Annotated in this window: 56 protein-coding genes and 1 tRNA gene (2 of these 57 only partly in view); 36 read left to right on the plus strand and 21 right to left on the minus strand. The window is 66.8% G+C overall.

Annotated elements, in window-relative coordinates:
- Positions 1-794, minus strand: the 5' portion of a protein-coding gene (locus tag ACT7B3_RS01755) for an NADP(H)-dependent aldo-keto reductase (RefSeq protein ID WP_445156661.1). Its footprint begins 238 nt before the window's first position; 794 of the gene's 1,032 nt are visible here — the first part of the coding sequence; the start codon lies at positions 792-794; the stop codon falls past the left edge of the window.
- 220 nt (positions 795-1,014) lie between these two features.
- On the opposite strand from ACT7B3_RS01755, the gene ACT7B3_RS01760 reads away from it, so the two are divergent.
- Positions 1,015-1,548, plus strand: a complete 534-nt coding sequence (locus ACT7B3_RS01760) for a tetratricopeptide repeat protein (protein WP_444678593.1) — start codon at positions 1,015-1,017, stop codon at positions 1,546-1,548.
- 56 nt (positions 1,549-1,604) lie between these two features.
- Positions 1,605-2,099, plus strand: a complete 495-nt coding sequence (locus tag ACT7B3_RS01765) for a 3'-5' exonuclease (protein ID WP_445156662.1) — start codon at positions 1,605-1,607, stop codon at positions 2,097-2,099.
- A 39-nt stretch (positions 2,100-2,138) separates the two neighbouring features.
- Here ACT7B3_RS01765 and ACT7B3_RS01770 read toward each other — a convergent pair whose 3' ends face one another.
- The 8 genes from ACT7B3_RS01770 to ACT7B3_RS01805 all read right to left on the minus strand — a co-directional run bounded on the left by ACT7B3_RS01770 (position 2,139) and on the right by ACT7B3_RS01805 (position 6,143).
- Entirely contained in the window at positions 2,139-2,696 is a 558-nt protein-coding gene (locus ACT7B3_RS01770) for an LOG family protein (RefSeq protein ID WP_444678591.1), read from the minus strand.
- Positions 2,697-2,791: 95 nt separating this feature from the next.
- Complete coding sequence (locus ACT7B3_RS01775; RefSeq protein ID WP_444678590.1) at positions 2,792-2,914, minus strand: hypothetical protein; 123 nt, start codon at positions 2,912-2,914, stop codon at positions 2,792-2,794.
- A gap of 87 nt (positions 2,915-3,001) precedes the next feature.
- Positions 3,002-3,523 carry a DUF501 domain-containing protein gene (locus ACT7B3_RS01780; protein ID WP_445156663.1) on the minus strand — a complete coding sequence of 174 codons (522 nt, stop codon included), beginning with the start codon at positions 3,521-3,523 and terminating at the stop codon, positions 3,002-3,004.
- Positions 3,495-3,824, minus strand: a complete 330-nt coding sequence (locus ACT7B3_RS01785; RefSeq protein WP_444678588.1) for a hypothetical protein — start codon at positions 3,822-3,824, stop codon at positions 3,495-3,497. Before ACT7B3_RS01785 ends, ACT7B3_RS01780 begins: the two co-directional genes overlap by 29 nt.
- Before the next feature lie 87 nt (positions 3,825-3,911).
- Entirely contained in the window at positions 3,912-4,382 is a 471-nt protein-coding gene (gene ybaK, locus ACT7B3_RS01790; protein WP_445156664.1) for a Cys-tRNA(Pro) deacylase, read from the minus strand.
- On the minus strand, positions 4,379-4,792 hold the full coding sequence (locus ACT7B3_RS01795; protein ID WP_445156665.1) for an acyl-CoA thioesterase: 414 nt from the start codon (positions 4,790-4,792) through the stop codon (positions 4,379-4,381). Before ACT7B3_RS01795 ends, ybaK begins: the two co-directional genes overlap by 4 nt.
- A gap of 65 nt (positions 4,793-4,857) precedes the next feature.
- Positions 4,858-5,676 (minus strand): hypothetical protein, encoded by an 819-nt coding sequence (locus tag ACT7B3_RS01800; RefSeq protein ID WP_444678585.1) that lies wholly within the window; start codon positions 5,674-5,676, stop codon positions 4,858-4,860.
- A 32-nt stretch (positions 5,677-5,708) separates the two neighbouring features.
- Complete coding sequence (locus ACT7B3_RS01805; RefSeq protein ID WP_445158826.1) at positions 5,709-6,143, minus strand: hypothetical protein; 435 nt, start codon at positions 6,141-6,143, stop codon at positions 5,709-5,711.
- Positions 6,144-6,179: 36 nt separating this feature from the next.
- On the opposite strand from ACT7B3_RS01805, the gene ACT7B3_RS01810 reads away from it, so the two are divergent.
- Positions 6,180-7,355 (plus strand): MalY/PatB family protein, encoded by a 1,176-nt coding sequence (locus tag ACT7B3_RS01810; RefSeq protein ID WP_445156666.1) that lies wholly within the window; start codon positions 6,180-6,182, stop codon positions 7,353-7,355.
- 52 nt (positions 7,356-7,407) lie between these two features.
- Here ACT7B3_RS01810 and ACT7B3_RS01815 read toward each other — a convergent pair whose 3' ends face one another.
- Positions 7,408-8,349 (minus strand): tetratricopeptide repeat protein, encoded by a 942-nt coding sequence (locus tag ACT7B3_RS01815; RefSeq protein WP_445156667.1) that lies wholly within the window; start codon positions 8,347-8,349, stop codon positions 7,408-7,410.
- Between the two features lie 154 nt (positions 8,350-8,503).
- On the opposite strand from ACT7B3_RS01815, the gene ACT7B3_RS01820 reads away from it, so the two are divergent.
- From ACT7B3_RS01820 to ACT7B3_RS01830, 3 genes are read left to right on the plus strand one after another with little or no spacing between them, the layout of a single operon-like run.
- On the plus strand, positions 8,504-9,172 hold the full coding sequence (locus ACT7B3_RS01820; RefSeq protein ID WP_445156668.1) for a vWA domain-containing protein: 669 nt from the start codon (positions 8,504-8,506) through the stop codon (positions 9,170-9,172).
- 31 nt (positions 9,173-9,203) lie between these two features.
- Positions 9,204-10,235 carry a kinase gene (locus ACT7B3_RS01825; RefSeq protein ID WP_445156669.1) on the plus strand — a complete coding sequence of 344 codons (1,032 nt, stop codon included), beginning with the start codon at positions 9,204-9,206 and terminating at the stop codon, positions 10,233-10,235.
- Positions 10,225-11,088 (plus strand): protein phosphatase 2C domain-containing protein, encoded by an 864-nt coding sequence (locus ACT7B3_RS01830; protein ID WP_445156670.1) that lies wholly within the window; start codon positions 10,225-10,227, stop codon positions 11,086-11,088. Before ACT7B3_RS01825 ends, ACT7B3_RS01830 begins: the two co-directional genes overlap by 11 nt.
- 225 nt (positions 11,089-11,313) lie before the next feature.
- Here ACT7B3_RS01830 and ACT7B3_RS01835 read toward each other — a convergent pair.
- Positions 11,314-11,390, minus strand: a tRNA-Met gene (locus ACT7B3_RS01835).
- Positions 11,391-11,582: 192 nt separating this feature from the next.
- On the opposite strand from ACT7B3_RS01835, the gene phbB reads away from it, so the two are divergent.
- Entirely contained in the window at positions 11,583-12,329 is a 747-nt protein-coding gene (gene phbB, locus ACT7B3_RS01840) for an acetoacetyl-CoA reductase (RefSeq protein WP_444678578.1), read from the plus strand.
- An 82-nt stretch (positions 12,330-12,411) separates the two neighbouring features.
- Here phbB and ACT7B3_RS01845 read toward each other — a convergent pair whose 3' ends face one another.
- Complete coding sequence (locus ACT7B3_RS01845) at positions 12,412-15,204, minus strand: DUF349 domain-containing protein (protein ID WP_445156671.1); 2,793 nt, start codon at positions 15,202-15,204, stop codon at positions 12,412-12,414.
- 251 nt (positions 15,205-15,455) lie between these two features.
- Here ACT7B3_RS01845 and minC point away from each other — a divergent pair, with 251 nt between their 5' ends.
- From minC to sbcB, 4 genes are all read left to right on the plus strand, one after another.
- Positions 15,456-16,196, plus strand: coding sequence for a septum site-determining protein MinC (gene minC, locus ACT7B3_RS01850; protein ID WP_445156672.1), 741 nt, complete (start codon positions 15,456-15,458; stop codon positions 16,194-16,196).
- A 61-nt stretch (positions 16,197-16,257) separates the two neighbouring features.
- The gene (gene minD, locus ACT7B3_RS01855; RefSeq protein WP_444678575.1) at positions 16,258-17,076 is read left to right on the plus strand and encodes a septum site-determining protein MinD; all 819 of its coding nucleotides are present in this window, start codon (positions 16,258-16,260) and stop codon (positions 17,074-17,076) included.
- Positions 17,073-17,324: a cell division topological specificity factor MinE gene (gene minE / locus ACT7B3_RS01860; RefSeq protein ID WP_444678574.1), complete on the plus strand. Its 252-nt coding sequence runs from the start codon at positions 17,073-17,075 to the stop codon at positions 17,322-17,324. Before minD ends, minE begins: the two co-directional genes overlap by 4 nt.
- 62 nt (positions 17,325-17,386) lie before the next feature.
- Entirely contained in the window at positions 17,387-18,877 is a 1,491-nt protein-coding gene (gene sbcB / locus ACT7B3_RS01865; RefSeq protein ID WP_445156673.1) for an exodeoxyribonuclease I, read from the plus strand.
- Between the two features lie 76 nt (positions 18,878-18,953).
- Here sbcB and ACT7B3_RS01870 read toward each other — a convergent pair whose 3' ends face one another.
- Both ACT7B3_RS01870 and ACT7B3_RS01875 read right to left on the minus strand, forming a co-directional pair.
- A complete protein-coding gene (locus ACT7B3_RS01870; RefSeq protein ID WP_445156674.1) occupies positions 18,954-21,815 on the minus strand; it encodes an insulinase family protein in 2,862 nt (953 codons plus the stop codon).
- Positions 21,816-21,820: 5 nt separating this feature from the next.
- The gene (locus ACT7B3_RS01875) at positions 21,821-22,504 is read right to left on the minus strand and encodes an SOS response-associated peptidase (RefSeq protein ID WP_445156675.1); all 684 of its coding nucleotides are present in this window, start codon (positions 22,502-22,504) and stop codon (positions 21,821-21,823) included.
- 170 nt (positions 22,505-22,674) lie between these two features.
- Between ACT7B3_RS01875 and ACT7B3_RS01880 the strand changes: the two genes are divergently transcribed.
- On the plus strand, positions 22,675-23,292 hold the full coding sequence (locus tag ACT7B3_RS01880; RefSeq protein ID WP_445156676.1) for a TetR/AcrR family transcriptional regulator: 618 nt from the start codon (positions 22,675-22,677) through the stop codon (positions 23,290-23,292).
- A gap of 2 nt (positions 23,293-23,294) precedes the next feature.
- Positions 23,295-24,008 (plus strand): 1-acyl-sn-glycerol-3-phosphate acyltransferase, encoded by a 714-nt coding sequence (locus ACT7B3_RS01885; protein ID WP_445158827.1) that lies wholly within the window; start codon positions 23,295-23,297, stop codon positions 24,006-24,008.
- On the opposite strand, the gene ACT7B3_RS01890 is transcribed toward ACT7B3_RS01885, so the two are convergent.
- Positions 24,009-25,283, minus strand: coding sequence for an HlyC/CorC family transporter (locus ACT7B3_RS01890; RefSeq protein WP_444678570.1), 1,275 nt, complete (start codon positions 25,281-25,283; stop codon positions 24,009-24,011). It lies immediately after the preceding gene.
- Between the two features lie 75 nt (positions 25,284-25,358).
- Positions 25,359-26,159: a cytochrome C assembly family protein gene (locus tag ACT7B3_RS01895; protein ID WP_445156677.1), complete on the minus strand. Its 801-nt coding sequence runs from the start codon at positions 26,157-26,159 to the stop codon at positions 25,359-25,361.
- A 328-nt stretch (positions 26,160-26,487) separates the two neighbouring features.
- Between ACT7B3_RS01895 and ffh the strand changes: the two genes are divergently transcribed.
- From ffh to ACT7B3_RS01950, 11 genes are all read left to right on the plus strand, one after another.
- Positions 26,488-27,897, plus strand: a complete 1,410-nt coding sequence (gene ffh, locus ACT7B3_RS01900) for a signal recognition particle protein (RefSeq protein ID WP_445156678.1) — start codon at positions 26,488-26,490, stop codon at positions 27,895-27,897.
- Between the two features lie 268 nt (positions 27,898-28,165).
- On the plus strand, positions 28,166-28,414 hold the full coding sequence (gene rpsP, locus ACT7B3_RS01905; RefSeq protein WP_444678569.1) for a 30S ribosomal protein S16: 249 nt from the start codon (positions 28,166-28,168) through the stop codon (positions 28,412-28,414).
- Between the two features lie 33 nt (positions 28,415-28,447).
- Positions 28,448-29,005 carry a ribosome maturation factor RimM gene (rimM, locus tag ACT7B3_RS01910; protein WP_444678568.1) on the plus strand — a complete coding sequence of 186 codons (558 nt, stop codon included), beginning with the start codon at positions 28,448-28,450 and terminating at the stop codon, positions 29,003-29,005.
- Between the two features lie 38 nt (positions 29,006-29,043).
- Positions 29,044-29,832 carry a tRNA (guanosine(37)-N1)-methyltransferase TrmD gene (gene trmD / locus ACT7B3_RS01915; RefSeq protein WP_445158828.1) on the plus strand — a complete coding sequence of 263 codons (789 nt, stop codon included), beginning with the start codon at positions 29,044-29,046 and terminating at the stop codon, positions 29,830-29,832.
- A 136-nt stretch (positions 29,833-29,968) separates the two neighbouring features.
- Positions 29,969-30,325, plus strand: coding sequence for a 50S ribosomal protein L19 (gene rplS, locus ACT7B3_RS01920; RefSeq protein ID WP_444678567.1), 357 nt, complete (start codon positions 29,969-29,971; stop codon positions 30,323-30,325).
- 204 nt (positions 30,326-30,529) lie between these two features.
- Positions 30,530-31,411 (plus strand): site-specific tyrosine recombinase XerD, encoded by an 882-nt coding sequence (gene xerD / locus ACT7B3_RS01925; protein ID WP_445158829.1) that lies wholly within the window; start codon positions 30,530-30,532, stop codon positions 31,409-31,411.
- A gap of 4 nt (positions 31,412-31,415) precedes the next feature.
- Positions 31,416-32,171, plus strand: a complete 756-nt coding sequence (locus ACT7B3_RS01930; protein WP_445156679.1) for a DsbC family protein — start codon at positions 31,416-31,418, stop codon at positions 32,169-32,171.
- A 221-nt stretch (positions 32,172-32,392) separates the two neighbouring features.
- Entirely contained in the window at positions 32,393-33,709 is a 1,317-nt protein-coding gene (locus ACT7B3_RS01935) for a homoserine dehydrogenase (RefSeq protein WP_445158830.1), read from the plus strand.
- A gap of 4 nt (positions 33,710-33,713) precedes the next feature.
- Positions 33,714-35,108, plus strand: coding sequence for a threonine synthase (thrC, locus tag ACT7B3_RS01940; RefSeq protein ID WP_445156680.1), 1,395 nt, complete (start codon positions 33,714-33,716; stop codon positions 35,106-35,108).
- A gap of 255 nt (positions 35,109-35,363) precedes the next feature.
- On the plus strand, positions 35,364-37,157 hold the full coding sequence (locus ACT7B3_RS01945) for a single-stranded-DNA-specific exonuclease RecJ (RefSeq protein WP_445158831.1): 1,794 nt from the start codon (positions 35,364-35,366) through the stop codon (positions 37,155-37,157).
- Between the two features lie 112 nt (positions 37,158-37,269).
- Positions 37,270-37,887 (plus strand): YitT family protein, encoded by a 618-nt coding sequence (locus ACT7B3_RS01950; RefSeq protein WP_444678565.1) that lies wholly within the window; start codon positions 37,270-37,272, stop codon positions 37,885-37,887.
- A gap of 187 nt (positions 37,888-38,074) precedes the next feature.
- Here the strand turns inward: ACT7B3_RS01950 and ACT7B3_RS01955 are convergent, their stop codons facing one another.
- From ACT7B3_RS01955 to ACT7B3_RS01965, 3 genes are all read right to left on the minus strand, one after another.
- Complete coding sequence (locus ACT7B3_RS01955) at positions 38,075-38,494, minus strand: VOC family protein (RefSeq protein ID WP_445156681.1); 420 nt, start codon at positions 38,492-38,494, stop codon at positions 38,075-38,077.
- 127 nt (positions 38,495-38,621) lie between these two features.
- On the minus strand, positions 38,622-41,210 hold the full coding sequence (locus ACT7B3_RS01960; RefSeq protein ID WP_445156682.1) for a heavy metal translocating P-type ATPase: 2,589 nt from the start codon (positions 41,208-41,210) through the stop codon (positions 38,622-38,624).
- Positions 41,207-41,656: a MerR family transcriptional regulator gene (locus ACT7B3_RS01965; RefSeq protein WP_445156683.1), complete on the minus strand. Its 450-nt coding sequence runs from the start codon at positions 41,654-41,656 to the stop codon at positions 41,207-41,209. The genes ACT7B3_RS01960 and ACT7B3_RS01965 overlap by 4 nt, the downstream gene beginning before the upstream one ends.
- A 291-nt stretch (positions 41,657-41,947) precedes the next feature.
- On the opposite strand from ACT7B3_RS01965, the gene ACT7B3_RS01970 reads away from it, so the two are divergent.
- The 8 genes from ACT7B3_RS01970 to ACT7B3_RS02005 all read left to right on the plus strand — a co-directional run bounded on the left by ACT7B3_RS01970 (position 41,948) and on the right by ACT7B3_RS02005 (position 49,825).
- A complete protein-coding gene (locus ACT7B3_RS01970) occupies positions 41,948-43,294 on the plus strand; it encodes an OmpP1/FadL family transporter (RefSeq protein WP_445156684.1) in 1,347 nt (448 codons plus the stop codon).
- A 180-nt stretch (positions 43,295-43,474) separates the two neighbouring features.
- A protein-coding gene (gene prfB / locus ACT7B3_RS01975; RefSeq protein ID WP_445156685.1) for a peptide chain release factor 2 occupies positions 43,475-44,573 on the plus strand; the annotation gives its coding sequence in 2 pieces (ribosomal slippage) (positions 43,475-43,549 and positions 43,551-44,573; 1,098 coding nt in all).
- Between the two features lie 96 nt (positions 44,574-44,669).
- On the plus strand, positions 44,670-46,220 hold the full coding sequence (lysS, locus tag ACT7B3_RS01980; protein WP_445156686.1) for a lysine--tRNA ligase: 1,551 nt from the start codon (positions 44,670-44,672) through the stop codon (positions 46,218-46,220).
- 91 nt (positions 46,221-46,311) lie between these two features.
- Positions 46,312-46,698 (plus strand): hypothetical protein, encoded by a 387-nt coding sequence (locus ACT7B3_RS01985; protein WP_444678560.1) that lies wholly within the window; start codon positions 46,312-46,314, stop codon positions 46,696-46,698.
- Positions 46,699-46,766: 68 nt separating this feature from the next.
- On the plus strand, positions 46,767-48,254 hold the full coding sequence (locus ACT7B3_RS01990; protein ID WP_445156687.1) for an MFS transporter: 1,488 nt from the start codon (positions 46,767-46,769) through the stop codon (positions 48,252-48,254).
- Complete coding sequence (locus ACT7B3_RS01995; protein ID WP_444679390.1) at positions 48,232-48,540, plus strand: BolA family protein; 309 nt, start codon at positions 48,232-48,234, stop codon at positions 48,538-48,540. Before ACT7B3_RS01990 ends, ACT7B3_RS01995 begins: the two co-directional genes overlap by 23 nt.
- Positions 48,537-49,334, plus strand: coding sequence for a hypothetical protein (locus ACT7B3_RS02000; RefSeq protein ID WP_445156688.1), 798 nt, complete (start codon positions 48,537-48,539; stop codon positions 49,332-49,334). Before ACT7B3_RS01995 ends, ACT7B3_RS02000 begins: the two co-directional genes overlap by 4 nt.
- The gene (locus ACT7B3_RS02005; protein ID WP_444678557.1) at positions 49,331-49,825 is read left to right on the plus strand and encodes a GNAT family N-acetyltransferase; all 495 of its coding nucleotides are present in this window, start codon (positions 49,331-49,333) and stop codon (positions 49,823-49,825) included. Before ACT7B3_RS02000 ends, ACT7B3_RS02005 begins: the two co-directional genes overlap by 4 nt.
- Before the next feature lie 13 nt (positions 49,826-49,838).
- On the opposite strand, the gene ACT7B3_RS02010 is transcribed toward ACT7B3_RS02005, so the two are convergent.
- Positions 49,839-50,033 carry a cell division protein ZapB gene (locus tag ACT7B3_RS02010; RefSeq protein ID WP_444678556.1) on the minus strand — a complete coding sequence of 65 codons (195 nt, stop codon included), beginning with the start codon at positions 50,031-50,033 and terminating at the stop codon, positions 49,839-49,841.
- Between the two features lie 118 nt (positions 50,034-50,151).
- Positions 50,152-50,778, minus strand: coding sequence for a 16S rRNA (guanine(966)-N(2))-methyltransferase RsmD (gene rsmD, locus ACT7B3_RS02015; RefSeq protein ID WP_445156689.1), 627 nt, complete (start codon positions 50,776-50,778; stop codon positions 50,152-50,154).
- An 89-nt stretch (positions 50,779-50,867) separates the two neighbouring features.
- Between rsmD and ftsY the strand changes: the two genes are divergently transcribed.
- The 4 genes from ftsY to rpoH all read left to right on the plus strand — a co-directional run.
- Complete coding sequence (ftsY, locus tag ACT7B3_RS02020; RefSeq protein ID WP_445156690.1) at positions 50,868-52,226, plus strand: signal recognition particle-docking protein FtsY; 1,359 nt, start codon at positions 50,868-50,870, stop codon at positions 52,224-52,226.
- Positions 52,223-52,891 (plus strand): cell division ATP-binding protein FtsE, encoded by a 669-nt coding sequence (ftsE, locus tag ACT7B3_RS02025; RefSeq protein ID WP_444678553.1) that lies wholly within the window; start codon positions 52,223-52,225, stop codon positions 52,889-52,891. The genes ftsY and ftsE overlap by 4 nt, the downstream gene beginning before the upstream one ends.
- Positions 52,888-53,862, plus strand: coding sequence for a permease-like cell division protein FtsX (gene ftsX / locus ACT7B3_RS02030; protein WP_445156691.1), 975 nt, complete (start codon positions 52,888-52,890; stop codon positions 53,860-53,862). Before ftsE ends, ftsX begins: the two co-directional genes overlap by 4 nt.
- Positions 53,863-54,001: 139 nt before the next feature.
- A protein-coding gene (gene rpoH, locus ACT7B3_RS02035) for an RNA polymerase sigma factor RpoH (RefSeq protein ID WP_444678551.1) crosses the window boundary here: on the plus strand, positions 54,002-54,502 show its 5' portion. It continues 366 nt past the right edge of the window; only the first 501 of its 867 coding nucleotides appear in the window; the start codon lies at positions 54,002-54,004; its stop codon lies beyond the right edge, outside the window.

Genomic DNA, 54,502 nt, shown 5'->3' on the forward strand with positions numbered 1-54,502 from the left:
GGCGAGGTATAGCGCTTGAAGCGCTCGAATAGCGTCAGGCGCGCCTTTTCCGGGCGGGCCCCGCCCAGGTACTTGCCCGACAGCACGCCGAAGGCCAGCGGCGAATAGGCCAGCAGGCCGACGTTTTCACGATGGGCGATCTCGGCCAGGCCGACCTCGAAGGTGCGGTTGAGCAGGTTGTAGGGATTCTGCACCGACGCGACCCGCGGCAGGTCCAGGCGCTCAGCCAGCTGCAGTGCTTTCATCACGCCCCAGGGCGTCTCGTTGGAGAGGCCAATGGCGCGTACCTTGCCGGCCTCAACCAGCCTCTTGAGCACCTGTAGGGTCTCTTCCAGGTCGATAGCATCTTCCTCGTCATCGAACTCGAAGCCGAGCCGGCCGAAGTAGTTGGTGGTGCGCTGGGGCCAGTGCAGCTGGTAGAGATCGATATAGTCGGTTTGCAGCCGCCGAAGGCTGTCGTCGACCGCCTGGTGGATTTGTTCCCGGCTCAGGCGCGTACCGCCGCGAATATGCTCGAGGCCGGGACCGGTGACCTTGGTGGCAATGATGACGTCGTCGCGGCTGTCGCGTCGCTTGAGCCAGCTGCCAAGATAGGCCTCGGTGCGCCCCTGGGTCTCGGCGCGTGGCGGCACCGGGTACATTTCGGCGGTGTCGATGAAGTTGATGCCGTAGGCCACGGCGCGATCCAGCTGCTCATGCGCCTCCTTCTCGCTGTTCTGTTCGCCGAAGGTCATGGTGCCAAGGCACAGGCGACTGACATCGATCCCCGTGTTGCCCAGCGGTCGCGTTTGCATCGTGGCTCCTGTCTGCTCAGCAATTCCCGATTGCCATGCTAGCCGAGGGTCGTCGACGCAGCAAATGAGGGGGTTGAGTCGCTGCTGGGGCAGGCGTATGCTGGCGACCCTCAAATGCCCGGCGGAGTCCGGGTGGCGGCTTTCGATTCGTCATGCAGGCAGCCACAGGGCAGTGGGTCGCCGCATGCGCAGCACTGATACGAACACAGGATGGTTTGCCATGACGCAGACATCATCACTGTTCACCCGGCTTGAGTACCGTCTTGCAGAACAGTTGTTTCATACGCGCTGGCTGCCTCGCTCGCCGCGCACCCAGCGTTTGACCCTGCACCTCTTTCAGCGCTGTGCCGATGCGGGGCATCCGGCGGCGCTGTCCCTGTACGGGCATATGCTGTTTCACCGGGGAACCACGCCGCAGGACAAGGCCAAGGGTGCCCGCTACGTGCTGGAAGCCGCCCAGGCCGGTGACCTGAAGGCACAGTACCAGGCCGGCTTGATCCATGAGCATGGTTGTGCACAGTATCCGCGCCGCGAAGAGCGTGCCGTCACCTGGTATGCCCGGGCCGGCGAGGCGGGGCATCCGCTGGCGGCGGAACGGCTGGCCAAGGCCTATCGCCACGGAGAGCTGGGCCTTGCCGTCGATGCCATCCATGCCGAGCACTGGCAGGCCATCGCCGACCGTGCCGTCGCGCTCGAGCGCCTCGAACCTGGCACCGAGGGGCTGGACAGCCGCGCCGCCAAGACCCGACACTAGATGACCACCCCATGGCGGCCCTTACCGGGCGGCCAATGCCAAGGACCCTCTGCCGCGTGACGCTGCCGACACTGCTGGACATCGAAGCGTCTGGATTCGGGCGCGGTAGCTACCCCATCGAGGTCGGCCTGGCCCGGGCCGACGGCAGCTGCTGCGCCTCCCTCATCCAGCCGTTGGCGGAGTGGACGCACTGGGACCCCAAGGCCGAACTGCTGCACGGCATTTCACGCGCCCGCCTGGCGCGGGAGGGGCTGCCCGTGGAGCAGGTGGCACGCTGGCTCAACGACGAGCTGGGCCAGGCGGGCATCGCCTACAGCGACAGCTGGGGCTATGACAATACCTGGCTTTCGCTGCTGTTCTACCATGCCGGCATGCTGCCCACGTTCCGTCTCGAGGCGCTGCGCGTGCTGCTCAGCGAGCGCCAGCTCAGCCTGTGGCACGCCACTCGCGAAGCCCTGGTCGAAGAGCTGGGGATACGCCGCCATCGCGCCGCCGAGGACGCACGCCTGCTGCAACTGGTCTACGCCCGCACGCTGGATGCCGGCGGCTGAGGAAGGCGCCGGCGGTATGCCTCGACGACTCCGCCTTGGCTAGGGCTGCCTGGCGGCCAGGCGTGCCTCCAGCGCATCGAGAAGCGCTGCCGGATCGCTGGCGTCGACCAGGCAATCGCGCGTCTGGGGATTGAGGAAGCCTTGTTCCACTACGCTATCGAGAAAGCGCAGCAGCGGCGCATAGAAGCCGGCGGTGTCGAGCACGCCGATGGGCTTGTCGTGCAGCCCCAGGTATTGCCAGGTCCAGGACTCGAACAGCTCCTCCAGGGTGCCGATGCCGCCGGGTAGCGTGATGAAGGCATCGGCATGCGCTGCCATGCTGGCCTTGCGCTCATGCATGTTGTTGACACGAATGAGGGTCGGTAGCCCTTCATGGGCCTGCTCACGCTCGACCAGATGATCGGGCATAACCCCGATGACCTCGCCGCCTTCGGCGAGTACGGCGTTGGCCAGCTCTCCCATCAGCCCGATCCGGGCGCCACCATAGACCAGGCCATGACCGCGCCGGGCCAGCTCGCGCCCCAGGGCGCGGGTTGCGTGCCGATAGGCCTCGTCGCGGCCATCGCGAGAGCCCAGGTAAACACAGAATCTTGCCATGCGGTTCCTCCTCAAGGGGCCACTATCCTAGCCCGAAGCCGGTGGAGCCGAAAGGCGGGGAGGGTGCCGGGCGCGTTGCGCCCGGCGAGCCAGGCTCAGCGCTGGCGAGAGGCGTCGCGACGCATGACGCGCTGCAGCAGTACCAGGCCGGTGCCGGTGATGCCCAGCATGCTGGCAATCAGCACCAGACTTGCGATCACGTGGGTATCGACATACATGGGGGACTCCTTTTTTCGTCAGGGGAGAGGTCGGGGTGGGTCAGGGGTGTTTGGCAGCTGCTTGGCAGTGCCGTCGGCAGCGAGCCATCAGGGCAGGCAGTTGGCCACCTGGAATTCGGCATCGAGCCATTGGCCGATCACGTTGTGGCCGCATAGATGGTGAGCGTACTGGGTATGCAGGCAGCGTACCTGGTCCCAGTTGGCAATGCCGCCGATGCCACGCTCACGCAGCACGTCCTCGTAGCCGAGCCGCTCGATGTCCCGGTGCTGTGAGGCGCTCATGCAGCGCCAGCGCGTAGCCACGTAGTCGCGGTGGCTGGCGTGGTAGGCGGCGAGAAAATCGGCGTCTTGCTGCAGCCTGGCCTCGAGCCGCTTGATGACGCCCTGGGCCTCGATGCGCGAGATCTCGATCTTAAGGTGTTCGCTGCACAGCCAATAGAGCGTGGGAAACGGCTTGCCATCGACGATCGGGGCCATGCGCAGCACCAGGGGAGTGCCTTCGCCGTCGACGGCGGCCACGGCTTCGATACCCCGCGGGGCGCGTCCCAGCTGTGCGGTGATGATGGCGAGCTGGCGAGCGTCAGGTGCCTGGTCGGTCTGGATTACCATCGTGGGGGTCCCGTACGAACTTGTTGGAGCGGCCCACGGCGCGAAAGAAGGTCCGGTTGAGTTGCTCGGGCGTCGGCACGTAGCCCCGCCACTGGCGTTCGCAGTACTCGTTGGCCCGTGCCATCAGCACGTCGTAGAGGCGATTGAACGGGGCATCATAATCGTACGGGTCGGCCCCGAACAAGCGGATATGGGGGAAGTCGGCGAAGCGCTCCATGAAGTAGCGCTCCAGGTCGGCTTCCACGGCTCGGTGCTGGGCGACGTTGTCTGGATCGAGCCAGAGGTTGTAGCGGATGGCCATGTCTGTCTCCTGCAAGCGTGAGTGGCCCTTCTGCCTGTAGGGTCATGAGGCTTGGACCGCGGGCGGCGAAGATCGGCTCAGCCTGTATCAGCCGCGCAGCAGCGGGGCCAGGCGCGCAGGGCACAGGCGAATCAGGTCGGCGGGGGCGAGTGCAATCTCCAGGCCGCGCCGCCCACCGCTGACGTGCATCCGCTCGAGGCGCTCGGCGCTGGCGTCGAGAAAGGTCGGCAGCCGTTTCTTCTGGCCCAGCGGGCTGATGCCGCCAAGCACATAGCCGGTGGCACGTTCGGCCTCGGCGGCACCGGCCAGGCTCGCTCGCCGGGCGCCAGCCGCCTTGGCCAGGGCCTTGAGGTCGAGCTGCCCGCTCACCGGCACGATACCCACCGCCAGCCGTGTCTCATCGAGGCACACGACCAGCGTCTTGAACACGGTTCGCGGGTCGAGCCCCAGGGCGCGCGCCGCCTCTTCGCCGTAGGCCGGCGCGCGCGGGTCGTGCTCGTAGCTGAGCAGGGCGAACTCGGTGCCGTCGCGCTCCAGCGCCTTGACCGCAGGAGTCATGCGTCGGTGGGCTCCTCCAGCGGCTGTAGATGAGCCTCGAGCGCCTCGCGCAGCTCGCCCTTGATAGGCACGGCCCGCTTGGTGGCGTGGTCGAAGTGCACCAGGACCGTGTGGCCCAGGTTGGTCAGCTTGCCTTTCTGCCAAGCCTCCTGGGTCACCGTGAAGGAGCTGTTGCCCAGGCGAGACAGGTAGGTACGAATCTCGATGTCGCTGCCGTAGTGCAGCTCGGCGCGGTAGTCGATCTCCATGCGCGCCATGATCAGGCGCCACTTGTGCGGATCGAGGTCAGGCGTGAACAGCCGGAACAGCTCGTTGCGCGCCAGCTCGAACCAGGCCGGCAGGCGAATATTGTTGACGTGGCCAAGGGCATCGGTGTCGTAGAAGGCAGGTTCGATCGTGCGCACGAACATTGGGCGTCCTCGTCAGGGTGAGTCTTGTTGTCGGAGCAACAGCATTGCCCCGAGCAAACGCTAGGTCAAGTGCCTGCCGCCGCCTTCCTCGCTCCCTGCCAGGCCCGCAGCCGCATCCAGCCCAGCAACCACAGCGTCGCCACGCCGAACCCGGCCAGCGTGCCCCACAGCAGGCCGAGCGTGGCATAGGTGAGCGAGACGCAGAGCGCATAGCAGAGCAGCGCACCAAGCCCGGCGGGGTAATGCTTGATCACCGTGGCGGTGGGCGCCGCGCCGTGGGTGAGATGCAGAATCACCAGCAGCGGGTACATCGAAATCGGAAAGGCCGCCAGCATGCCGGCCCAGGAGGTGGGCAGCACGTGGGCGAGTCCGGTGACGATGAACACGATCGCGGTGGCAAGCGCGGCGCGCAGCGCCAGTGCCGGCCAGCGAGCGCCGCCCGTGCGGGCACCGGTGCGCACGTCCGGCAGGTGGCGATAAAGCCAAGTGAACAGCAGGATCGCCGCCAGCGTTACCAGCGTGCCGCTCAGCCGGGTGAAGTCGAAGCGGGTCAGGGCGAGGCTCGTCAGCCACCAGGCAAGCAGGCCGCCTGCCGTGCCGGCCAGTACGCCGCCCAGGCCGTCGCGTCGGCCGCACAGCAGGTAGCCGCCGCCCAGGGCCATGGTGGCGGTGAACCCGGCCAGGCTGAACACGGCGCTGTCGGCGGCAAAGCCCGGCGAAATCTCCAGGCCGATGAAGAACAGCGCGATGGCGGTGCCCAGCGGATAGCCCGCCAGCAGCCCGGCCACCCGGGTGCTGACACGCTCGGCGACGACCGACAGGCCCAGCACGATGCCGATCGATACTGCCAGTTTGGCCAGCTGCCAGCTCAGGGGAACGTCCAAGAGGGAATTTCCTTGTGAGGGGGGTGAAGCGGTTAGACGAGGCGCAGCCCCTGGCGGTCGGCCCAGGCGGCACCCACCGCGTGTGTCAGGATCTCCTGCAAGTGGCTCGGCAGGGCGGCGCGCGCCTCGTCGACGCTGGCGAACGTGCGGTTGCGCAGCCAGCAATAGGCCCAGGCGCAGGCCTCGTCGTCGCTTTTCGGCAGCGGCCGTGCCGGCATCTGCGCCAGCAGGAAGGTGGCGGTACGCGCCGCCCACAGCGGAATGGCGTCTCCCGCCTCGGGGTGGCTCCACGCCTCGAGCATGGCGCCGTCGGGGGTGGCCTCGGGTTCGCCCAGGTGCGCGACGCGTGCGGTCTCGGCCAGGATGAGCGCCAGCTGCGTCGGGCCGCCCTGGCCCAGTTGGCGCCACTGGTCGATCAGGGCCGGCATGCCCCGGCGCACCTTGGCATAGAATCCGCTTTGCGGCATGGTTTCGCTCATATCGCTTTCCCCGAGGACGAGAACATGGAGTTCGATTTTGCCACGCTTGTGGAGCGTCGCCACCCTGAGGGCGGCTGGTCCTCCCAGAAATGGCACCGCTACGGTGACGACACGCTGCCGCTGTGGGTGGCCGACATGGACTTTCGCTCGCCGCCGGAGGTTGTCGTGGCGCTGCATAAGCGGGTCGATCATGCGGTCTTCGGCTACGGCACGGTGCCTGCCAGCCTGGCCCGGGTGATGGGCGAATGGAGCCGGCGCGAGTATAGCTGGGCGATCGAGCCCGAGTGGCAGCTGTGGCTGCCCGGCGTGGTGCCGGCCCTGCACCTGGCCAGCCTGGCCCTGACCGAGCCTGGGGAGGGCGTGTTGACCGTCACGCCCATCTACCCGCCGTTCCTCAAGGTGGCCGAACGCACCGGCCGCCTGGCCCAGCAGGCCCCGCTGGCCGAGCCCACCGCCCCTGGGGAGCCGTGGCGGCTCGACCTCGAGGCGCTGGAAGCGGCCATCACCCCCGAGACGCGCCTCCTGCTGTGGTGCCAGCCGCACAATCCCACCGGCAGGGCCTGGAGCCAGGAGGAGCTGGCCGGCCTGGCGGCGCTGGTGGAGCGCCACGACCTGCTGGTGGTCTCCGACGAGCTGCACTGCGACCTGCTGCTCGACGAGGATGCGGTGCACCGGCCGCTGGCGGCGGCGTTCCCGGCCCTGGCGGCGCGCATCATCACCCTGTGGGCGCCGTCCAAGACCTTCAACCTTGCCGGCCTCACCGCCGCCTGTGCGGTGATCCCGGATGCCGCGCTGCGTGCGCGCTTCGCCGCGGCGGCGCGCGGGCTGCTGCCCGACGTCAACGTACTGGGACTGGTCGCGGCCGAGGCCGCCTATGCCCATGGCGACCCGTGGCGACAGGCATTGCTCGACGTACTGCGAGGGCATCGCCAGCGTCTTGTCGAGCATGTGGCCGGCTGGCCAGGAGTGGCCATGAGCGCTCCGCAGGCGACCTACCTGGCCTGGCTCGACCTGCGGCGGGCCGAGGGGCTCGCCCATGCCTCGGGTTCGCCCCAGCAGGCGCTGCTCGAGGCGGCGAAGGTGGCGCTCTCCGATGGTGCCGACTTCGGCCGGCCGGGCTTCGTGCGGCTCAACTTCGGCACCACGGCAGCCCAGCTCGACGAGGCGCTGAGGCGCCTGGATGGCGTGCTGAAGGGCTGAGGCAGGAGGGAGGGCGGCCGCGGGCCGCCCGGCAGAGCTCGATGGGAACGTATCAGTAGAGCAACGTGAACAGCTTGCGGCGATACGTCACGGTGAGCGGATGGTCGGCTCCCAGGGCGTCGAAGACGCGCAGCAGCGTCAGGCGCGCGGCGTCGTCGCCATAGGCGCGATCCTTGCGCATCAGGGCCAGCAGGCCCTCCAGCCCGGTTTCGTAGTCGCCGTCGGCAACCTGGCGCAGGGCGCGCTTGAACTGGGCCTCGCTGTCGTCGCGGCCGGCCAGGGCGGCCAGGTCCTCGTCGCTGGGCGCCTCCTTGCGAAACTCGATGCTGGCACGTACGCCGCGAGCCGCGGCGGCATCCCGCTCCTCGGGGGGCAGGTTGTCGAGCAGCGCCAGCGCCTCAGGGCTGCGTTCTTCGGCGACCAGCGCCCGAGCCAGCTCCACCTGGTAGGGATAGTGCTCGGGATTCTGCTGCACCAATTCCTCATAGAGGGCGCGGGCGGTGGCGGCGTCGCCCTGGGCCAAGGCCTCGGCGGCCTGCTCCTCGGGGCTGGCCGAGGCGCCCTCGGGCGCGGGGAAGTAGCGCCCCAGCCATTCGCGCAGCTCCTTTTCGGGCAGTGCGCCCTGGAAATGGTCGACCAGGCCGCCTTGGCTGATCAGCTTGACGTCCGGCACCGAGCGTACGCCGAGCTGGGCAGCGATTTCCTGGTTGTCCTCGATGTTGAGCTTGGCCAGGATGAAGGCGCCGCGGTATTCACGGGTCAGCTTCTCTAGGATCGGCATCAGCACCTTGCAGGGCTGGCACCAAGGCGCCCAGCAGTCGAGCAGCACGGGCACCTGCATGGAAAACTCCAGCAGCTGCTGGATGTTGTTGCGGTCGACGTCAATGATCAGCTGGTCATCGCCCGGTGCCGCTTGCTGCGAAGAAAGGGAGGCGTCCGGGGATGCCGGGGGCGCCGACAGTGGGGCGCCGCTGCGAGGGTCGACGATGGCCATGAGCAAACCTTTTCCAAGAGAGATGTCTTCGCAAGATGCGGGCCCCGGCGCCAGGAATCAAGGGGGCGTGCGAGCGCGCTTCGGTCCCGGCGAGCGCAGCATCGTCGGGTGCGCTGTGGTAGTCTCCTGTTCGTCAGAACATGAGGATACCTCGATGGCGACATACCGGCTCAATCCCACCAGCGACCTGATCGATAATCCTTCGCCCCGCTGCGCCTGCATGCTGGTGCTGGATACCTCCGCGTCGATGTTTGGCCAGCCGATCCAGGAGCTCAATGCCGGTGTGCAAGCCTTTATCGCGGCGATCAAGGAGGACGAAATGGCTGCCTGCTCCGTGGAGCTGGGGGTCATCACCGCGGGCGGCAAGGTTACCGAGCAGCTGCCCTTCACCACTGCCATGCATATCTCGCAGTGCCGCCAGTTCGTCGCTTCCGGGCTGACCCCGCTGGGCGCGGCCATGGAGCTGGCGCTGGATCGGCTCGAAGAGCGCACTGCCGCCTATCGCAAGGCGGGCGTGGCCTATTATCAGCCCTGGCTCGTGGTGATCAGCGACGGCGTGCCGACCGACGAGTGGCAGGTGGTTTCCGCACGGGCGCGAACCCTGGCCCAGCAGCGCAAGCTGGTGGTGATGCCGGTGGGGGTCGAAGAGGCGGATCTCGAGGCGCTCGGCGCCTTTTCCACCCGCCCGGCCAAGCGGCTCGAGGGCCTCAAGTTCCGGGAGTTTTTCCTCTGGCTCTCTGCCAGCATGAGCCGGGTGTCGGCCTCCTCGTCGACCACCGACCAGGTCAAGCTGCCGCCCACCGATAGCTGGGACAGCATCTGACCCCATGGCCCGGCGCGGAAGGGGCGGCAGGATGGCCAATGAAGGACCCGGCTCGCCGCGCGAGCCCAACGAGAGAGAGACGACCGTGCAGGGACGGATGGTGACCGATTCGCTGGGCAAGATGCGCCGCCTGGGCAAGCGGCTGGAGCGAGGCGGCGAAGGCGAGATCTATGCCTTGCTCGATCGCCCTGATGTGATCGTCAAGTGGTACTACCCCGACGTGCTCAAGAAGCACGGCAGCGAGCTGCATCGCAAGGTCGAGGCGATGCGCGTGTTGCGCGATACCCAGATGACCAAGGACGTGTGCTGGCCGCTGATTCGGGTCTTCGACGAGCGCCGGCGCTGGATCGGCTTTGCCATGTATCGCGCCCAGGGCGTCAAGATGAGCTACCTGGCCCACGCGCTGCTTTACCAGCGCTACTTCCCGGGGCTGGATCGCCGCCAGGTCGTGGGTTATCTGCTGCGCCTCATCGAGATCATTCAGCAGCTGCATCGGGCCGGTGTCTGCATCGGCGACTACAATCTCAACAATATTTTCTGTGTACCGGGCACCCAGCAGGTGACGCTGATCGATTGCGACAGCTACCAGCTGCGCGTGGGCGGCACCTTCTACCCCTGCCCGGTCGGCAGTCCCGACATGACGCCCAAGGAGCATCAGGGCGTGGCCTTCCGCAAGATCGTCCGGACCCCGGGCAGCGAGGCCTTCTCGCTGGCCATCGTGCTGTTCAAGTGCCTGATGCTGGGGCGTCATCCCTACGACATCGTGGGCGGCGACGATCCGGTGCGCAACCTGCGACGCGGCCGCTTCGCCTATGGGCGCGGCCAGCGCGACGTGCCGCAGGGTGTATGGTACGAGCTGTGGAGCGACCTGCCCGAAAGCCTGCGCGAGATGTTCACCACCACCTTCACCGAGGGCGCCGATACGCCCGGTCGCCGGGCGACGCTGGCCCAATGGCATGAGGCGCTGAGCGACTACCAGGATGCCATGGTGCAAGGACTGGTTGCCGCTCGTCTGGCAACCCCCGGCACGCTCAATCGGGGACAGGTGGCGAATGGACGCTGAATTACCGTGTTGGCCGAATGCCACCGCCGCGGCGTGGACGCGTCTGGCGGTGGCCGTGCCGGGCCTGGCGCATCTCGAGCGGAATCCGCCGCTCCCCTGCCAGGATGCCGCCGACGCCGTCGTTCAGCCCCGCCCGGCCTTGGTGGTGGCCGACGGCGCCGGCAGTTCCCCCGCCTCCGATCTGGGTGCCAAAGCGGCGGTAACCGCCACGCGACGCCTGCTGGCGACCCTGGAGAGCCAGCTGGCGCCGCTGCTCGATGCTGTGCCGTCGCCTGCTGACGATGAGCTGCGGCATTTCGCGCTGCTGCTGGTCAAGCATGCCAAGGGAGTGCTGGAGGATCTGGCCGCCGAGCACCACCGCGCCGTGCGTGACCTGCGCTGCACGCTGCTGGTAGTGGTCGTAGGTCAGGCCCGCCTGCTGTGGCTCAAGGTCGGCGATGGGGCGCTGGTGGTCGAGGAGGCCGTGGCGGGCGAGGCACCGGAAGGCGGCGAGCCTGAGCTGGCACCTAGGCTTAGTGTGCTGGGCGAGCCTGGCCGGGGTGAGTTTGCCAACCAGACCCGCTTCGTTGACGAGTGGCTCGAGCTGGATCACGTGCAGTCGGGCGCGCTGGCCGTGGCGCGTCTCACCGGGGTGGCGGCGATGACCGACGGTGCGGCGGAAAAGCTTGTAGCCCACGATGGCCGGCAGGTGTCGGGGCAGCTCAGCCTGTGGCTGGGGCAGCTGCGGCAAGGGGCGTTGCGCCAGCGCGACCTGGTCAGGCGGCTCTACGACGAGGCCTTCTGTCGCGGCACCAGCGGTGACGACCGTAGCCTGGCGCTGTTGGCCAGGGAGCTGGAAGGGCCAGGCCGCTGATCGGCTGGCGGCATGGCCTGGTTCGCCGCCTCAGCCGTTCTCCTGATCGGTGAAGCATGATAACGTCGAGCTAAGGGTGATTTGTTTCCACGGGGAGTTCCGCCTACGTGCCGGCTTCACTATGATGCGGCCTGCGCGAAAGGGTCGGTCGCAGGGCACGAGCATGAGAAGATTAAACGCAGGCACAACAAAAAACCGAGGCATTTGCCTCGGTTCTTAAAAACTTGGTAGCGGGGGCCGGATTTGAACCGACGACCTTCGGGTTATGAGCCCGACGAGCTACCAGACTGCTCCACCCCGCATCAACGTGGCCTTATTCTACAGTTTAGCGCGGCGATGTCAAGGCGCTGTCGGCATGCGCTGACGCTACGGAAGTCCATTATGATAAAGGATGGGTTGAAGGGTTCCTCGGCAAGCAGCATTCTGTTGCGGCCTGGCCTTAGCTCAGGTCAAGCGGCAAGTACTAAAAAAGTGTCGAATCAGGGAGGTGGACAATGACTCAACAAGCACCCGTAGCATGGGTTACTGGCGGAACCGGTGGCATTGGGTCGGCAATTTGCCGTGCGCTGGCTTCTGCGGGCTACCATGTGGTGGCTGGCTATCACAATCCGGAGAAAGCCAAGACCTGGCTGGAGTCCCAGCAGGCGGAAGGGTTCAACACTATTTCCCTCTCGGGAGTCGACCTCACCAGCTACGAGGCGTGTGAGAAGGGCGTCAAGGAGATCGAGGCGGCGCACGGCCCGATCAGCGTGCTGGTCAACTGCGCCGGCATCACGCGTGACGGCACCATGAAGAAGATGACCCCGGATCAGTGGAACGAGGTCATCGATACCAACCTCAACACGGTGTTCAACACTTGCCGTAGCGTCATCGACGGCATGCTTGAGCAGCGCTACGGGCGAATCATCAATATTTCCTCCATCAACGGTCGCAAGGGTCAGTTTGGCCAGGTCAACTACTCTGCGGCCAAGGCGGGCATGCACGGGCTGACCATGGCGCTGGCCCAGGAGACGGCCACCAAGGGCATCACCGTCAACACCGTGTCGCCGGGCTATATCGCCACCGACATGATCATGAAGATTCCGGAAAACGTGCGCGAAGCGATTCGCGAGACCATCCCGGTCAAGCGCTACGGCACCCCCGAAGAGGTGGCGCGGCTGGTGGTGTTCCTGGCCGACAAGGAGGCAGGCTTCATCACCGGGGCCAACATTGATATCAACGGCGGCCAGTTCATGGGGTGACAGAGCCCTGAGCACGAGACGGGAGGCCTGGCCTCCCGTTTTGGTTTATCCCTCATGCATGCTGCCTTGGCTATACCAGGCCCTAGGGAGGTGGCAGGTGGGCCAGCCGCGCCATCAGCGTGTCAAGTTCACCAACTTCCCGCTGCCACTGCTCGGCTGACACCGGGCCAATGGCCAGCAGTTTGCACAGTACGCTTCGCACCTCTTCAGCGCGGCTCATTTCCTGCCCCAGCCCTTCGTTGAGCCGCTCGACCTGAATGGCCAGGCGCAGGGGCTCGTCCTGTTGACTGACCGGGCCCATGGCCAGTACGGCCAGGTGCACGCGTAACCTAGCCAATTGTTCTTCAACTTCATCGGCCGAGGGCGGATGGCGGCGTGCGGCGTTGCGCTGCTCATGGGCGCGGTGAATGTCCGCCGGCAGCGTCCACTGCGGTTCGGGGACGACGTTTTCGCCCTCTCCGGTGGCATACAGCCTGGCGTCGGCCTCCAGGTGGGCATTGAGCAGCGGGCGACAGGCTTGCCAGCGCTGCACCTCCTCTACCACGGCAAGGCGGGCCAGCCGTTCGCGGCGGCTGCGTACGATGCCGCTCCAGCGTCGCCGCATGCCTTCCGTGCGGCGGCCCGAGGGCAGCGGTTCCAGGCTGGCGGCCTGGTCGACGGCCCTTTCGAGTACCTGCGCATCGGCATGACGCACGGGCTGCCAGGCGTCCAACTGGTCGATCAGTGCCTGCATGTCATCCAGCCGCTTCCGTGCGCGCTGGTTGCGGTCGTCGCGCTGCGCTTCGCGCACGGCAAAGATCTGGTCGCATACATTACGGAATTCACGCCATAGTGCCTGCTCCTCGCCCCGCGGAGCGCGGCCATGCTCGCGCCACTGCTGCTGCAGGGCTTTGGCGCGCTCGGCCTGCTGCTCCGGTGCCAGGGCTGACTCCAGCAGGGCGCGAGCCTGGTCGATCAGCGCCTGCTTGGCATCGGCAACCGCCTTGGCCCGCTGGTCGATCAGCGCCTGCAGGGCATAGCGGATGCGGCCGAAGCGTCGGCCGATAGCCTGGGCCTGTTCGCGAGGCACGGGCGAGTGGCGGCGCCACTCCTCACGGGCGTGGTCGCGGATCCGGCGCAGTGCATCGGGGTCGGCGTCCGCGGCGGGGCTGTCGAGCAGGGCTTCGAGCTGCTCGCAAAGCGCAGTTCGGGCCTCGAGGTTGTGCTGCCGCTCGGTGACCTGGCGTTCGCGCCAGGAGGCGAGGCGCTCGTGAACCTGGTCGGAGCCGCTGCGAAAGCGCTCCGACAGCTCGCGGGTTGCCGCGGCATCGCCCAGCGCCTTCCAGTCGCGCACCAGCTGGCGGTGCCAGCGGTCAAGCTCGGCCTCCGTCAGTTCGGCGTTGGCGGCCAGCTCCTCCATGGCTAGCGCCAGCTGCTCGCGCTTGGGACCGGCAACGAAGCCGCGCCAGTCGCGTAGTTCGGCAAGCCTGGCGCCAAGCCGTTTGAGGGTGGCCTGGTGAGGGACAAGCTGTGCCTCGGGCAGGCGCTCGGCACGGTGACGCAGGCTCTGGTAGAGCCGGCTGGCGCTCTTGAACGCGCCGCGCTCAAGCAACTGCTCGAGCCGGGCAATATCGATGACCAGACGCTCCAGTAGCGACGCCAGGTCGGCCGGCTCGCTGGTGGCCGGGGCGCTGGCTTCACCCAAGGCGCGCCGGCAACGGGCGAGAAGCGGCGCGGGGGGCAGGTTGTCGGGCCAGCGGCAGGCCTCGATACCGGCTGCCAGGCGTTCATGATCGCGGGCCTCTAGGGCCTGCTCGAGCTCATCGATCTGTGCGCTGAAGCGCTCCCAGGCGGCGAGAATGCGGTCGTAGTCGGCCAGCACCGTGTCGTAGCGCTGGCGCAGCGTCTCGTCGGCCACATGAAGGTCGGAGAGCGCCTGCCAGCGGTTGGCCAGCAGCAGCTTCTGCGCGCGCAGGCTGGCGATGTCCTGGCCGGTCAACTGATCGCCGTTGGGCAGGCTGCCGAGGCTCTCTTCCAGGGCATCGAGCAGGGCGGCGCGCGCCTCGGTGGCGCGGGCATGGCGGCGCGCGTCTTCCGCCTGCGCCTGTTCGCGCGCCTCGTGGTCGGACAGCGTCTTGCGGCAGCGCTGTTCGGCATCGTGGAAACGCCGCTCCTGCTCGGCTTCGGGCAGGTCGCTCAGCGTCTCCCACTCGCGTACCAGGTGGCGGTAGCGACCGCCGTAAAGAGGCTCCCAGGGGGCATTGGCGTGGGCCTCGAGCTTGCCCAACAGCGCTTCTCGCCGCTCCCGTGCGGCAATCAGCGAGGCGGCGTCGGCGCGCAAGCGGTTGAGCCGCTCGCGGGCCTGACGCATTACCTGGCGGTCGCGCCTGGCGCGGCCGGCCAGGGCCTGCAGCCCTGCCTCGCTGGCAACCCGGGCGGCGGCGGCGTGGCGCACCGCGGCGATGCCGTTTTCGCAGGCTTGGTGAATCAGGTCCGACTCTTCGTGCAGGCCGGCCAGCGCCGCCAGGCGCAGCTGCTGGTTGTCGCCCTCGAGTGCGATCGTCATCAGCAGGTCGCGGTGCGGGAGGCGCGCCACCCAGTCGATGCGCTGGGCCAAGGCCAGCGCACCCGCCTTGCCGGTGAGCAGGGCGGCCAGGCGGTGCTGGAGTTCCGGGTTGTCCGGCTGCTGCGTCAACAAAGGCAGCAGTGGCGCCGGATCGTCGAAGCGCATCAGTGCGGCCTGGCGTACGCTGGGAGTGTCGTCCAGGCACAGTGCCGCGAGCGCCCGGCGCTGGTCCGGATGGGTCGGGTCGAGCCGGCTGACGGCCTGCAGGCGTACCTGGGCATCGCGGTGTTGCCAGCGTGGGGCAAGGAAGCGTTGAAGGAATCCTGGCATGGGGCATCCTGAAGAAGGTGCAGGCAGGCCTGCATGAGCCGTATTCGCAGCAGTGCGCTGTCGAGTCGGCGTCTTTATTGATGTGACTTATCTAAGCATGCGCCGGTGGGATCGCAAAGCCCACCGAGCGGGGTGTAGCGAAACCGCGACCATTCAAGTCAACGCCCTATGGCCGTATCATCAGTTGCAGGGGTGCTGGGAGTCGCTTAGCTTAATGCCACGACCCGACAACACCCGAGTGGAGTCCGGCAATGAGCCTCAAAGTGGACAAGGCAAGCATGGCATTCACCTTCAAGGGCGGTATGCTGCCGATGACGGTCATGGAGCTGACCAGCGCGGACCCCGAGCGCATCCGTGACCAGCTCGCCGGCAAGCTCAACCAATCCCCCGCCTTTTTTCAGCACACCCCCGTGGTTCTCAGCGTCGAGAAGCTGGATGAACCTCACCTGTCACTTGAGCGGATCTGTGCCGTCTGTCGTGCGCACAAGCTGCTGCCGGTGGCCGTACGAGGCGGCGCCGAGCCGGTCAAGCAGTCGGCCTGGGCGCTGGGCCTGGGCTGGTTTCCCCCCGCCGACGGAGCGCGCAGCCGTACCCTGGAGGAAGTGCCAACGAGCGACATGCCCGAGGAATCGCCCGCCGCGGCGGCGCCCCAGGCCGAAGCCGGGGCCGGGCGCATCTACCGCGGTACCGTGCGCTCGGGCCAGCAGGTGTCGGCGCCCGAGGGCGACCTGGTGATCATCGGCGCCGTCAACGCCGGTGCCGAGGTGCTGGCGGCCGGTAGCGTCCATGTCTACGGCGCGCTGCGCGGGCGTGCCCTGGCGGGCATCCACGGCGACACCCGGGCGGGTATCTTCTGTCGCGAGCTGCGCGCCGAGCTGCTGTCGGTGGCGGGCAACTACAAGCGCCTCGAGGACATCGACCCGCAGCTGCTGGGCACCTCCGTACAGGTCATACTGAGCGATGCGCAGCTGGGAATCACGGCCTTGGACTAGTCGGCAGGGGTGAATGCCGCACGATTTTTTGCATACAACGTTATCCAGAGGAAGGCACAACTTGGCCAAGATAATCGTAGTGACCTCAGGCAAGGGTGGGGTTGGCAAGACGACCAGTGCAGCGGCCATCGCCACAGGCCTGGCCCTGCGCGGCAACAAGACCGTGGTGATCGACTTCGATGTAGGCCTGCGCAACCTCGACCTGATCATGGGCTGCGAACGCCGCGTGGTCTATGACCTGGTCAACGTGATCCAGGGCGAGGCGGGGCTCAACCAGGCGCTGATCCGCGACAAGCGGGTCGATAACCTGCACATCCTGCCGGCGTCCCAGACCCGCGACAAGGATGCGCTGAGTTCCGAAGGGGTGGAGAAAATCCTCGAGACCCTGAGCAAGGATTTCGACTTCATCATCTGCGATTCCCCTGCCGGCATCGAGCGCGGTGCGCAGCTGGCGATGTACTTCGCCGACGAAGCGATCGTGGTCACCAACCCCGAAGTGTCGTCGGTGCGCGACTCGGACCGCATCCTGGGGCTGCTGGCCTCCAAGACGCGTCGGGCCGAGCGCGGCGAGGATCCGATCAAGGAGCATCTGCTGATCACCCGCTACAACGCCGCTCGTGTCGACGACGGCGACATGCTCAACCTGGCGGATATCCGCGAGATCCTGGCGATCGACCTGATCGGCCTGATCCCGGAGTCCGAGGCGGTGCTGCGCGCCTCGAACCAGGGGGTGCCGGTCACCCACGACGAAAGAAGCGATGCGGGTCAGGCCTACGTCGATACGGTGTCGCGCCTGCTGGGCGAGGACGTACCGCTGCGTTTCCACGAGGTTCAGAAGAAGAGCCTGCTGAGCCGCATGTTCGGAGGAGGTCGCCGGTGAGATTGCTGGAATTCCTGAAGCGAGAGCGCAAGAAGTCCGCGTCGGTCGCCAAGGAGCGGCTCCAGATCATCGTCGCGCATCAGCGTAGCCAGCGAGGCCAGCCGGACTACATGCCGATGCTGGAGAAGGAGCTGCTGGAGGTGATCCGTCGCTACGTGCAGGTGGACGATGATGCGATCAACATCAGCCTGGACAGTGAGGACAACTGCTCGGTGCTCGAGCTCAACGTCACCCTGCCGCGCAGCTGAGCCGTCCGCGGGGCTGTGCTAGGCTGTGCCATCCAGCGACGCAGGCAGGAGACCCCGCGCTCATGGCGAAGCCCGATGCCGCCCCGATGACCTTTCTGTGGCATGACTACGAGACCTTCGGCGCCGATCCCCGGCGCGACAGGCCCTCGCAGTTTGCCGCCATACGCACCGATGCCGATTTCAACGAGGTCGGCGAGCCGGTCGAGCTGTTCTGCAAGCCGGCCGACGACTTTCTGCCGCACCCGCAGGCCTGCCTGATCACCGGCATCACGCCGCAGCAGGCGCGCCGCCGGGGGTTGCCGGAGGCCGAGTTTGCCGGGCGCATCCACGCGCTGATGAGCGAACCGGGCACCTGTGCGCTGGGCTACAACACGCTGCGCTTCGACGACGAGGTCAGCCGCTGCCTGTTTTATCGCAATCTGCTCGATCCCTACTCGCGCGAGTGGCAGAACGGCAACTCCCGCTGGGACCTGATTGACGCGGTACGCACCTTCCATGCCCTGCGTCCGTCCGGCATCGCGTGGCCCTCGCGCGAGGACGGCTCGCCCAGCTTCCGTCTCGAACACCTGACCGCCGCCAACGGCATCGCCCATGAAGGTGCTCACGATGCCGTGGCCGATGTGCGCGCCACCATTGGGTTGGCGCGCTTGCTGCGCGAGCGTAACCCCAAGCTCTTCGATCACCTGCTGGCGCTGCGCAGCAAGCGCGAGGTGGCCCGCCGGCTGGATGTGCTGGGGCGCAAGCCGGTGCTGCACGTGTCGCGGCGCTATCCGGCCAGCCGCGGCTGCAGCGCGCTGGTGATGCCGCTGGCGGAACACCCCACCAACCCCAACGGCGTCATCGTCTACGATCTCTCGGTGGCGCCAGAGGCGCTGCTCGGGCTCGACGTGGCGCAGATTCGCCAGCGCGTCTTCGTCAGCAGCGACGACCTGGCTGAAGGCGAGGTACGTATTCCGCTCAAGGTCATCCATATCAACCGCAGCCCGGTGGTGCTGCCGGCCTCGGCGCTGAAGGATGTGGAAGGGCCGAGACGGGGGGAGTACGGCGAGATCGTCGCGCGCCTGGGGCTGGATATCGACGCCTGCCGGCGCCACTGGAAGCAGCTGGCGGCCGACCCGGCGGCGGCACGCAAGGCGGCCGAGGTCTTTGCCCAGCCACCGCCCGACACGCCCCGTGACCCGGACCTGATGCTCTACAGCGGAGGGTTCTTCTCGCCGGCCGACCGTCAACAGATGCAGCGCGTGCGCGAAGCGTCGCCGTGGGACCTGGTCGACGCCCGTTTCGCCTTCCAGGATCCGCGCCTGGAGGAGATGCTGTTCCGTTTCCGTGCGCGCAATTACCCCGATACGCTCAGCAGCGAAGAGCAGGCGCGCTGGGAGGGCTACCGCTGGGAGCGCATGAACGACGCCGCGGTGGCCGGCTTCACGCTGAAGGATTTCGCACGGGAGATCGAGCGACTCAACCAGGCCACGCTGAGCGACCGTGATCGCCAGGTGCTGGAGGAGCTGGTCATGCATGTGGAGAGCATCATGCCGGCCCAGGCCTTCGGCTGAGACGAGGCGGCACGCCGCCCGTTCATGACAACGCCCGGTCAGCGTGAGCTGACCGGGCGTTGTCATCGTGGGCCGCTCAGTCGTCGGCTTCGGGCAGCGGCGCCAGGTGCTGGGTCAGGGCGGCCACGTCGCTGGGCGCATCGCCCGGGTCGAAGGTCACGTTGAGTACGGCCCCTTCGCGCAATGTGAGCCATGCCTGGCGCAGGTCATCGGCGCCGACCCCGAGCAGCCGCTCTGCCAGGCGCTCGCGGCGGTTGAACGCGGTATCGCCGAAGGAGAGCGCGCGCCACAGCCGGTTGGTGAGCCCGGGCAGGCTGGTATCGCGCTGCAGCAGGTTGTCGTGAACTGCCTGGCGATAGGGGGTGAGCTCGGCATCTTCCATCTGCATCAGGCGGGCTTCGAACGTATCCAGAAAGGCGTCGATATGCGCCTGCAGCGTGTCGCTGTCGGTGTCCGGCGACTGTACCAGCAGGCTCAGTCCGGGGGCGTCGAGCATGGGCGAGTAGCCAGCACTGACCACGTAGCCCAACTGCTGTTCGGTGCGCAGGCGCTGGTAGAAGGGCGTATCGATCACCTGGCCGAGTACGGCCAGGCGCGCCTGGCTCTCCAGCGAGCGATCCGCCCCCTGCAGGTAGCGCAGCACCAGCGACTCTTCGCGGCTGGTCACCGGGCGCAGCGGAGGCAGCTCGCCCTCGATGCGCAGCGGCGTCAGGTCGGGGATCTGGTTTGCGGTCAGCGTAGGCTGCAGCTGCTCGACCACCCGTTGCCCCTCGCGCAAGGCGAGTTCGGCCTCGAGGTTGCCGACGGCCATGGCCTGCACGCGCAGCTCGGCCAGGAACGCTTCGCGGAAGTCACGCAGATCGTCGGCGTGTAGCTCGCGGCTGGCCTCCAGCAGACTGGCGGCCGGCCACTGGGGGCGCATCAAGGCTTCGGCCAGGGTGCGGTGCCCCTGGCGAAACAGTGCGGCCTGGGGGGCGTTGCGCCACTCGCGCTGCAACCGATAGAGCACCCGCGCGAAGCTCTCGTCGTCGATCTCGCCCTGCTGCAGCTGCTCCAGGGTGCGCTGCATCACCTGTGCCTGCCGATCCCGCCAGCCGCCGAACGCGAGCGTGATGCCTCGCGCATGGGGGTAGGCTTCGATGTGGTGCCCGGCGAGGCGGGCGGCATAGAGCTCCTCGTTGAGGCTGTCATCGAGCCAGCCGGCCAGCAGGTGCGCGAGTACGGCCTGGTGCGGTGCTGAGCTGGTCGAGGGGTTCTGCAGGCTGATGCGCCACTCCACCTTGGGGGTGTTGAAGCGGCTATCGGCCATGTGCCAAAGCTCATAGCCGGGCGCTTCGGCTAGTTGGGCGGGTCGCTCGTCCTGTACGGCAAGCAGCGTCAGGTCGTCGGCAATGAAGGGGTTGGGGGGCGGCAGGGACAACCCGGCCAGCGGCTCGGCGGGCTGTGGGCGCTGTGCCGTGACGTCCTGCCAGGGGGTATGGAACCACGGCGAGGTCTGGTCGGCCTCGACGTCGGGCGCGCTGTAGAGGCGCAGCAGGTTGTCGGGGCGCAGCGGCTCCAGATAGCGTTCGATCAGCTCGCGGTCGAAGCCGTCCATGCGGTAGGCGGCGTACTGCACGTCCTCCACCGGGAAGCGAGCCAGGTTCATGGCCAGGCGCATGGCGCCCTGCAGCGGCGAGCCCTGCTGCTGGAAGCGAAACTGCTGTTCGGCCAGGCGAGCCTGCTCGTCGTAGCGCCAGGCCTCGAGGCCCTCGGCGCGAATCTGCTCGATGGCTGCGAACAGGGTGGCCTCGATCTCATCGAGGCGCTCGGCGCCGGCGGGGGTGAGGCTGACATTGATGCTGAACAGGGCGTGGCGTTCGTCGCCGCGCGCGATGCCGGCAGACAGGCCGTCGGCGTAGCCGGCCTCGCGCAGTACCGCCAGCAGGCTGCCTTCCCCTTCGTGCCCCAGCAGGTTGGCCAGGTAGTCGGCCGGCTTATGGCGGTAGTCCTGGATCGGATCGGGTACCGGAAACAGGAAGCGCACATGGCGGCTGTCCTGCACCGACTGCATTTCCAGGTAGCGCGGCAGGCTGCCGTCGCGCACCAGCGGGGCGTCAATGACGGGCCGCTCCAGGCCGCGGTCGGCGATATCGGCGAAGCGTTCCACGACCAGGGTTTCCAGTGTATCCAACGGCTGCGGGCCGATCACGGCAAGGTGCATGACGTTGGCATCGTAATAGCGCTGGTAGAAGTCGATGACCCGATCGCGCAGGGAGGGCTCCTCTTCGGGCGGGTTGGCCAGCGTGTCGCGGCTGCCCACAGAGAAGCCGGTAGTGGGGTTGTCGGGATTGAGCACCTGGTTGAGCACGTCGTTCTCGCGGCGCCCGTCGTCGCGAATGCGTGCCATGTATTCCGAATGGACGATGTTGCGCTCGCTTTCCAGCTGGTCGGGGTTGAACAGCGGGGTCAGGAAGAACTGGCTGAAGCGATCCAGTGCGCCGGACAGGGCTTCGGGCTCGATGTCGAAGAAGTAGTTGGTGTCCTGGGGTGCGGTGAAGGCGTTGTGGCTGCCGCCGTGGCGGCGAATAAAGCCCTGGTACGCCTCGGCCTCGGGGAATGGCTCGGTGCCGAGGAACAGCATGTGCTCGAGGAAATGTGCCAGGCCGGCCAGGTCGTCCGGATCCTGGGCGCTGCCCACGCCTACGTTCATCGAGGCGGCCGCGCGGTCGGCCTGCGGGTCGCTGACCAGCAGTGCGGCAAGCCCATTATCCAGCTGCAGCACGCGATACTCGCGGGCGTCATGGGGGCTGGTGCGCGGGGAGATAATCGCATCGATGGCCGGGTCGGCTCGGCCCTGGGGGGCGTCGTCGGGCTGGGCGACAGCCGGCAGCGCGGCGACCAGGAGCAGCCCGGCCAGCAGCCGGCTGCCGTAGCGGAACGGGGGAGGGGCGAGCATGGGCATCATGTCTCCTTTTCACTGCTTCGCAGCATGGGGCCGGTGGGGTGGGCGCAGCCGGGGTCCTGGTGCCTGGGATCGTTGACCCTTCTTGATACCGGAAAGGCGCCCAACAGTTCCCTGGCGGCTGGCTGCAGCAGGGCCCGGATGGGCGCCATCGGCGCCTGGGGGTCGAGCCAGCGGCCGGCGTCTTCGGGGCCGATGACAGCCGGCAGGCGATCGCTGAGCGGTGCGAGCAGGGCATTGGTGGGAACGGTGATCAGCGCCAGGGAGTCGGTGTGCTCATGCAGGGTGGTATGGAAACGGCACCATAGGCCGGCCAGCAGCAGAGGGCCGCGGTCGATACGGGTGACCAGGAAGGGCTGCTTGAAGCGGGGCTGCGACTTCCAGACGTAGATACCGCCCACCGGAACCAGGCAGCGGCGGGCCGTGAAGGCCTCGTGGAACATCGGGCGCGACTCCAGCGACTCCGCCCTGGCGCAGTGTGGGGCGTGATCGAGCACGCCGAGCCAGGGCGGCGTGAGCCCCCAGAAGGCGCGGGACAGGCGCGGGCTGCCGGCCTCCATGCGGATATGCGAGAGCATTCGCCGAGGCGAGAGGTTGACGCCGGTCAGCAGCGGCAGCTCGACCGTTAGCTGCGGCAGCAGCCTGTCCACCGGCAGCGAAGGGATGTAGAGACGACCGGCCATAGGGTCTCCAAGTTCGGGTTGGCGCCAGGGTAGCCAAGTCAAGGATTGCTGAACAAGTCAAGATTTGCTGAAAAGGGCGCAGTGGAATGGTCGAAAACAGTGTTCGATGTGCGCTATCCTATGCTGCCGGGCCTGATCTGGCTCGTATCCACTTCCCCGTGAGGAATGTCATGGCTCGTCCCCGACAGCATGTGCCCGAAGCGCTCCATGCCCAGGTCATGGCGGCCTGCGATGCCTGGCTGCAGGACAGGCCCGCGCATGCATTGTCGCTGCGTGCCCTGGCACGTGAAGTGGGCTGTGCTCCCAGCACGCTGCTCAAGCTGTATGGCAGCTTCGGCAACCTGCTGCAGCATGCCAACATCGAAACCCTGGCACGGCTGCGAACGGTGGTGGAGCCACTGACCGAGGGCACCCTGCCCGAGCGCCAGCTGCGGGCGCTGGCGCTGGCCTATTGGCAATTTGCCCAGCGCGAGCCGTTCCGCTGGCAGCTGCTGTTCGACTACCCCCTGGCGCAGGAGGGCGAGCTCGACCAGCGCCAGACCGACATGATCGAAGCGCTGTTCCTGCGCGTCGAGACCAGCCTCAAGCAGTATCAGCCGGCGCTGGGTGACCTCGAAGCCCGACGGCTGGGGCGTACCCTGTGGGGCAGCGTACACGGCCTGGTTCAGCTCGGCCTCAACGAACGGCTCGGCTACTGGCAGGGCCAGCAGCTGGAAGTCCCTGAACTGCTCGAACAGTTGCTGTCCACCATCCTCGATGGTCTCAGGCAGAGGTCCGATAGCGCGTGAACCTGCTGTTAGCCATCGCGTTGGGGGTCTTGGTCGCTGTCGCTGCCTGGCGCGTATGGCGCGCCCCTCGTCCTTTCATCCGTCGCCTGATCTTCCTGCTGGTGCACGCCATCTACCGGCTGCGGCTGCGCGGCTGCCAGCATATCCCGGCCACTGGGCCGGCGGTGGTGGTCTGCAACCATGTCAGCTTCATGGATGCGCTGGTGATCGGTGGGGCCAGCCCCCGCCCGCTGCGCTTCCTGATGGACCGGCCGATCTACGAGTCGCCCTGGCTCAACTGGCTGTTCCGCCTGGTGGGGGCGATCCCGGTGGAGTCCGACCGGCGCGACCCGGGCAGCGTACGCCGGGCGCTCGAAGAGGTCAGCCGCGCCCTGCGCAGCGGTGAGGTGGTGATGCTGTTCCCTGAGGGTCGCCTGACGCCGGATGGCGAGGTGCATCCCTTCCGGCGTGGGCTGGAAACGATCCTGGCCCGAGATTCGGTGCCGGTGATTCCCGCCGGTCTGGCCGGGCTTTGGGGGTCTTGGACGTCGCACTGCAACGGCCCTGCGCTGTCGTCGCGGCCGCGCCGCTTCCGAGCCCGGGTGGCGCTCCACTTCGGCAGGCCGATTCCGTCCCGGCTGGCACAGCGCGAGCGGCTGGAGGCGCATGTGCGTGCGCTCAAGGCCGATGCCGATGCCTGGGTCTATCCCATCGAGCGCGTCGAGGCGCGGCGCTGATCAGCGGCGTTGGCGCGGCACCTGCCAGCAGCGAGCCGAGGTGATCAGGTTGTCGCGCACCTCGAGGATTTCCATGCGCGTGATACCGATCTGCAGGCAGGCCGGGCCGTCCGGGAACGATTCGAGATGCTCGAGGATCAGGCCGTTGAGCGTCTTGGGTCCGTCGGTGGGCAACTGCCAGCCCAGCATGCGGTTGATATCGCGGATGTTGGCGGTGCCGTCGATCACATGGCTGCCGTCGTCCTGGCGGTGGATATCCTGCTCCTGCCCGGCCACGTCGGTGGTGAATTCGCCGACGATCTCCTCGAGAATATCCTCCAGCGTCACCAGTCCATCCACGTCACCGTATTCGTCTACCACGATGCCGATGCGCCGCTTCTGCTTCTGGAAATTGAGCAGCTGGGTATGCAGCGGCGTCGATTCCGGAATGAAGTAGGGCTCGCGAGCTTCCTGCACGATCGATGCCTTGGTCACCTCCGGGCGGGATAGGAAGCGGGCCGCGTTGCGCAGGTGCAGCATGCCGATGATGTTGTTGATGTCGCCTTTGAAGACCGGCAGGCGGGTGTGCTGGCTGGTGCGGATCTGGGTCAGGATGTCTTCCAGATCGTCGTCGAGATCGATGCCCACCACCTCGTGGCGCGGCACCATGATGTCGTTGACCGTCACGTTTTCCAGATCGAGGATCGACAGCAGCATGGCCTGGTGGCGGTGCGGGATCAGCGTGCCCGCCTCGTGCACGATGGTGCGCAGCTCGTCGCGGGTGAGGTGGTCGCCGCCGCCCTCGATGCTCTTGACCCCCAAGAGCTTCAGCAGGTTATTGGAGATCACGTTGACCAGCCAGACCAGCGGGTAGAGCAGCTTGAGCAACGGCTCGAGCGCGCGCGAGGCGGGAAAGGCAATTCGCTCGGGCTTCACCGCGGCGTAGGTCTTGGGCGTGACCTCGGCAAAGATGAGAATGGTGATGGTCAGCAGCGCGGTGGCCACCGCCGGCCCGGTGACTTCGCCGAAGAAGTGGATGGCGATGATGGTGGCGATGGACGCGGCCAGGTTGTTGACGAAGTTGTTGCCGATCAGGATCACGCCGATCAGGCGGTCGGGGCGCAGCAGGAGGCGCGAAACCCGGCGGGCGCGACTGTCGCCGCTGTTGGCCTGATGGTTCAACCGATAGCGGTTGATCGACATCATGCCGGTCTCGGAGCTGGAGAAGAAAGCGGAAAGGCAGATGAGCAGGAAAAGCAGGCCGAACAGCAATCCCAAAGGGAAGTCGTCGCTCAAGGTCGTTGCATCCTCGCTGGCGTGTCAGCCCCGTTTTTAGGGATTCGCTCCGGCAGTGTCAAGGCGACTTGCGCCTCAGGTGCGGTTCAAGATGACCTCGAGCACGAACTTGCTGCCAAAATAGGCCAGCAGCAGCACGGCGCAGCCACCCAGGGTCCAGCGCACGGCGCGCATGCCTCGCCAGCCCAGCACGTGGTGGCTGATCAGCAGGATGGCAAATATCACCCAGGCGGCCATCGACAGGATGGTCTTGTGGGCCAGGTGCTGGGCAAACATGCTCTCGACGAACAGGAAGCCGCTGAGGATGGACAGCGTGAGCAGACCCATGCCGGCCCAGATCATCTCGAATAGCAGGCGTTCCATGGTGGTCAGCGGCGGTAGGACCTGCACCATGCCGCGGATATGGTGATGGCGCAGCGCCTGGTTCTGCAGTCCCAGTAGCACCGCCTGGCAGGCGGCGATGAACAGTACGCCGAAGGCCAGCGCCGAGCTGATGGCATGCAGCGCGATGCCTGGCGTCATGCCGCCGGTGCGCTCCGGGCTCGGCAGGCCCACGGCCAGCAGCAGCGCAAGCCCGGAAAGGGGGAACAGGCCGACGGCCACGTTCAGCACCGGCTTGGCCAGGCTGACGGCAAGCAGCAGGCTGATCATGATGGCCGTGAGTACCACGGCGCTGGTGGAGAGGCCGGGCATCAGTCCCGGGCTCTGGTCGATCAGCTTCATCGCCACGGGAAGATGGAACAGCAGGCCCAGCACGCCGAGGGTGCGCACCAGGGCGGGGCGCTGCGGAACGCGGCGTGCCAGGGTGAGCCCCTGCCAGGAGGCTGCGCCCAGGTAGAGAATGAAGGCCATAAGGGCCAGAGGAAGCGCCTGCATCAGTTGTCGTCCGTGCGCCGCGGGGGCGTCTATCGCATCTCGAGGTAATGCCATCCCGAGGTAAAGGGAACCTGCCGCTGTCACTATACCCAATCCTCACGGCGTCGCACAGCCGGACCCTGGGGTGGTGCGCATGGAGACTGGCGCTCACAAGGCGTATAATTTCCCGCCAACGCAGTGCAAGTACTATTTTCTAGGCGGCCTGGTGGTGCCCTGGGGTAGAAGGCGTGCGTTTGCGTGGCGAAATGTCGCGCGCGCCCACGGCAGAACCGATTCGCAGCGGCCAAAACCGTCACTTGCTGCCCCGCTTCAGCAGCCGGAGTGCTCAATGTTCCAGAATCTTAGCGAGCGCCTTTCCCAGACGCTCAAGTCCATCAAAGGCCAGGCGCGCCTGACCGAGGACAACATCAAGGACACCCTGCGCGAGGTGCGCCGGGCCCTGCTCGAGGCCGATGTCGCCCTGCCGGTGGTCAAGGCCTTCATCGAGCGCGTGCGCGAGCGCGCCGTGGGGCAGGAAGTCTCGAAGAGCCTGTCGCCCGGGCAGCAGTTCGTCAAGATCGTCCAGCAGGAGCTCGAGGCGATCATGGGCGAGGCCAACGAAGGGCTCTCGCTCAAGGGTTCCCCGGCGGTGGTGCTGATGGCCGGCCTGCAGGGGGCGGGCAAGACCACCTCCGTGGCCAAGCTGGCGCGCTACCTGAGGGAGCGCGAGAAAAAGAAGGTGCTGGTGGTCTCCGCCGACGTCTATCGCCCGGCGGCCATCGACCAGCTTGAGACTCTGGCGAAGGAGGTTGGCGTCGACTTCTTCCCGTCGCGCTCCGACCAGAAGCCGGTGGCTATCGCCGAGGCGGCAATCAAGCACGCCAAGATCCAGTTCCACGACGTGCTGCTGGTCGACACCGCCGGCCGCCTGGCCATCGACGAGGCCATGATGGCCGAGATCGCCGAGCTGCACCGCGCCTGCCAGCCGCAGGAAACCCTGTTCGTGGTCGACGCCATGACCGGCCAGGACGCCGCCAACACGGCCAAGGCGTTCCACGAGGCGCTGCCGCTGACCGGCGTAATCCTGACCAAGGCCGACGGCGATGCCCGTGGCGGTGCCGCGCTGTCGGTGCGCCACATCACCGGCAAGCCGATCAAGTTCATGGGCGTGGGCGAGAAGGTCGATGCCCTGGAGCCCTTCCACCCGGATCGGGTGGCCTCTCGCATCCTCGGCATGGGCGACGTGCTGTCGCTGATCGAGGAGGCCGAGCGCACCGTCGACAAGAAGAAGGCCGAGCAGCTCGCCAAGAAGGTCAAGAAGGGCGAGGGCTTCGACCTCGAGGACTTCCGCGACCAGCTGCAGCAGCTCAAGAAGATGGGTGGCATGGGCGGCCTGCTCGGCAAGCTGCCGGGTATGGGCCAGATGGCCGAGCTGGCCCAGGGGCCCGGCCCGGAGAAGGAGCTGGGTAAGCTCGAGGCGCTGATCAACTCCATGACGCCCCAGGAGCGGCGCAAGCCCGAAATCATCAATGGCTCGCGCAAGCGGCGCATCGCTGCCGGTGCTGGCCTGCAGGTGCCCGATCTCAATCGCTTGCTCAAGCAGCACAAGCAGATGCAGAAGATGATGAAGAAGGCGGGCAAGAAGGGCGGCATGCAGAAGATGATGCGCGGCATGTCGGGCATGATGGGCGGCGGCGGTCCGGGAGGTCCCGGCGGCATGGGCGGGATGGGCGGCCCCGGCGGTTTCCCCTGGCGTTGAGGCGCACAGCAGCCGAGCCGGCGAGGCCCGAGAAAAGGGTTTCAAAGCGGGGCTGATTTCCGTAGAATGCTGCGTCTTCATGGCAGGACCGTGGGTTAGACCCGCCTGCACGCTGGTAAAAGAAGAACTTGTGAAAAGTAAGTGACCGAATGAAGCGAAAGCGGGTCCCTGAGGCCCGCTTTCCTGGCAGTTGCCAAGAATCTGGCCGTTCGCCGGGTCCGGCACATATCGGTATCAACGTAATCTCAACCGAAGGACAGTTAACGTCATGGTTACCATTCGTCTGGCACGTGGTGGCGCCAAGAAGCGTCCCTTCTACCACCTGACCGTGACCGATTCGCGCAATTCCCGCGATGGTCGCTTTATCGAACGCCTCGGCTTCTTCAACCCCATCGCTCGCGGTGGTGAAGAGCGCCTGCGCGTGGATCTGGACCGTATCGCTCACTGGCAGGGCCAGGGCGCGCAGATGTCCGACCGCGTCGCCGAGCTGGTCAAGGAAGCTCGCAAGCAGGCGTAAGCCTGACGCGCTGCGCTGACCTATGGCTGAACTATGAGTGTGCAGGCCGAACGCATCGAAGCGGGCGATCATGTGGTGCTGGGCAAGTTGACCAGTCCATATGGCGTCAAGGGATGGCTCAAGGTCTACTCTCACACCAGCCCGATGGAAGGCATCCTGGAGTACCCGGAATGGGTGCTCAGGCAGGGCGGGGCGCTGAGCTCGCATCGCCTGCGGCAGGGGCGTCGCCATGGCAAGGGCCTGGTGGCCTTGCTGGAGGGCGTCGACTCGCGCGAGGCGGCCGAGCAGATGGCAGGAGCCGAAGTGCTGCTGCCCAAGGAGACGCTGCCGGCGCTGCCCAAGGGTGACTATTACTGGCACCAGTTGGAAGGTCTCACGGTTGCCACGCGTGACGGCGAGATCCTGGGTCGCGTCGCGTACCTGTTCGAGACCGGCGCCAACGACGTGCTGGTCGTCAAGGGCGATCCGGAAGGTGAGCCTGCCTCCATCGACGACCGAGAGCGGCTGCTGCCGTTCCTGCCCGATGAGGTGATCGTCGAGGTCGACCTGACGGCGGGTACCATGACCGTCGACTGGGATCCGGAGTTTTGAACCACGCAGAAACGACGAGCGGTGTCGCCGAGCCGGCACTGTGGATCGGCGTGGTGTCGCTGTTTCCCGAGATGTTCGATGCCGTGACCCGGCACGGCGTCACGGGGCGGGCGGTGAGCCAGGGGCGCATTGCGCTGGAGTTCTGGAACCCCCGCGACTATGCCAGCGACCGCCACCGCACCGTGGATGACCGCCCCTACGGCGGCGGCCCGGGCATGCTGATGAAGGTCGATACGCTGCGTGCGGCCATCCATGCCGCCCGCGAGCGTGCGGCCGAGGCGACTGGCCAGCCCCCGCGCGTGATCTACCTGTCGCCCCAGGGTCGCAGGCTGGACCAGGCGGGTGCCCGGGAGCTGGCGAGCGGCCCCCCGCTGGTGGTGGTGGCCGGGCGCTACGAAGGCATCGATGAGCGGGTGGTAGAGAGCGATATCGATGAAGAATGGTCGATCGGCGACTATGTGCTGAGCGGCGGCGAGCTGCCGGCCATGGTGCTGATCGATGCCGCGGCAAGACTGGTACCCGGCGTGCTCGGGCATCACGACTCCGCGGTCGAGGACTCCTTCAACGAAGGGCTGCTGGATTGCCCGCACTATACTCGCCCCGAGGAGATCGAGGGGCGGCGGGTGCCGGATGTGCTGCTCAGCGGACATCATGGCGAGATCCGGCGCTGGCGGCTCAAGCAGTCGCTGGGGCGAACCTGGCTCAGGCGCCCCGACCTGCTCGAAGGCAGGACGTTGGATGCCGAGCAGCAGACGCTGCTCGAGGAGTTCATCGAGGAACACGCCCTGGCGAAGGCCGGAGCGGAGGTGCAGGACGCGAAGCGCTGAGGGGCGCCCTTGATCCCCCGCCGTGGACCTGCGTCACCCATCATCTCCCGCGCTCTCGAGTTAGGCTCGAGCGCCGGGATCACGCGCCGCCGTTGAACTTGCAAGGAGCGGCGGCGCCGAATACGAGGAGTCAGTCATGAGCAGCAAGAACAAGGTGATCCAGGCGCTTGAAGCCGAGCAGATGAGCAAGCAGGTGCCGGATTTCGCTCCGGGCGACACCGTCGTCGTGCAGGTCAAGGTGCGTGAAGGCAGCCGCGAGCGTCTCCAGGCCTTCGAAGGCGTGGTGATCGGCAAGCGCAACCGTGGCCTGAATTCCGCCTTCACCGTGCGCAAGATCTCCCACGGTGTAGGCGTCGAGCGTACCTTCCAGACCTACAGCCCGCTGGTCGATTCCGTCGAGGTCAAGCGCCGCGGTGACGTGCGCCAGGCCAAGCTGTACTACCTGCGTGAGCGCAGCGGCAAGTCTGCCCGTATCAAGGAAAAACTGTCGTAACGAAAGCGTGCGCGGGTCGTGCCCGAGTCCGGCCCGCTCGTGGTTTCGTTGTGCCGCAAGCCCCGCCACCGCTCACGCGGGGCGGGGCTTTGTTGTTTCGGGCCGTGCCTGTATCTGGGTTCGAAGCCAGTGCCTGGGTTCAAGCCTGTGAATAGGTTTCAGGTTGCATAAGGAGAGTGGGGCATGGTTCATGACGCCCGGTTCCTGGCCTTGATCGACGCCTTTCTCGACGCCCTGTGGCTTGAGCGGGGAGCGAGCGAGCACACTCTGGCCGCCTACCGGCGCGACCTCGAGGCCTGGGCCACCCGCCTGGCGGAAGCGGGCGGTGAGCTGCTGGCACCTCACCAAGCGCTGCTGCCGACCTGGCTCGATGAGCGCCGGGCGGCAGGCTACCGGCTGCGCAGCAATGCCCGGCTGCTCTCCAGCCTGCGTGGCTTCTATCGCTGGGCGCTAGCCGAGGGACGCATCGAGCGCGACCCGCTGGCCGAGGTGCGCTTGCCGCGTGTGCGCCCGGGTCTGCCGGGTACGCTCGACGAGGCAGAAGTGGAGCGCCTGTTGGCGGCCCCCGATCTTGCCACCGACCTGGGGGTGCGCGACCGGGCGATGCTCGAGGTGCTCTACGGCTGCGGCCTGCGTGTGTCGGAGTTGGTGACGCTCAGCGTCGATGCGGTGAACCTGCGTCAGGGCGTGGTGCGGGTGCGTGGCAAGGGCGACAAGGATCGGCTGGTCCCGCTGGGGGAAGAGGCCGTACACTGGCTGACACGCTACCTGCGCACCGCGCGGGGGGCCCTGATGCAGGACGTCACTCGCCCGGCGCTGTTTCCGGGGCGAGGCGACAATTGCATGACGCGCCAGACCTTCTGGCATCGGATCAAGGCCCATGCGCGCACCGCTGGTATCACGCGACCGCTGTCGCCGCACACCCTGCGGCATGCCTTTGCCACGCACCTGTTGAATCACGGTGCCAATTTGCGTGTCGTACAGATGCTGCTCGGTCACAGCGATCTGTCGACCACCCAGATCTATACCCATATTGCGCAGGCGCGACTCGAAGCCCTGCATGCCGAACACCATCCGCGAGGTTGAGTCCATGATTCCGTTTCCCCGCCATATTGCCGGTTCCCTGTCCGCTCTGGCGCTGCCCTGGGTCGCGCTGCTGCTGCCGCTGACGGCCTCGGCCGATGCCACGACAAGCCTGGCCGAGCGGCTGCAGGTCAACAGCCAGCCCATGCCGGTCGAGAGCGTCAAGGAAACGCCGATGGCAGGCATCTTCCAGGTACGCCTGGAGACGGGCGAGGCCTTCTATAGCGACGCCAACGGTGCCTTCTTCCTGGTTGGCGACCTCTACGAAAATACCGAGCGCGGCCTGGTCAACCTGACCGAGCAGTCGCGTAACGCGGAGCGCGCCGAGCGCCTGGCCGGGGTGCCCGAGTCAGAGCGGGTCATCTTCCGGGGTACGGGTGAAACCCGCGCCGAGGTGGTGGTCTTCACCGACACCACGTGCCCCTACTGCCGCCAGCTGCACGACGAAGTGCCGCGCCTCAACGAGCTGGGGATCGAGGTGCACTACCTGGCGTTTCCGCGCACCGGCATGAACGCTCAGGGGGCAAGGACGCTGGAGCAGATCTGGTGTGCCGACAATCCCACCGAGGCGATGAATGCGGCCAAGCGCCAGGAAGCGCTGACGAACGGCACCGACTGCGACAATCCGGTCGAGGCGCAGTATCATCTCGGCTTGGCGCTGGGGGTGCAGGGGACACCGGCCATCATCCTGCCCGACGGCCGCCTGGTGCCAGGCTACGTGCCCGCCGAGCGCCTGGCCGATATGCTGGGGCTGGCGGAATAAGCAAGTGACTGACAGCGTCGACATCAACGCTGAACGCAGTGCCGGTCGCTGTAAGGCCGGTCGCCGGCCAGGCTGGCGGCAGGCATGGCCAGTATAGCTGGCCAATGTAGATACAGCCGGCATCGACCTAGGCCAGTATTGACATGGCCACTCCATCGACACGGCTGATCGTGACATCGTTGGACACCAACATAGCTGGATACCAATCAGGGGACATGAAATTGAAACCGGTGAGAGTGGGAATCTGTGGACTGGGGACCGTCGGTGGCGGCACCTTCAACGTACTGACGCGCAATGCCGACGAGATTGCGCGGCGGGCCGGGCGCCCGATCGTCATCGAGCAGGTGGCGCATCGCAGCCTCAATCCCGAGTGCGACCTCACCGGCATCAAGACCACCTCGGACATCTTCGAAGTGGCGCGCAACCCTGACGTCGACGTGCTCGTCGAGCTGGTGGGCGGCTACGACGTGGCCCGTGAGCTGGTGCTCACCGCCATCGAGAACGGCAAGCATGTGGTGACCGCGAACAAGGCGCTAATTGCCGTCTACGGCAATGAAATCTTCAAGGCGGCCCATGAAAAGGGCGTGATCGTGGCCTTCGAGGCCGCCGTGGCTGGCGGCATTCCGGTGATCAAGTCGCTGCGCGAGGGCCTCGGCGCCAACCGCATCGAGTGGCTCGCCGGCATCATCAACGGCACCGGCAACTACATTCTCACCCACATGCGCAGCGAGGGCCGTGCCTTCGAGGACGTGCTCAAGGAAGCGCAGGCGCTGGGCTATGCCGAGGCCGATCCCACCTTCGACGTGGAAGGCATCGATGCCGCCCACAAGCTGACCATCCTGGCCTCGATCGCCTACGGGGTGCCGCTGCAGTTCGAGAAGGCCTACACCGAAGGCATCTCCAGGGTCACCTTCGACGACGTTGAGCAGGCCAACAATCTGGGCTACGTGATCAAGCACCTGGGCATCTCCAAGCGCACCGATCACGGCTTCGAGCTGCGCGTGCACCCGACCCTGATCCCCAAGGAGCGGCTGCTGGCCAATGTGCACGGGGTCAAGAACGCCATCGCCATCATGGGCGATGCCGTGGGGCCCACGCTTTACTACGGCGCCGGCGCCGGCTCCGAGCCGACCGCTTCGGCAGTGGTGGCCGACCTGCTCGACGTGGCCCGCGATATCGCCACCGACCACCACTACCGCGTGCCTTACCTGGCCTTCAGCGGCATCGGCGAGGATGACGTCGATCTGCCGATCCTGCCTATGGAGGATATCGTCACTGCCTACTATCTGCGCCTGCTGGCGGTGGATCGCCCGGGTGTGCTGGCGCGGGTGGCGACCATCCTCTCCGAGCAGGGCATCTCCATCGAGGCCATCATCCAGAAGGAGGCCACCGAGGGCGAGCTGGTGCCGATCATCCTGATGACTCACCGCACCCGAGAGCGCAACATGAACGAGGCGATTCGTCAGCTCGAGTCGCTGGCCGATATCGCCGGGCCGGTCACGCGGATCCGCGTCGAGTCGCTGGACGAGCAGGAGTAAGGTCATGCGCTATATCAGTACACGTGGCAAGGCACCGGCCCTCTCCTTCGAGGAGGTGGTGCTGACCGGCATGGCCAGCGACGGGGGCCTCTACGTGCCGGAGACCATCCCGCAGTTCTCGCACGAGGCGCTTGCCGCCATGGCCGGGCTCTCCTATGCCGAGATCGCCTTCCGGGTGATGCAGCCCTACGTCAACGGCGAGATCGACGACGAAACCTTCCGCGGCATCGTGCGCGACGCCTATGCCACCTTTAGCCACGATGCCGTGGTGCCGCTCAACCAGCTCGATGCCAACCACTTTCTGCTCGAGCTGTTCCACGGCCCGACCCTGGCCTTCAAGGACGTCGCCCTGCAGCTGCTGGGTCGCATCCTCGACCATTTCCTGGCCAAGCGCGGCGAGCGTGCGGTGATCATGGGCGCCACCTCCGGCGACACCGGCTCGGCGGCAATCGAGGGCTGTCGCCATTGCGACAACCTCGACATCTTCATCCTGCACCCGCACAACCGGGTCTCCGAGGTGCAGCGTCGCCAGATGACCTCGGTGCTGGCCGACAATGTCTTCAACATCGCCATTGAGGGCAACTTCGACGACGCCCAGGCGATGGTCAAGGCCAGCTTCGCCGACCAGGGCTTCCTCGGCGGCACCCGCCTGGTAGCGGTGAACTCGATCAACTGGGCGCGCATCATGGCCCAGATCGTCTACTACGTGGCCGCGGGCGTGGCGCTGGGTGCGCCGCACCGCCAGGTCAGCTTCTGCGTGCCCTCGGCCAACTTCGGCAACGTCTTCGCCGGCTACATGGCCTATCGCATGGGCCTGCCGGTCAAGCAGTTCATCATCGCCACCAACGCCAACGACATCCTGCACCGCACCATTGCCGCCAACGACTTCTCCAAGCAGGAGCTCAAGGCGACCCTGGCGCCCTCCATGGATATCGTGGTGTCGTCCAACTTCGAGCGCCTGCTGTTCGAGGCCTACGAGCGCGACGGCGCCGCCGTGGCGGCGCTGCTCGAGCGCTTCCAGTCCGAGCCGACGGCGCTGGCCGAGGCACCACTGGAGCGGCTGCGGGCGCTGTTCGCCAGCCATAGCGTCGACGATGCCACCATCCTCGAGGTGATCCGCGAGGCGCACCACCGCACCAAGGAACTGCTCGACCCGCATACCGCCACCGGCTACCGTGCCGCCGAGCGTGCCCGGGCCGATGCCGCCACGCCGATGATCACCCTGGCCACGGCCCATCCGGCCAAGTTCGCCGAGGCGGTGGTCAAGGCCGGCTTCCCCGGCGTGCCGCTGCCGCCGCACATGGATGACCTGCTCGAGCGCGAGGAGCGCTACACCGTGCTGCCGGCGGAGCTGGCGAAGGTGCAGGCGTTCGTGGCCGAGAACCGGCGCCAGCACTGAAGGCCGAAGCTGAGGCGAGGGGCGCCGGGAAAAGGCTTCGGGAAGTCTCGATGCCGCTGGCGCCAGATGCCCGCTCAGAGCTGATCCGGCGACAGGCCTGCGAGGGGGCGCTGTGAACCCTTCCCTGGGCGCTACTTTTGCCATCCATGGCAAAAGACCCCCTCTTCGGCCTGTCCCCGGCGCCCTTCGCTCGGTACGCCGTTTCCATCGCCGTTTACCATCGGATGCGAACCAGAGGAGTCAGGCTTGGACGCCGTGACCGACCCCATCGACCTTCACGCTCGGCTCAAGCCGCGGCTGCTGTTGCGCCCACGCAACGAGGCACTCTACGCCCGGGCGCTCGCCGAAGGCCTGACCGAGCTGCAGGCCCGGGTGCTGGCCGGTCGCCTGGCCGGCTATGAGGGCGAGCTGGCGCCGCTGACCCAGCCCAGCCTGCGCTACCTCGAGCACCCGGAGCGCCTGGCCGACGGCCGCCGTGCCGCCGAGCGCATCGCCACCGCCGTGGCCGAGGGCGAGCACATCGGCATCCTCACCGACTATGACGTCGATGGCATCACCTCCCATGTGGTGATCCGGCGCACCCTGGTGGAGCTGTTCGGCGTGCCGGAGTCGCGCCTGCACAGCCTGATCGGCCATCGCATCCACGACGGTTACGGCATCAGCCTGCCCTTGGTAGAGCGTACGCTTGGCCTTTCGCCGCGGCCGAGCCTGGTGATCACCGCCGACTGCGGCAGCTCCGATGAGCCGCGCATCGCCCGGCTCAAGGCGGCCGGCATCGACGTGGTGGTGAGCGACCACCACGCCCTGCCGTTGGAAGGACCGCCGCCCTCGGCCCATGCCGTGGTAAACCCGACGCGAGACGACTGCCAGTATCCCGACCGTACCATCGCCGGTTGCATGGTGGCCTGGCTGGTGATGTCGCTGACGCGCAGCGTGCTGGTGGAGTGGGGTGTGATTCCCGCGGCGACGCCCAAGCTCTCCGCCTGGCTCTCCTACGTGGCGCTAGGCACCGTGGCCGACTGCGTGTCGCTGGGGGCGAGCCCGGCCAATCGCGCCGTGGTCAGTCACGGCCTGGCACTGATCAACCGCATGGAGGCTGCCTGCTGGCGTGCCATGGCGACCCGCTTGGGCGAAGACAGCGTGCCGTTCTCCGCCGAGACCCTGGCCTTCCAGATGGGACCGCGCATCAACGCCCGCTCGCGTCTCGACGACCCTTACGCGGCGCTGCACTTCATGCTGGCAGGGGATGACGCCACGGCGGTACGCCACCTGCAGACGCTGGACGAGGACAACCAGTCGCGCAAGGCGATCGAATCGGACATGGTCGAGGAGGCCCGCGCCCTGGCGCTGCCGCAGTTCGAGGCCGAGCTGCCGGCGCTGGTCGTCTACCTCGAAAACGGCCACCCCGGCGTGCAGGGCATCGTCGCCTCGCGGCTGGTGCAGGCCTTTGGCCGCCCGGCGCTGGTGCTCACTCCCGCCGTGGCGCCCGGTATGCTCACCGGCTCGGGGCGCTCCATCGAGGCGCTGCACCTGCGTGATGCCCTGCAGCGTGTCCACGAGCTGGCGCCCGCCGCGCTGCCGCGTTTCGGCGGGCATCGCGGGGCAGCCGGGGTGGGCGTGCCATTGGGCCAGCTCGAGGCGTTTCGTGCCGCCTTCCTGCAGGCGGTGGGCGAACAGCTGGGCGGCATTGCGCTGTTTCCGCACCTCTTCACCGACGGTGCGCTGCTGCCTGACCAGTTGCAGCTGCCCACCCTGCAAGAGCTGGAGGCGCTCGGGCCGTACGGGCGCGAATTCGATGCGCCGCTGTTCGAAGGGGAGTTCCTGATCGAGTCGCTGCGTCCGGTGGGGGCCGATGGCACCCACCTGTCGATGACGCTATCGGCGGGAGTGGCCAGCCTCAAAGCGATCTGGTTTCGTGCCCTGGCGGCCGGCGAGCTGCCGACCTTCGGCGTGGGGGACCGCCTGCGCTGCGCCTACCGGCTGAGCCGCAACCGCTGGCGGGGGCGGGAGTCGCTGCAGCTGATGCTCGAGCATGGCGAGGCCCCTTAGCGTGGCGGCGGGTCGGATCGCAAAAAGGCGAGCTTGATCAAAGCGCTGGTGCAGGCCGGCCGCTACACTGGCGCCGACTCTGTCGTCATCTTTCTTGCCAAGGACCTTCGTCATGGATCCCAACGTGCTGCCCACCGACCCTCATCGCCCCTACGAGGACGTGATGGCTATGCTGGTGGGCACGCTGTTCGTCGCCCTGGGGGTGGCCTTCTACACCCAGGCGCTGCTGCTCACCGGCAGTACCGCCGGCATGGCCTTCCTGCTGCAGTACGCCACCGGGTGGCGCTTCGGCGTGTGGTTCTTCCTGATCAACCTGCCGTTCTACTACCTGGCGGTAAAGCGCATGGGCTGGTCGTTCACCCTGCGGACCTTCGCGGCCATCGCCCTGGTGTCGCTGTTCTCCGAGCTGACCGGCAAGTGGGTCAGCTTCGACAGTCTCAACCCGCTCTACGCCTCGCTGATGGGTGGCAGCCTGATCGGCATCGGTATGCTGGTGCTGTTTCGCCACCGCACCAGCCTTGGCGGCATCAACATCCTGGCGCTCTACCTGCAGGGCCGCTACGGCCTGCGTGCTGGCTACGTGCAGCTTGGCATCGATGGGCTGATCATGCTGGCAGCATTGCTGGTACTGCCAGCCGACCGGGTGGGGCTGTCGGTGCTGGGGGCCGTGGCGCTGAACCTGATCATTGCCCTGAACCACAAGCCAGGCCGCTATATGGGCGTGAGCTGAAAAGTGGCTGTGCTCGCCCATATGGCGTTAAAAATCGGCTTAAAGTGCTCATTTACACACACGTAAACTCCGCCTTTGCGCCGATTTTTGCCTTGCGACCCACATGGATGTGGGAAGTGCGTTGGCCCGTCGGAACGGGCCTAGCCCTGGCCTTCGCTCGCCGATTTTTCGGTGGGCATGGCTCTTGTCAGTAGTTGGGCCAGACACCGGGCGTCGCCAGCTCGATCAGGTGGCCGTCGGGGTCGCGGAAATAGAGACTCTTGCCGCCGCGGGGCCAGTGGGTGCGCCCCTCGATGGCCACGCCGTGGTCGTCGAGCTGGCGCTCCCAGGTGGCCAGCTCGTCGGCGGCGATGGCGAAGGCGAGATGCACCCGCCCCCGGCCGTTATGGGGCGGAATGGTGCCCATCTCCTTGGGCAGCACCACGGTTTCCAGCGTCTCGCCCTGCAGGAAAAGCAGCAGCACGGTGTTGGCACCCGCGTCGTAGGCGGTGAAACGGTGGTCGGCGTTGAAGGGCTCAAGACCCATCACGCCTTCGAAGAAGACCCGCGCTCGATCCATGTCGTCAACGTAGAGTGCGGTCTCCAGTACGCCGTCGAGACTGGGCATGGCGTTCTCTCCTTCTGCCGTATGCCTTCAGCGTAGCAGCTGCTTGGACGTACCTGTCAGCGGCGCCCCCAGAACCACCAGACGATGGCGATGATGAGGGCCAGGCCTGCAAGATTGACGAGCCAGCTCATGACAAGGCCTCCTTCGCTGCGGCCGGGGGCGCGTCGCGCCCCGACCGGGTGTCTCCACGGGTCTTGAGCCAGCGCAGCCGGTTGGCATTGCTGACTACGGTGATCGACGAGAGCGACATGGCCGCCCCGGCGATCATCGGCGACAGCAGCGCTCCGGTGAAGGGGTAGAGCACGCCTGCGGCAATGGGGATGCACAGTGTGTTGTAGCCGAAGGCGCCGACCAGGTTCTGCTTGATGTTGCGCAGTGTCATGCGGCTGATCTCGATGGCATCGGCGATGCCGTGCAGGGAGCTGCGCATCAGCGTGATGCCGGCGCTCTCGATGGCCACGTCGGTGCCCTGGCCGATGGCGAAGCCGACGTTGGCCCGGGCCAGCGCCGGTGCGTCGTTGATACCGTCGCCCACCATGCCGACGACCTCCCCGGCCTGCTGCAGGCGCTCGATCTCGGCGTGCTTGTCCTCGGGCAGCAGCCCGGCGCGGAAGTCATCGATGCCCACCTCGCGGGCGATGGCGGCCGCGGTGTGGGCGTTGTCGCCGGTGAGCATCACTACCTTGAGGCCATCGGCCTGGAGCCGCTTGACCGCCTCCACGGTGTCGGCCCGCAGCGGGTCGCTGATGCCGAACAGGGCGGCCAGCCGGCCGGCCACGCCGAGGTAGACCACCGTGCGCGCCTGCTTCTCGAGCCTTTCTGCCAGCTCGGCCCCCGTCGTGAGGTCGATGCCGGCCTGCTCCAGCAGCCGCGCATTGCCCAGCAGCAGCGCCTCGCCGTTCGGCCCCGCGGCCTTGACGCCGCCGCCGGTGATGCTGTCGAAGTCACGAATGCTCGCGGCCTCGGCGCCCGCCTGCTCGGCGTATGCCAGCAGCGCCGCGGCCAGGGGGTGCTCCGAACCCTGCTCCAGCGCCGCGACCAGGCCGAGCAGCGCCGCAGGCTCACCTTCCACAACATGGGCCTCGGTCACGCTGGGCTTGCCCATGGTCAGGGTGCCAGTCTTGTCCACCACCAGCGTGGTGAGTCGGCTGGCGGTCTGCAGGGCTTCGCCGCTGCGCACCAGCACGCCGTGTTCGGCGGCCTTGCCCACGCCGATCATGGTCGAAATCGGCGTGGCCAGGCCCAGGGCGCAAGGGCAGGCGATGATCAGCACCGTGGTGGCGGTCACCAGCATGTGGATGACTCGCGGCTCGGCGCCGAAGTTGAACCATGCCAAGGCCGTGAGCACCGCGATGATCATCACCGTCGGCACGAAGATGCTCGATACCTTGTCGGCGAGCTCGCCGATGGGGGGGCGTGAGTTCTGCGCCAGGGCCACCTGCTCGGTAATCTGCCCGAGGCGAGTGTCGGCCCCCACGCGGGTGGCGCGATAGATCAGGCCGCCGCGGCCGTTCACCGTGCCGGCGTTGACCTCGTCGCCCTCGGCCTTGGCTACCGGTAGCGGCTCGCCGGTGAGCATGGATTCGTCGATATGGCTGGCGCCGCTGGTCACAAGGCCGTCGACCGGCAGGCGTTCGCCGGGGCGTACGCGGATATGATCGCCCTGGCGCACCTCTTCGATGGGCATTTCTCGCTCATCGCCGTTGCGAATGACACGCGCCGTGCGGCTCTGCAGGTCAAGCAGGCGCTTGAGCGCCTCGCTGGTACGGCCGCGGGCCTTCAGCTCCAGGGCGTTGCCCAGCAGCACCAGGCCGATGATCATCGCCGAGGCTTCGAAGTAGATGCCGTGTGCCACCGCCGGCAGCCAGGGGGCAAAGGCCACCACTGCCATGGAGTAGAGCCAGGCGGTGCCGGTGCCCATGGCGATCAGCGAGTCCATGTTGGCCTGGTGGTGCTTGAGATTCTTCCAGGCGTTGACGAAGAAGTGCCGACCAGGGCCCATCAGGATGGCTAGCGTCAGCAGCCCGATGACTAGCCAGTAGAGGCGCCCCATCCCCACGGGGTGGGGATGGTAGAGGAACATGCTGGCCATCAGCGGCACGGCCAGGGCCAGCGACCAGGCGCTTCCCCGCAGCCGGCTGCGGTAGGTTTCGGCGTCCTTGGCGCTGCGCGCCGCCTCGGCCTGGCGCAGGTCGACGATGGGCTCGGCGTCGTAGCCGGCGGCCTGCACCGCCTGCACCAGGGCGCCGGCTGGGGCACTGCCGTACACCTGGGCGATGCGCGTACCGAAATTGACGCTGGCCGTGGCCACACCAGGGGTTCGCTCGAGCGCTTGCTGCACGCTCTTCACGCAGCTGGCGCAGGTCATGCCCGAGATGGCCAGGCGATGCGTTCGCGTATCGTTGTCGGCGGCCGAAGCGGCAGAGAGCGCCGGGGTAGGCTGTGCTACGGATTCATTCCGGGCCGTTTCGGTAAGTTCCGGCAGGACCAGTGCGGCTGCCTCGCCGGTGCCCTCGGCCGCAGGATAGCCGGCCTCTGCCAGTACGTGGTCGAGGGTTGCTTCGTCCAGTGCCGTGGAAACGGCCAGGCGCTTCTCGGCGGGGAAGCCGACCACCTCGGCGTCCGCGTCACGAGCCTGGATCGCTTCGCGCATGCGCTTCACGCAGCCTTGGCAGCTCATGCCGGGCACTTGGCGCTGCAGGGTGCGAGGGATCATGAGCGGGTCTCCTTGGCGATGTGGCCACAGGTGGGGTGGGAGGCATCGGGGAAGCTCTCGATCAGGCGACACAGACTATGCCCGTCGGGCGTGCCATCGGGCATTTCGGCCCAGGCCGTCAGCGCCTGCTCCATGCGTGCTGCCAGTGCCTCCAATTCGCGAATTCGAGCGCGGATCTGCGGCAGCCGGCTGGCAAGCAGGTCGCGCACCATGGGGCAGGGGGAGTCGCCCTGGTCGGCATGGGCCAGGATGTCGCTGATCTCGGCGACGCTGAAGCCCAGCGTACGGGCACGCTGGATGAAGCGCAGCCGCTCCAGGTCGGCATGATCGTAAAGCTGGTAGCCGTTGTCAGGGTCCCGCACCGGGTGGAGCAGGCCTTCGCGGGTATAGTGGCGCACCGTCTCGGCGGTGACCTCCGCCTGCCGCGCCAGTTCGCTGACCTTCATGGCGGGTTTCCTCAAGGTTCCGTTTGCGATGAGTGTAAAACCTGTGGGTTACACATAGGTCAAGTCGGCTGTCGGCCCTGTTGATCGGCGTTGTGTATCCAGCGAAGCGCCTTAAGTTCAGTCCCTTGCGGCTACATATGACCAAAGTATTAGCCTTTCCCGCCATAAAACGAACGTTTGCCCTTGATCCGAACGGTCGTTTTGCCCAAAACTGGCTTTGCTGACCTGTGCCCCTTGCTAGGGGCCGATAACATTCAATGCCAGCCGGGGCTGGATAGAGGACGCCGAGACATGCACAACAAGTTCAATAAGCTCACCTGGGCAGTGGCCGTCGCTGCCGCCGCATTTGCCAGCCAGGCCAATGCGGGCGGCTACCAGATCAACGAGCAGAGCGTCAGCGGCCAGGGCTACGGCCACGCCGGGCGGAGCTCCAACGTCAACGACGCCACCATTGTCTTCGGCAACCCGGCCGGGATGTCCTTCCTGGATCGCGCGCAACTCACCGCTGGTGGGACCTACCTGAACGTCAGTACCGATATCAATAATGCTTCAGCCACACGCAATGGCGTGCCGGTTCATACTGACGGAACAGCGGAAGGTGATATCGTTCCGGGCACCTTGGTTCCCTTCGCTTTCTATGCTCACCCAGTTAATCAGCAACTGGCCTTCGGCTTCGGTGTCTATGCGCCGTTTGGTTCCAAAACGGACTATGAGGACACCTTCGTAGGACGCAATCTTGGTAACTACACCGAGCTGCGTGTCATCAGCGCTCAGCCGACCGTTTCCTATCGCTTCAATGACCAATGGGCCGTGGGTGCTGGCATTACCTATAACCGCGTTGAGGGGGAGCTGCATCGGCAGGTTCCTGCGCCAATTTTGGGGTTTCGCCAAGATCTCAACGGCATTGGCCCAGTCGGAACAGAAGAGTTGGATGCCCGGGTTCAAGGTGATGACGATGGCTGGGGTTACAACCTCGGTGTAATATTCCAGCCGATGCCTGAAACCACCATTGGGCTGACCTATCGTTCAAAAGTGAGTTATACCTTGGAAGGCGATTATCATGCGCGCCAAGATAATGGTGAGATTTATGTTAATCCGGTCACAGGGCAGCGTCAGGAGCGAGATGCTCAACTTGATTTGACGACACCTGAAACGATTAACTTGTCGGTTACCCAACAAATGAGTGACCGTCTCAAATTGATGGCTGGCGCTTCCTGGACACGCTGGAATCGATTTGATGAAATTCGTGTAGTTGATCCCAACGATCCCGGCGGTGACCCGATTACCCTTGAGCAGCAGGATTACACAAATGCTTGGGCCTATGCGCTGGGCGGAGAATACCAGCTCAATCCGCAGCTGGCCCTGCGCGCCGGTGTGACTCTCGACTTCACACCCACCAGCGATCAATTCCGCAGTGCGCGGATTCCCTCGGACGATCGCCGCATCTTCTCCGTAGGTGCGGGTTGGAGCCCCACTGACGATCTCACGCTGGACTTTGCCTACTCCTACCTGTCCGAGCGCAGCACCCATGTGGATCAGCTTCGCCGGGATGCTGGTGGGCTCATCACTTCCACCTACACTGCCGACTACAAGAACGAAGCCCATGGCTTCGGCGCCCAGCTGACCTATCGTTTCTAGGCGATTTGTCAGCGTAGCGACCTGGAACCCGGCCACGGCCGGGTTCCTTGCGTCGAGCGGTTGACGGATGCGGCCCGGCATCAGGTTCGCTACAATACTACCCCTTTGCGTGGCGCCCGGGCTTATGGCCCCCACGGCGCCGCGCTGGCACTTTCCCAAGCGAACCAGGCGAGCGAGCCCATGCTGGAAACCAATCCCATTCATAACCTCATCAAGGACCTGTCCGAGCGGACAGACGTCCTGAGGGGGTATCTTTGACTATGCCGAACGCAAGGATCGGCTAGAGGAAGTCTCCCGCGAGCTGGAAGACCCTAACGTCTGGAACGACCCCGACTACGCGCAGAAGCTCGGCAAGGAGCGCGCGTCGCTCGAGCTGGTGGTCGAGACCATCGATGAGCTCGACCAGGGCCTGGCGGACAGCCGCGACCTGCTCGAACTGGCCGAGATGGAAGAGGACGAGGACACCGTCGCCGAGGTGCAGAAGGAACTCGACGGCCTGCAGGCAAGCCTCGAGAAGCTCGAGTTCCGGCGCATGTTCTCGGGCGAGATGGACGCCAACAACGCCTATCTCGACATCCAGGCCGGTTCCGGCGGCACCGAGGCCCAGGACTGGGCCAACATCCTGCTGCGCATGTACCTGCGCTGGTGCGAGCACCACGGCTTCAAGGCCGAGATCGTCGAGGTTTCGGCCGGTGAGGTGGCAGGCATCAAGTCGGCCACGGTGCACGTGCAGGGCGACCATGCCTTCGGCTGGCTGCGTACCGAGACCGGCGTGCATCGCCTGGTGCGCAAGAGCCCGTTCGACTCGGGCGGCCGTCGCCACACCTCGTTTGCGTCGGTGTTCCTGTCGCCCGAGGTGGACGACAACTTCGAGGTCGAGATCAACCCGGCTGACCTGCGCACGGATACCTACCGCTCCAGCGGCGCCGGCGGCCAGCATGTCAACACCACCGATTCGGCGGTGCGTATCACCCACGTGCCTACCGGCATCGTGGTGGCCTGCCAGAGCCAGCGCAGCCAGCACGCCAACCGCGACTTCGCCATGAAGCAGCTCAAGGCGAAGCTGTGGGAGCACGAGATGCAGAAGCGCAACGCCGCCAAGCAGGAGGCGGAGGATGCCAAGGCCGATATCGGCTGGGGCAGCCAGATCCGCTCCTACGTGCTCGACGACCAGCGCATCAAGGACCTGCGTACCGGCGTCCAGACCAGCAACTGCGACAAGGTGCTGGACGGCGACCTTGATGCCTTCATCGAAGCCAGCTTGAAGCAAGGCTTGTAGCCACGAGCCTCGGGCCCCGGCCGCGAGCGGTTTCCACCCGCTTGCGGCCGAGGTGCGTGGTTCGTCGTACGTAGCGAATTCCCAACAGGTAACGACATGGCCAACCAGAGCTCTTCCCCGGACAGCCCCCAGATCGACGAGAACCGCCTGATCGCCGAGCGGCGGGCCAAGCTGGCGGCGCGCCGCGAGCGCGCCGTCGCCACAGGCGGCAGCGCCTTCCCCAATGACTTTCGCCGCGACAGCCTGGCGGCCGAGCTGATCGACGAACTGGGCGAGAAGGACAAGGAAGAGCTCGAGGCGCTCGCCCGCCCTGCAGCGGTGGCCGGGCGCATCATGCGCAAGCGCGGGCCTTTCCTGGTGATCCAGGACCCCAGCGGCATGATCCAGCTCTACGTCGACAAGCAGGGGTTGGCGGAGGAGACGCTCGAGGAGATCAAGGGCTGGGACATCGGTGACATCGTCGCGGCCCGCGGCCCGGTGCACAAGTCGGGCAAGGGCGACCTCTACGTGATGATGCAGGAGGCCCGGCTGCTGACCAAGAGCCTGCGCCCGCTGCCGGACAAGTTCCACGGCCTGACCGACCTGGAGGCACGCTATCGCCAGCGCTACGTCGACCTGATCATGAACCCCGATTCGCGCCAGGTGTTCGCCACCCGTGCCGGGGTGATCAGCGCCATGCGTCGCTTCTTCGAGGAGCGCGGCTTCATGGAGGTGGAAACCCCCATGCTGCAGCCGATTCCCGGCGGTGCCACTGCGCGGCCCTTCATCACCCACCACAATGCGCTGGACATCGACATGTACCTGCGCATCGCGCCGGAGCTCTACCTCAAGCGCCTGGTGGTGGGCGGCTTCGAGAAGGTCTTCGAGATCAACCGCAACTTCCGTAACGAGGGGCTCTCGACTCGCCACAACCCCGAGTTCACCATGGTCGAGTTCTACCAGGCCCATGCCAACCACCATGACCTGATGGACCTCACCGAGGAGATGCTGCGCACCATCGCGCTCAAGGTGCTGGGCACCACTACCGTGGTCAACACCGTGCGCAACGCCGAGGGCGAGGTGCTCGAGAGCTACGAGTATGACTTTGGCAAGCCGCTCAAGCGCATCAGCGTGTTCGACTCGATCCTCGAGTACAACCCGGACATCCACGCCGAGGCCCTGGCCGACGAGGCCGCCGCGCGGCAGATCGCCGAGCGGCTCGACATCGACGTCAAGGACGGCTGGGGCCTGGGCAAGATCCAGATCGAGATTTTCGAGAAGACCGTCGAGCATCGCCTCAAGGCTCCGACTTTCATCACCGATTACCCCACCGAGGTGAGCCCGCTGGCGCGGCGCAACGACAGCAACCCGTTCGTCACCGAGCGCTTCGAGTTCTTCGTCGGCGGGCGCGAGATCGCCAATGGCTTCTCGGAGCTCAACGACGCCGAGGACCAGGCCGAGCGCTTCCGCGCCCAGGCGGCAGAGAAGGAGGCCGGCGACCTCGAGGCGATGTACTACGACGCCGACTACGTGCGCGCGCTGGAGTATGGCATGCCGCCCACCGCCGGTGAGGGCATCGGCATCGACCGCCTGGTGATGCTGTTCACCGACAGCGCCTCGATTCGGGATGTGTTGCTGTTCCCGGCCATGCGCCCTGAGGTGGAGTGAAGGGGCTGCGCAGTGCTGTTGGGCGGAAGTATTGGTAAGCGGCGGCACTAGCGCCCATAATGATCACCGTTTCGACGTCGAGGAGACCGCGATGAAACTGCTCAACCGCTCCGCCCTGAGCGTCAGGCCGACCCGGCACTTCGTGGACTGGATCAACGCACTCGAACCCACGATGGGGGATGACGACCTCACCCTGGCCGACGTCGAACGTGAAAGCACGGTCTATCTGATTCCCGAGATGGATACCCCGGAAGCCCTGGAAGCCTTCGTGCGCGAACGTTACCTCGAGATCCTCGAGACCGAGCTGCGCGCCTGGGAAGAGGACGAGCGGCAGTGGCCCGAAAGCGTCGACTGGGCGCTGTTCCAGCGCTTCTTGCAGGTCGAGCATAGCTATCTCGCCATCGACCTGGACGACGAAACGGCGCTGGAGATCTCGGAAGTCGACGACTCCCTGCTGCTGGAGACGGATCAGGACTGACCTCCCTCCGCTGACACGCTACGAGAACCGGCTGCGGCCGGTTTTCTCGTTACGGACCAAGACACGACATGAGCCGACTCTTTTCGACGCGCCCCGGCGATGACGGCCTGCCGGGACCCGAGCGACGCCTGGCGGTGCTGGCGCTGATCCTCGGAACCCTGATGGCGGTGGTCGATGTCACCATGATCAACATCGCCCTGCCTTCCATCGCCCGCGACCTGGATGTCTCCGCCGCGCGAGCGGTGTGGGTCACCAACCTCTACCAGATCGTCTGTGCCGCCTTCCTGCTGGTGTGCGCTTCCTTCAGCGAGATGGTCAGCCGACGGCGGCTCTACGTGGCCGGGCTGGCGCTGTTCGTGCTTGCCTCGCTGGGGGCGGCGCTGGCGCGCAGCCTGGAGTGGCTGCTGGTGTTTCGTGCCCTGCAGGGGCTCGGGGCGGCGGCCACCTTGTCCATCGGCCCGTCGCTCTACCGCTCGATCTTCCCCACCCGGCTGCTGGGCAGTGCGCTGGGGCTCTCCGCCCTGGTGGTGGCAGGTGGCTATGCGGCCGGCCCGGCCCTGGGTGGGCTGGTGCTGTCGGTGCTCAGCTGGCCGTGGCTGTTTGCGCTGCATTTGCCGCTTGGGCTGGTCTCGCTGTGGCTGGCCTGGCGGGCACTGCCGCGGGAGACGGGCCGGCGCGGTGGTTTCGACGGGCGCGGGGCGCTGGGTTCGGTAATCATGCTGGGCAGCTTCTTCCTTGCCATGGACACCTTGGGGCACGCGGCGCCGCTATGGCAGTCGCTGGCCTGGCTGGCGCTCAGCGTGGTCTCGGGGGCGCTGTTTCTGCGCCGCCAGCGCCGCGCCAGCCATCCGCTGCTGCCGCCCCGGCTGTTCCAGGTGGCACGTTTCCGCTTGGCGGTTTCGGCCTCGGGCCTGGCCTTTGTTGGCCAGGGGCTGGCCTTTGTTGCCCTGACCTTCCTCTTCCAGCAGGAGATGGGGCTCTCGCCGCTGCACACCGCCTGGCTGTTCACGCCCTGGCCGGTGGCCATCATGCTGGTCGGGCCCATGGCCGGGCGCCTGGCCGACCGCGTCAACCCCAGCGTCATGGCCAGCCTCGGGCTGGTGCTGCTGATGCTGGGCCTCGCCTCGCTAGCCCTGCTGCCGCCTGGCGCCGGGCTGCTCGACAGCCTGTGGCGCATGGCTCTGTGCGGCATCGGCTTCGGCCTGTTCCAGCCGCCCAACAACCGCGAGATGATGACCAGCGCGCCCCGCGAACTGAGCACCAGCGCCTCGGGTGTGCTCAGCACCACGCGTACGGTGGGCCAGTCGCTGGGCGTGGCGCTGGTGGGCGCCTTTCTGGCCGCCAGCGCACCGGTGCAGATGACGCTGTGGATCGGCTGCTTCGCCTGCCTGCTGGCGCTGTTGGCCAGCCTGGCACGCATGCCGCTGGCGGGAGCGGCCCAGGGTCACGGTCAGCCATCGGCGGCTGCGCCGCCGGAGCAAGGCGCCGAGCAACAGGGTACAATGGCAGCTCACCCCCTTTCGAGGAGCCCCCATGAGCATCCAGGCCGACATTGAACAGAAGCTTCAGGCCCTCGAGCCCACCCATGTCACGGTGGAGAACGAGAGTCATCGTCACGCGGTGCCGCCCAATTCGGAGACTCACTTCAAGGTCACTGTGGTCTCGGCGCATTTCCACGGGCTGATGCCGGTCAAGCGCCACCAGCGCCTTTATGCTCTGTTGGCCGACGAACTGGCGGGACCGGTGCATGCCCTGGCGCTGCACCTCTACACTCCGCAGGAGTGGGAAGCACGCGCGGAAGGCCGCCCCGACTCCCCGGACTGTCGCGGCGCCAAGGCGTGACCCCGGAGCCTCAGCGCCTGCAGTACCTGGAGGCGATGGGGGTCACGGCCTGGGTGGCGCGCTACCAGCTGCCCAATGCCCGTCCCTCCGAGACCTGCGAATGGGAGTTGCCCGAGCCGGGGGACACGTCACCCCCCGCAGAGCGGCTGCATGCGCTGATCGACGAGGTGGCGCCTGCAGTGCGCCCGTCCACCTCCGCTGCGTCGGTTGCTCCGCCACCCGCGGCGGGCCGGGTCCGCCAGCTGCTGGGTATGACGGTGGCCGAAGGCAAGGAAAGCACCGAGCAGGACGTGGCACCGGCGGCGGATACCTCGCCAATGGCCTCGCAGGAGCCGCTGCGCTTCAGCCTGCAGGTGGCCTGCCTGGAAGGGCGCTGGCTGGTGCTGCTGCCGGGGCTGGCCGCGGTCAGCGAGGAAAACGTTAGGCTACTGTGCAACCTGCTGGCGGCAGCTGGCATCACGACGCATGACGGGCCCGACTTCCACTGGCTGCGCTGGCCGCCGGTAGAGGGGCTGGCGGTCAATGACCCGCTGGAAGAGGCCGCCGATGGCCTGCGCGCCTTCATTGCAGGCGCGGCTCGCCAGGCGTGGTCGCCTGAGCGGGTGCTGGTGTTCGGTCGGCATGAGCTGATCGACCCCCTGCTGGGCCTTTCGGCGGGGCGCTGCGAGCTGCTGGAGCTGCCTGGCTGGCAGGGGCCGTCGCTGGACGTGCTGGCGGCGAGCGCCGAGGCCAAGCGCGCCCTGTGGCCGACCCTGCTGGAATGGCGTCGCACCTGGCGCGGGGAGGCGGGGTGACGTCCGCGGCGGGCGCGCTTCGCCTGGCCCCGCTGGGCCTAGATGACCTGGATCGCCTGGCAGAACTGGAGCAGTGCCAGCCGCGGCCCTGGACGCGCGCCCAACTGGCGGCCGCTCTGGCCGATCCGGCCTGCTGGGTGGCGGGAGGGGCGGTGGAAAAGGAGGGCGAGCAGGCGCTGGTCGCCTACGCCGTCGTTGCTCGCCTGCCCTTCGAAGCCGAGCTGCAGATGCTGCTGGTCCATCCGGCCTGGCGTCGGCGCGGCCTGGCGGTCGTGCTGCTGGAAGCGCTGATCGAAGAGGCCGGACGCTGGGGAAGCGAGCGGCTGCTGCTGGAGGTCCGGGCCGGCAACCGTGCGGCTCTGGCCCTGTACCGCCAGGCGGGGTTCATCGAAGAGGGGCGGCGCAAGGGCTATTACCCGGCGCTGCCCGCCGCGGCGGGCGAGGCCGGCACGACCCGAGAGGATGCCGTGCTGATGTCGCGCCGACTGTGAACGCTGCGCCGGCTCAGTTGACCGGGCTGGCTTCCACTTCGTCGAACTTGTCCAGCAGGGCGGAGAGACGACGCTCCCACTCCTCGCGCTCTTGCTTGAGGCGCGCATTTTCCTCACGCAGCTCTTCCGCCTCCATCTTCAGCAACTCAAGTGCTTCGACGGCGCTGGCAACTTTCTGTTCGAGCCGATTGAAGAGTTCGGTGCTCATCCTGTTCTCCTGAAATGCGACCTGCCGGGCGGGCCCCTGCCCACCGCTGATACCCGTTGCGCAGCGTAACGCCGGGGGCTGCGCCTGGGCAAGCGTCGGCGCAGCCCAGGGCCGCTTTTTAACCGGCGGTGCGGCGGTAGAGCCGGCCGGTGCTGTCCCCGGCACGTACTTCACGATGCAGCTGCCAGGTGGTGGGAACTGCCACGGTCAGCTCGGACTCCGTTTCCAGGTAAACGTAGGCCTCGTCGGTCAACCAGCCCTGCTCCAACGCCAGGCAGCAGGGTTCGGCCAGGCCCTGGCGAAAGGGAGGGTCGAGGAAAGCCAGGGTGAACGGGCTGGCCGGTGGCGGGGCAGTGAGAAAGGCGAGGGCGTCGGCGACTTGCACGCGCCCACGCAGGGTGGCGCCCAGTGCTTCCAGGTTGGCGCCGAGTGCCTCGGCGACACGGGGGTCGCGCTCGACGAACGTCGCCGAGGCGGCGCCGCGCGATAGCGCTTCCAGCCCCAGGGCTCCGGTGCCGGCGAACAGGTCGAGCACGCAGGCGCCGGGTGTATCCAGCGCCAGCCAGTTGAACAGGGTCTCGCGGACCCGGTCCGGAGTGGGGCGCAGCCCCGGGCTGTCGAGTACCGGCAGCAGGCGTCGACGAAACTCCCCGCCGATGATGCGCAGGCGTCCGCCGCCCTGGGAGCGTGAAGGCGCGGGCAAGTGTCGTGAAGCGCGAGAGGAGGAGGTGCGGCGGCGTGTCATGGGCGGAATTGTACCTGTCGCCTTGTCCACAGTCATGATGCGCGGTGTTAGGATGTAGCCATCATTCACCCGCGAGGCTGAATCCCCCCATGTTCGGTTTTTTCAAGCGCAACAAGAAGCAGCAGGAAGAGCAGCAGGGCGAGCTGAAGGATCAGCTGCCGACGCAGCCCGAAGAGCCGCCCGCAGAAGAGGAGGCGAGCGAGGGCCGACCCGCTGAGCAAAGCTCGGCCGGGGTAATGACCGCTGAGCAGGCCGACCGCGAACCGGCTCCCGCTGAACCGGATGTGGTCGATACCCCGCGTCCCGAGGAGCGGGCCATGGCTGGCCCCGCGGCGGACGAGGTGCATGCGTGCTCCGAGTCCTTCGACGAAGTCGACCGGGAGGAGGAAAACGCGGTACTGCGCGAGGAGGCGCTGGCCCCCGAAGCCACCGAGCCTGAGCCAGCCCCCGAACCTGAACCCGCTCGCACGCCGCTGCAGGAGAAGCCGGTTGCCGAGAAGAAGGGCTGGTTCGCCCGCATTCGTGCGGGCTTGGGCAAGACCCGCGCCAACCTGACCGAGGGGGTCGCCGGGCTCTTCCTCGGCAAGAAGCAGATCGACGACGAGCTGATCGAGGATCTCGAGACCCAACTGCTGATGGCCGACGTGGGCATCGAGGCCACCACCGAGATCATCGATCGGCTTGCCGATCGCGTCTCGCGCAAGGAGCTCAAGGACCCCCAGGCGCTCTACCGCGCCCTGCAGGACGAACTCACCACCATGCTCGACGCCGTTGCCATGCCGCTGGCGCTGCCGGCCAAGGGCGAGGGACCTTTCGTCATCCTCGTGGTCGGCGTCAATGGGGTGGGCAAGACCACCACCATCGGCAAGCTGACCCAGCGCTTCCAGCGCGAGGGACGCAGCGTGATGCTGGCGGCGGGCGATACCTTCCGTGCCGCTGCGGTGGAGCAGCTCAAGGTGTGGGGCGAGCGCAACAAGGTGCCGGTCATCGCCCAGCACACCGGGGCCGACAGCGCCTCGGTGATCTACGACGCCGTGGCGGCGGCCAAGGCACGCAAGATCGACGTGCTGATCGCCGATACCGCCGGCCGCCTGCACAACAAGGGGCACCTGATGGAGGAGCTCAAGAAGGTGCACCGGGTGATGGGCAAGCTCGACGGCAGCGCGCCGCACGAGGTGATGCTGGTGCTCGACGCCGGCACCGGGCAGAACGCGCTGGCCCAGGCCAGCACCTTCAACGAGGCGGTGCCGGTCACCGGCATCACCCTGACCAAGCTCGACGGCACCGCCAAGGGCGGCATCATCTTCGCCCTGGCCAAGCAGCTCGGTACGCCGATCCGCTACATCGGGGTGGGCGAGGGGCTGGACGATCTGCGTCCCTTCGCGGCGCGCGACTTCGTCGACGCCCTATTTGATCAGGAAGAAGAGCGCGACGCTGCCTCGTCATGATCGTCTTCGACCACGTGGGGAAGCGCTACGGCGGGCGCTTCGAGGCGCTGGCCAACCTCGACTTTCGCGTCGGCCGCGGTGAGATGGTCTTCCTGACCGGCCATTCGGGCGCCGGCAAGAGCTCCCTGCTGCGCCTGATCATGCTGCTCGAGCGGCCGACCCGGGGGCGGGTGCTGGTCGCCGGCCACGACATCGGCCGCCTGCATGCCAGCCAGGTGCCGTTCTACCGCCGTCAGATCGGCGTGGTATTCCAGGATCACCAGCTGCTGTTCGACCGCTCGATCTTCCACAACGTGGCGCTGCCGCTGGAGATCCGCGGCGTCGACCCGCGTGAGGCGGCGCGTCGGGCGCGTGCGGCGCTGGACAAGGTAGGCCTGCTGCATCGGGAGAAGGCGCTGCCCATCGAGCTCTCCGGCGGCGAACAGCAGCGGGTCGGCATCGCTCGGGCGGTAGTCAACAAGCCCTCCCTGCTGCTGGCCGATGAGCCCACCGGCAACCTCGACCCGCAGCTCTCCGCCGACATCATGGCGCTGTTCGAGGACTTCAACCGCATTGGCACCACAGTGATGATCGCCAGCCATGACCTGGCGCTGATCGCCCGGCTTCGCCATCGCGTACTGCGCCTGCGGGCGGGGCGCCTGGTGGCCGACGAGGAGGCTGCATGAGCCGCCAGCCGTCAGCCCCGCCGCGGGGCGCGCGGGCGCAGCACACCCCCTCGTCGAACCGTTTCCGCGGCTGGCTGCGCCACCACCGCGCCATGTGCGTCGATAGCGCTCGCCGCCTCTTGCGTCGCCCGATCGGCAGCCTGCTCACCATGCTGGCCATCGCCATTGCCCTGGTGCTGCCCGCGGCGCTGTGGCTAACGCTGGACGGGGCCCGGCTGCTCGACGCCGAGCTGACCGAGAGCGCTACCCTGACGCTTTACCTGGTGCACGACGCCGGCGAAGCTCAGGCCGGGCGCATCGAGGAGGCCGTGGCGGCTCACGAGGGCGTGGCGCGTACCCGGCTGATCAGCGCTGCCGAGGGCATGGCGGAGTTCCAGCAGGCGCTGGGCCTGGCCGACGCCCTGGGGCGGCTCGAGGATAACCCGCTGCCGGCCAGCATCGTGGTGGTGCCGGAGGATCCGGGCCCCGCGGCGGTGCGTGCGCTGGCGGGCGAGCTGGAGCGACTGGCCGGCGTCGATGAGGTGCGCCTGGACCTGGCCTGGATCGAACGGCTGCGCCACCTTGCCGAGCTAGGGCGGCGCCTGGCACTGGCGCTGGCGGTGCTGTTCGGCCTGGGGGTGCTGCTGGTGGTAGGCAACACCATTCGCCTGGCGGTGGAGAGCCGGCGCCAGGAGATCGAGGTGGTGATGCTGATCGGCGCCACTCATGCCTTCGTGCGCCGCCCGTTCCTCTACAGCGGGGCCTGGTACGGCCTCGGCGGCGGCCTGCTCGCCTGGGGGCTGCTCAGCCTTGGCAATCTCTGGCTGGCGCTACCTGTCAGCGACCTTGCCGCCAGCTACGGCGCCACCTATGAACTACCCCAGCTGGGCCCCTGGGGCTCGGCAACGCTGCTTGCGTGCAGTACACTATTGGGCTGGCTGGGGGCCTGGATCGCCGTGAGTCGCCATCTTGCCGAGGTGCGGCCACGCTAGCCGACAACGGCACCGGTGCGCTGGTGCCGGGCCGAAGTATCAGCCAAGCTAGTCAGGAAAGACGGAACATTTTCATGCTTTGCCGCTCTAACCGGGCGAAGCAATGGCGCATAACTGGGTTTCAAGGGAGACAACCTGCATGAGCACCAGTCTTCTGCCGGTGGGCCAACTTTCACCGGGTCACGACCTCAACGGCTATCTCCAGGCGGTGAACAGCATCCCGATGCTGAGCGCCGAGGAGGAGCGCGAGCTCGCCTTCCGCTTGCACGATGAGGGTGACCTGGAAGCTGCGCGCCGCCTGGTGCTGTCACACCTGCGCTTCGTGGTGCACATCGCCCGCAGCTACTCCGGCTATGGGCTGCCCCAGGCCGATCTCATCCAGGAAGGCAACGTAGGCCTGATGAAGGCGGTCAAGCGCTTCGACCCCAATCAGGGCGTGCGCCTGGTCTCCTTTGCCGTGCACTGGATCAAGGCCGAGATCCACGAGTTCGTGCTGCGCAACTGGCGCATCGTCAAGATTGCCACCACCAAGGCTCAGCGCAAGCTGTTCTTCAACCTGCGTAGCGCCAAGAAGCGGCTGGCCTGGCTGAACAACGACGAGGTCGACGCCATCGCCCGCGATCTTGACGTCAAGCCCGAA

Source organism: Halomonas sp. E14, assembly GCF_052568415.1.

What these genes read in the sequence shown, in the direction of transcription:
- ACT7B3_RS01760 (WP_444678593.1), top strand. Translation starts at nt 1,015, where the DNA reads ATGACGCAGACATCATCACTGTTCACCCGGCTTGAGTACCGTCTTGCA.
- ACT7B3_RS01770 (WP_444678591.1), bottom strand. Translation starts at nt 2,696, where the DNA reads ATGGCAAGATTCTGTGTTTACCTGGGCTCTCGCGATGGCCGCGACGAG.
- ACT7B3_RS01775 (WP_444678590.1), bottom strand. Translation starts at nt 2,914, where the DNA reads ATGTATGTCGATACCCACGTGATCGCAAGTCTGGTGCTGATTGCCAGC.
- ACT7B3_RS01780 (WP_445156663.1), bottom strand. Translation starts at nt 3,523, where the DNA reads ATGGTAATCCAGACCGACCAGGCACCTGACGCTCGCCAGCTCGCCATC.
- ACT7B3_RS01785 (WP_444678588.1), bottom strand. Translation starts at nt 3,824, where the DNA reads ATGGCCATCCGCTACAACCTCTGGCTCGATCCAGACAACGTCGCCCAG.
- ybaK (WP_445156664.1), bottom strand. Translation starts at nt 4,382, where the DNA reads ATGACTCCTGCGGTCAAGGCGCTGGAGCGCGACGGCACCGAGTTCGCC.
- ACT7B3_RS01795 (WP_445156665.1), bottom strand. Translation starts at nt 4,792, where the DNA reads ATGTTCGTGCGCACGATCGAACCTGCCTTCTACGACACCGATGCCCTT.
- ACT7B3_RS01805 (WP_445158826.1), bottom strand. Translation starts at nt 6,143, where the DNA reads ATGCCGCAAAGCGGATTCTATGCCAAGGTGCGCCGGGGCATGCCGGCC.
- ACT7B3_RS01810 (WP_445156666.1), top strand. Translation starts at nt 6,180, where the DNA reads ATGGAGTTCGATTTTGCCACGCTTGTGGAGCGTCGCCACCCTGAGGGC.
- ACT7B3_RS01815 (WP_445156667.1), bottom strand. Translation starts at nt 8,349, where the DNA reads ATGGCCATCGTCGACCCTCGCAGCGGCGCCCCACTGTCGGCGCCCCCG.
- ACT7B3_RS01820 (WP_445156668.1), top strand. Translation starts at nt 8,504, where the DNA reads ATGGCGACATACCGGCTCAATCCCACCAGCGACCTGATCGATAATCCT.
- ACT7B3_RS01825 (WP_445156669.1), top strand. Translation starts at nt 9,204, where the DNA reads ATGGCCAATGAAGGACCCGGCTCGCCGCGCGAGCCCAACGAGAGAGAG.
- ACT7B3_RS01830 (WP_445156670.1), top strand. Translation starts at nt 10,225, where the DNA reads ATGGACGCTGAATTACCGTGTTGGCCGAATGCCACCGCCGCGGCGTGG.
- phbB (WP_444678578.1), top strand. Translation starts at nt 11,583, where the DNA reads ATGACTCAACAAGCACCCGTAGCATGGGTTACTGGCGGAACCGGTGGC.
- ACT7B3_RS01845 (WP_445156671.1), bottom strand. Translation starts at nt 15,204, where the DNA reads ATGCCAGGATTCCTTCAACGCTTCCTTGCCCCACGCTGGCAACACCGC.
- minC (WP_445156672.1), top strand. Translation starts at nt 15,456, where the DNA reads ATGAGCCTCAAAGTGGACAAGGCAAGCATGGCATTCACCTTCAAGGGC.
- sbcB (WP_445156673.1), top strand. Translation starts at nt 17,387, where the DNA reads ATGGCGAAGCCCGATGCCGCCCCGATGACCTTTCTGTGGCATGACTAC.
- ACT7B3_RS01870 (WP_445156674.1), bottom strand. Translation starts at nt 21,815, where the DNA reads ATGCTCGCCCCTCCCCCGTTCCGCTACGGCAGCCGGCTGCTGGCCGGG.
- ACT7B3_RS01875 (WP_445156675.1), bottom strand. Translation starts at nt 22,504, where the DNA reads ATGGCCGGTCGTCTCTACATCCCTTCGCTGCCGGTGGACAGGCTGCTG.
- ACT7B3_RS01880 (WP_445156676.1), top strand. Translation starts at nt 22,675, where the DNA reads ATGGCTCGTCCCCGACAGCATGTGCCCGAAGCGCTCCATGCCCAGGTC.
- ACT7B3_RS01895 (WP_445156677.1), bottom strand. Translation starts at nt 26,159, where the DNA reads ATGCAGGCGCTTCCTCTGGCCCTTATGGCCTTCATTCTCTACCTGGGC.
- ffh (WP_445156678.1), top strand. Translation starts at nt 26,488, where the DNA reads ATGTTCCAGAATCTTAGCGAGCGCCTTTCCCAGACGCTCAAGTCCATC.
- rpsP (WP_444678569.1), top strand. Translation starts at nt 28,166, where the DNA reads ATGGTTACCATTCGTCTGGCACGTGGTGGCGCCAAGAAGCGTCCCTTC.
- rimM (WP_444678568.1), top strand. Translation starts at nt 28,448, where the DNA reads ATGAGTGTGCAGGCCGAACGCATCGAAGCGGGCGATCATGTGGTGCTG.
- rplS (WP_444678567.1), top strand. Translation starts at nt 29,969, where the DNA reads ATGAGCAGCAAGAACAAGGTGATCCAGGCGCTTGAAGCCGAGCAGATG.
- ACT7B3_RS01930 (WP_445156679.1), top strand. Translation starts at nt 31,416, where the DNA reads ATGATTCCGTTTCCCCGCCATATTGCCGGTTCCCTGTCCGCTCTGGCG.
- thrC (WP_445156680.1), top strand. Translation starts at nt 33,714, where the DNA reads ATGCGCTATATCAGTACACGTGGCAAGGCACCGGCCCTCTCCTTCGAG.
- ACT7B3_RS01950 (WP_444678565.1), top strand. Translation starts at nt 37,270, where the DNA reads ATGGATCCCAACGTGCTGCCCACCGACCCTCATCGCCCCTACGAGGAC.
- ACT7B3_RS01955 (WP_445156681.1), bottom strand. Translation starts at nt 38,494, where the DNA reads ATGCCCAGTCTCGACGGCGTACTGGAGACCGCACTCTACGTTGACGAC.
- ACT7B3_RS01960 (WP_445156682.1), bottom strand. Translation starts at nt 41,210, where the DNA reads ATGATCCCTCGCACCCTGCAGCGCCAAGTGCCCGGCATGAGCTGCCAA.
- ACT7B3_RS01965 (WP_445156683.1), bottom strand. Translation starts at nt 41,656, where the DNA reads ATGAAGGTCAGCGAACTGGCGCGGCAGGCGGAGGTCACCGCCGAGACG.
- ACT7B3_RS01970 (WP_445156684.1), top strand. Translation starts at nt 41,948, where the DNA reads ATGCACAACAAGTTCAATAAGCTCACCTGGGCAGTGGCCGTCGCTGCC.
- lysS (WP_445156686.1), top strand. Translation starts at nt 44,670, where the DNA reads ATGGCCAACCAGAGCTCTTCCCCGGACAGCCCCCAGATCGACGAGAAC.
- ACT7B3_RS01985 (WP_444678560.1), top strand. Translation starts at nt 46,312, where the DNA reads ATGAAACTGCTCAACCGCTCCGCCCTGAGCGTCAGGCCGACCCGGCAC.
- ACT7B3_RS01990 (WP_445156687.1), top strand. Translation starts at nt 46,767, where the DNA reads ATGAGCCGACTCTTTTCGACGCGCCCCGGCGATGACGGCCTGCCGGGA.
- ACT7B3_RS01995 (WP_444679390.1), top strand. Translation starts at nt 48,232, where the DNA reads ATGAGCATCCAGGCCGACATTGAACAGAAGCTTCAGGCCCTCGAGCCC.
- ACT7B3_RS02010 (WP_444678556.1), bottom strand. Translation starts at nt 50,033, where the DNA reads ATGAGCACCGAACTCTTCAATCGGCTCGAACAGAAAGTTGCCAGCGCC.
- rsmD (WP_445156689.1), bottom strand. Translation starts at nt 50,778, where the DNA reads ATGACACGCCGCCGCACCTCCTCCTCTCGCGCTTCACGACACTTGCCC.
- ftsY (WP_445156690.1), top strand. Translation starts at nt 50,868, where the DNA reads ATGTTCGGTTTTTTCAAGCGCAACAAGAAGCAGCAGGAAGAGCAGCAG.
- ftsE (WP_444678553.1), top strand. Translation starts at nt 52,223, where the DNA reads ATGATCGTCTTCGACCACGTGGGGAAGCGCTACGGCGGGCGCTTCGAG.
- ftsX (WP_445156691.1), top strand. Translation starts at nt 52,888, where the DNA reads ATGAGCCGCCAGCCGTCAGCCCCGCCGCGGGGCGCGCGGGCGCAGCAC.